Origin of the sequence: Serinicoccus sediminis (assembly GCF_004153545.1) — a bacterium.
In the GTDB taxonomy this organism is placed as follows: Bacteria; Actinomycetota; Actinomycetes; order Actinomycetales; family Dermatophilaceae; genus Ornithinicoccus; species Ornithinicoccus sediminis_A.
Window position 1 is genome coordinate 1 of sequence record NZ_SDVA01000001.1, and the last position, 57,671, is coordinate 57,671.

Annotated in this window: 47 protein-coding genes and 2 tRNA genes; 31 read left to right on the forward strand and 18 right to left on the reverse strand. The window is 70.4% G+C overall.

Annotated elements, in window-relative coordinates; translation table 11 throughout:
• Positions 1 to 38 precede the first annotated feature (38 nt).
• A complete protein-coding gene (locus tag EUS26_RS00005; protein WP_130011139.1) occupies positions 39 to 230 on the reverse strand; it encodes a hypothetical protein in 192 nt (63 codons plus the stop codon).
• Positions 231 to 363: 133 nt separating this feature from the next.
• On the opposite strand from EUS26_RS00005, the gene EUS26_RS00010 reads away from it, so the two are divergent.
• Complete coding sequence (locus EUS26_RS00010; protein WP_238148738.1) at positions 364 to 1,242, forward strand: PASTA domain-containing protein; 879 nt, start codon at positions 364 to 366, stop codon at positions 1,240 to 1,242.
• A gap of 12 nt (positions 1,243 to 1,254) precedes the next feature.
• Here the strand turns inward: EUS26_RS00010 and EUS26_RS00015 are convergent, their stop codons facing one another.
• Positions 1,255 to 2,019, reverse strand: coding sequence for a DUF881 domain-containing protein (locus tag EUS26_RS00015; protein ID WP_130011141.1), 765 nt, complete (start codon positions 2,017 to 2,019; stop codon positions 1,255 to 1,257).
• A gap of 55 nt (positions 2,020 to 2,074) precedes the next feature.
• On the opposite strand from EUS26_RS00015, the gene EUS26_RS00020 reads away from it, so the two are divergent.
• A complete protein-coding gene (locus EUS26_RS00020; RefSeq protein ID WP_130011142.1) occupies positions 2,075 to 2,338 on the forward strand; it encodes a cell division protein CrgA in 264 nt (87 codons plus the stop codon).
• 70 nt (positions 2,339 to 2,408) lie between these two features.
• Here EUS26_RS00020 and EUS26_RS00025 read toward each other — a convergent pair whose 3' ends face one another.
• Together EUS26_RS00025 and EUS26_RS00030 are read right to left on the reverse strand one after the other, a co-directional pair.
• Entirely contained in the window at positions 2,409 to 3,335 is a 927-nt protein-coding gene (locus tag EUS26_RS00025) for a rhomboid family intramembrane serine protease (RefSeq protein WP_130011143.1), read from the reverse strand.
• 15 nt (positions 3,336 to 3,350) lie between these two features.
• Positions 3,351 to 3,869 carry a peptidylprolyl isomerase gene (locus EUS26_RS00030; RefSeq protein ID WP_130011144.1) on the reverse strand — a complete coding sequence of 173 codons (519 nt, stop codon included), beginning with the start codon at positions 3,867 to 3,869 and terminating at the stop codon, positions 3,351 to 3,353.
• A 111-nt stretch (positions 3,870 to 3,980) separates the two neighbouring features.
• Between EUS26_RS00030 and EUS26_RS00035 the strand changes: the two genes are divergently transcribed.
• From EUS26_RS00035 to EUS26_RS00085, 11 genes are all read left to right on the forward strand, one after another.
• On the forward strand, positions 3,981 to 5,495 hold the full coding sequence (locus EUS26_RS00035; RefSeq protein WP_130011145.1) for a hypothetical protein: 1,515 nt from the start codon (positions 3,981 to 3,983) through the stop codon (positions 5,493 to 5,495).
• Between the two features lie 218 nt (positions 5,496 to 5,713).
• Positions 5,714 to 7,921, forward strand: coding sequence for an acyltransferase family protein (locus EUS26_RS00040; protein ID WP_130011146.1), 2,208 nt, complete (start codon positions 5,714 to 5,716; stop codon positions 7,919 to 7,921).
• 59 nt (positions 7,922 to 7,980) lie between these two features.
• Positions 7,981 to 9,198, forward strand: coding sequence for an ATP-grasp domain-containing protein (locus EUS26_RS00045; RefSeq protein WP_130011147.1), 1,218 nt, complete (start codon positions 7,981 to 7,983; stop codon positions 9,196 to 9,198).
• Positions 9,188 to 10,225, forward strand: coding sequence for a hypothetical protein (locus EUS26_RS00050; protein WP_130011148.1), 1,038 nt, complete (start codon positions 9,188 to 9,190; stop codon positions 10,223 to 10,225). The genes EUS26_RS00045 and EUS26_RS00050 overlap by 11 nt, the downstream gene beginning before the upstream one ends.
• On the forward strand, positions 10,222 to 11,412 hold the full coding sequence (locus tag EUS26_RS00055; RefSeq protein ID WP_130011149.1) for an alpha/beta hydrolase-fold protein: 1,191 nt from the start codon (positions 10,222 to 10,224) through the stop codon (positions 11,410 to 11,412). The genes EUS26_RS00050 and EUS26_RS00055 overlap by 4 nt, the downstream gene beginning before the upstream one ends.
• Positions 11,413 to 11,445: 33 nt before the next feature.
• Entirely contained in the window at positions 11,446 to 12,012 is a 567-nt protein-coding gene (locus tag EUS26_RS00060) for an NYN domain-containing protein (RefSeq protein WP_130011150.1), read from the forward strand.
• 131 nt (positions 12,013 to 12,143) lie between these two features.
• Positions 12,144 to 14,141 carry a cell wall-binding repeat-containing protein gene (locus EUS26_RS00065; RefSeq protein WP_130011151.1) on the forward strand — a complete coding sequence of 666 codons (1,998 nt, stop codon included), beginning with the start codon at positions 12,144 to 12,146 and terminating at the stop codon, positions 14,139 to 14,141.
• A 96-nt stretch (positions 14,142 to 14,237) separates the two neighbouring features.
• On the forward strand, positions 14,238 to 14,936 hold the full coding sequence (locus EUS26_RS00070) for an AzlC family ABC transporter permease (RefSeq protein WP_130011152.1): 699 nt from the start codon (positions 14,238 to 14,240) through the stop codon (positions 14,934 to 14,936).
• The gene (locus tag EUS26_RS00075; RefSeq protein ID WP_130011153.1) at positions 14,936 to 15,247 is read left to right on the forward strand and encodes an AzlD domain-containing protein; all 312 of its coding nucleotides are present in this window, start codon (positions 14,936 to 14,938) and stop codon (positions 15,245 to 15,247) included. The genes EUS26_RS00070 and EUS26_RS00075 overlap by 1 nt, the downstream gene beginning before the upstream one ends.
• Before the next feature lie 5 nt (positions 15,248 to 15,252).
• Positions 15,253 to 16,218, forward strand: a complete 966-nt coding sequence (locus EUS26_RS00080) for an alpha/beta hydrolase (RefSeq protein ID WP_130011154.1) — start codon at positions 15,253 to 15,255, stop codon at positions 16,216 to 16,218.
• A gap of 228 nt (positions 16,219 to 16,446) precedes the next feature.
• Entirely contained in the window at positions 16,447 to 17,991 is a 1,545-nt protein-coding gene (locus EUS26_RS00085; RefSeq protein WP_130011155.1) for a flotillin family protein, read from the forward strand.
• 31 nt (positions 17,992 to 18,022) lie between these two features.
• Here the strand turns inward: EUS26_RS00085 and EUS26_RS00090 are convergent, their stop codons facing one another.
• On the reverse strand, positions 18,023 to 20,302 hold the full coding sequence (locus EUS26_RS00090; protein ID WP_130011156.1) for a cell wall-binding repeat-containing protein: 2,280 nt from the start codon (positions 20,300 to 20,302) through the stop codon (positions 18,023 to 18,025).
• Positions 20,303 to 20,474: 172 nt separating this feature from the next.
• Positions 20,475 to 21,281: an SDR family NAD(P)-dependent oxidoreductase gene (locus EUS26_RS00095; protein WP_130011157.1), complete on the reverse strand. Its 807-nt coding sequence runs from the start codon at positions 21,279 to 21,281 to the stop codon at positions 20,475 to 20,477.
• Between the two features lie 598 nt (positions 21,282 to 21,879).
• Between EUS26_RS00095 and EUS26_RS00100 the strand changes: the two genes are divergently transcribed.
• The 6 genes from EUS26_RS00100 to EUS26_RS00125 all read left to right on the forward strand — a co-directional run bounded on the left by EUS26_RS00100 (position 21,880) and on the right by EUS26_RS00125 (position 32,343).
• Positions 21,880 to 23,847: a type I restriction-modification system subunit M gene (locus EUS26_RS00100; RefSeq protein WP_238148739.1), complete on the forward strand. Its 1,968-nt coding sequence runs from the start codon at positions 21,880 to 21,882 to the stop codon at positions 23,845 to 23,847.
• On the forward strand, positions 23,844 to 25,700 hold the full coding sequence (locus tag EUS26_RS00105; RefSeq protein WP_130011159.1) for a DUF262 domain-containing protein: 1,857 nt from the start codon (positions 23,844 to 23,846) through the stop codon (positions 25,698 to 25,700). Before EUS26_RS00100 ends, EUS26_RS00105 begins: the two co-directional genes overlap by 4 nt.
• Before the next feature lie 200 nt (positions 25,701 to 25,900).
• Complete coding sequence (locus EUS26_RS00110; protein WP_238148772.1) at positions 25,901 to 27,061, forward strand: restriction endonuclease subunit S; 1,161 nt, start codon at positions 25,901 to 25,903, stop codon at positions 27,059 to 27,061.
• 11 nt (positions 27,062 to 27,072) lie between these two features.
• Entirely contained in the window at positions 27,073 to 29,997 is a 2,925-nt protein-coding gene (locus EUS26_RS00115; RefSeq protein WP_238148740.1) for a type I restriction endonuclease subunit R, read from the forward strand.
• 592 nt (positions 29,998 to 30,589) lie between these two features.
• The gene (locus EUS26_RS00120; protein ID WP_130011162.1) at positions 30,590 to 31,840 is read left to right on the forward strand and encodes a DNA sulfur modification protein DndB; all 1,251 of its coding nucleotides are present in this window, start codon (positions 30,590 to 30,592) and stop codon (positions 31,838 to 31,840) included.
• Between the two features lie 71 nt (positions 31,841 to 31,911).
• Positions 31,912 to 32,343: a hypothetical protein gene (locus tag EUS26_RS00125; protein WP_130011163.1), complete on the forward strand. Its 432-nt coding sequence runs from the start codon at positions 31,912 to 31,914 to the stop codon at positions 32,341 to 32,343.
• Between the two features lie 32 nt (positions 32,344 to 32,375).
• Here EUS26_RS00125 and mobF read toward each other — a convergent pair whose 3' ends face one another.
• Positions 32,376 to 36,188 carry a MobF family relaxase gene (mobF, locus tag EUS26_RS17500; RefSeq protein ID WP_130011164.1) on the reverse strand — a complete coding sequence of 1,271 codons (3,813 nt, stop codon included), beginning with the start codon at positions 36,186 to 36,188 and terminating at the stop codon, positions 32,376 to 32,378.
• A 289-nt stretch (positions 36,189 to 36,477) separates the two neighbouring features.
• Between mobF and EUS26_RS00135 the strand changes: the two genes are divergently transcribed.
• The 4 genes from EUS26_RS00135 to EUS26_RS00150 all read left to right on the forward strand — a co-directional run bounded on the left by EUS26_RS00135 (position 36,478) and on the right by EUS26_RS00150 (position 39,616).
• Positions 36,478 to 36,726 (forward strand): helix-turn-helix domain-containing protein, encoded by a 249-nt coding sequence (locus EUS26_RS00135; protein WP_229665803.1) that lies wholly within the window; start codon positions 36,478 to 36,480, stop codon positions 36,724 to 36,726.
• The gene (locus EUS26_RS00140; RefSeq protein ID WP_130011165.1) at positions 36,723 to 37,940 is read left to right on the forward strand and encodes a tyrosine-type recombinase/integrase; all 1,218 of its coding nucleotides are present in this window, start codon (positions 36,723 to 36,725) and stop codon (positions 37,938 to 37,940) included. Before EUS26_RS00135 ends, EUS26_RS00140 begins: the two co-directional genes overlap by 4 nt.
• Before the next feature lie 126 nt (positions 37,941 to 38,066).
• Positions 38,067 to 38,333, forward strand: coding sequence for a helix-turn-helix domain-containing protein (locus EUS26_RS00145; RefSeq protein ID WP_130011166.1), 267 nt, complete (start codon positions 38,067 to 38,069; stop codon positions 38,331 to 38,333).
• A complete protein-coding gene (locus tag EUS26_RS00150) occupies positions 38,330 to 39,616 on the forward strand; it encodes a type II toxin-antitoxin system HipA family toxin (protein ID WP_130011167.1) in 1,287 nt (428 codons plus the stop codon). The genes EUS26_RS00145 and EUS26_RS00150 overlap by 4 nt, the downstream gene beginning before the upstream one ends.
• 112 nt (positions 39,617 to 39,728) lie before the next feature.
• Here the strand turns inward: EUS26_RS00150 and EUS26_RS00155 are convergent.
• The 3 genes from EUS26_RS00155 to EUS26_RS00160 form a co-directional block, all read right to left on the reverse strand.
• Positions 39,729 to 39,801 (reverse strand) — tRNA-Ala (locus EUS26_RS00155).
• 71 nt (positions 39,802 to 39,872) lie between these two features.
• Entirely contained in the window at positions 39,873 to 40,004 is a 132-nt protein-coding gene (locus EUS26_RS17200; protein ID WP_235585695.1) for a DLW-39 family protein, read from the reverse strand.
• Positions 40,005 to 40,044: 40 nt separating this feature from the next.
• Positions 40,045 to 40,121, reverse strand: a tRNA-Ile gene (locus tag EUS26_RS00160).
• 129 nt (positions 40,122 to 40,250) lie between these two features.
• Between EUS26_RS00160 and EUS26_RS00165 the strand changes: the two genes are divergently transcribed.
• From EUS26_RS00165 to EUS26_RS00180, 4 genes are all read left to right on the forward strand, one after another.
• Positions 40,251 to 41,183: an ABC transporter ATP-binding protein gene (locus tag EUS26_RS00165; protein ID WP_202864990.1), complete on the forward strand. Its 933-nt coding sequence runs from the start codon at positions 40,251 to 40,253 to the stop codon at positions 41,181 to 41,183.
• The gene (locus EUS26_RS00170; RefSeq protein ID WP_130011168.1) at positions 41,180 to 42,037 is read left to right on the forward strand and encodes an ABC transporter permease; all 858 of its coding nucleotides are present in this window, start codon (positions 41,180 to 41,182) and stop codon (positions 42,035 to 42,037) included. Before EUS26_RS00165 ends, EUS26_RS00170 begins: the two co-directional genes overlap by 4 nt.
• Positions 42,038 to 42,044: 7 nt before the next feature.
• Positions 42,045 to 42,278, forward strand: coding sequence for a helix-turn-helix transcriptional regulator (locus EUS26_RS00175; RefSeq protein ID WP_130011169.1), 234 nt, complete (start codon positions 42,045 to 42,047; stop codon positions 42,276 to 42,278).
• Between the two features lie 80 nt (positions 42,279 to 42,358).
• The gene (locus EUS26_RS00180; protein WP_165368447.1) at positions 42,359 to 43,255 is read left to right on the forward strand and encodes a universal stress protein; all 897 of its coding nucleotides are present in this window, start codon (positions 42,359 to 42,361) and stop codon (positions 43,253 to 43,255) included.
• A gap of 53 nt (positions 43,256 to 43,308) precedes the next feature.
• Here the strand turns inward: EUS26_RS00180 and EUS26_RS00185 are convergent, their stop codons facing one another.
• The 8 genes from EUS26_RS00185 to dnaA form a co-directional block, all read right to left on the reverse strand.
• A complete protein-coding gene (locus tag EUS26_RS00185; RefSeq protein ID WP_238148741.1) occupies positions 43,309 to 44,064 on the reverse strand; it encodes a DUF3566 domain-containing protein in 756 nt (251 codons plus the stop codon).
• A complete protein-coding gene (gyrA, locus tag EUS26_RS00190; RefSeq protein WP_130011171.1) occupies positions 44,061 to 46,799 on the reverse strand; it encodes a DNA gyrase subunit A in 2,739 nt (912 codons plus the stop codon). The genes EUS26_RS00185 and gyrA overlap by 4 nt, the downstream gene beginning before the upstream one ends.
• 53 nt (positions 46,800 to 46,852) lie before the next feature.
• Positions 46,853 to 48,964 (reverse strand): DNA topoisomerase (ATP-hydrolyzing) subunit B, encoded by a 2,112-nt coding sequence (gyrB, locus tag EUS26_RS00195; protein WP_130011172.1) that lies wholly within the window; start codon positions 48,962 to 48,964, stop codon positions 46,853 to 46,855.
• Between the two features lie 235 nt (positions 48,965 to 49,199).
• The gene (locus EUS26_RS00200; protein ID WP_130011173.1) at positions 49,200 to 49,757 is read right to left on the reverse strand and encodes a DciA family protein; all 558 of its coding nucleotides are present in this window, start codon (positions 49,755 to 49,757) and stop codon (positions 49,200 to 49,202) included.
• Positions 49,754 to 51,010 carry a DNA replication/repair protein RecF gene (gene recF / locus EUS26_RS00205; protein WP_130011174.1) on the reverse strand — a complete coding sequence of 419 codons (1,257 nt, stop codon included), beginning with the start codon at positions 51,008 to 51,010 and terminating at the stop codon, positions 49,754 to 49,756. The genes EUS26_RS00200 and recF overlap by 4 nt, the downstream gene beginning before the upstream one ends.
• Positions 51,011 to 51,025: 15 nt before the next feature.
• Positions 51,026 to 52,120: a phosphogluconate dehydrogenase (NAD(+)-dependent, decarboxylating) gene (gene gnd / locus EUS26_RS00210; protein ID WP_130011175.1), complete on the reverse strand. Its 1,095-nt coding sequence runs from the start codon at positions 52,118 to 52,120 to the stop codon at positions 51,026 to 51,028.
• 41 nt (positions 52,121 to 52,161) lie between these two features.
• Positions 52,162 to 53,295, reverse strand: coding sequence for a DNA polymerase III subunit beta (gene dnaN, locus EUS26_RS00215; RefSeq protein WP_130011176.1), 1,134 nt, complete (start codon positions 53,293 to 53,295; stop codon positions 52,162 to 52,164).
• A 479-nt stretch (positions 53,296 to 53,774) separates the two neighbouring features.
• Positions 53,775 to 55,280: a chromosomal replication initiator protein DnaA gene (gene dnaA / locus EUS26_RS00220; protein ID WP_130011177.1), complete on the reverse strand. Its 1,506-nt coding sequence runs from the start codon at positions 55,278 to 55,280 to the stop codon at positions 53,775 to 53,777.
• A 402-nt stretch (positions 55,281 to 55,682) separates the two neighbouring features.
• Between dnaA and rpmH the strand changes: the two genes are divergently transcribed.
• The 4 genes from rpmH to yidC are packed head-to-tail and all read left to right on the forward strand — an operon-like array spanning position 55,683 to position 57,616.
• Positions 55,683 to 55,820 (forward strand): 50S ribosomal protein L34, encoded by a 138-nt coding sequence (gene rpmH / locus EUS26_RS00225; protein WP_058892008.1) that lies wholly within the window; start codon positions 55,683 to 55,685, stop codon positions 55,818 to 55,820.
• Between the two features lie 26 nt (positions 55,821 to 55,846).
• Entirely contained in the window at positions 55,847 to 56,236 is a 390-nt protein-coding gene (rnpA, locus tag EUS26_RS00230) for a ribonuclease P protein component (RefSeq protein ID WP_130011178.1), read from the forward strand.
• Positions 56,233 to 56,634 carry a membrane protein insertion efficiency factor YidD gene (gene yidD / locus EUS26_RS00235; protein WP_238148742.1) on the forward strand — a complete coding sequence of 134 codons (402 nt, stop codon included), beginning with the start codon at positions 56,233 to 56,235 and terminating at the stop codon, positions 56,632 to 56,634. The genes rnpA and yidD overlap by 4 nt, the downstream gene beginning before the upstream one ends.
• Positions 56,635 to 56,641: 7 nt before the next feature.
• Positions 56,642 to 57,616: a membrane protein insertase YidC gene (gene yidC / locus EUS26_RS00240; RefSeq protein ID WP_130011179.1), complete on the forward strand. Its 975-nt coding sequence runs from the start codon at positions 56,642 to 56,644 to the stop codon at positions 57,614 to 57,616.
• Positions 57,617 to 57,671: the final 55 nt, after the last annotated feature.

Sequence of the window (57,671 nt, forward strand, 5' to 3'; positions counted from 1 at the left end):
ACGCCATGACGAGCAGCCGGGGCCGGGGGTCGCGCACGTCAGCCACGGTCCGCGACCCAGGCGCCGATGGCGTCCACCCACCGCCGGGACTGACGGGCGCCCGCCGGCTCCGCGGCCGCGGCGGCCGCGGCGGCGAGCCGGGCCGGGGCCGCCACGCAGGCGGTCCCCGCCGGAGGCCCCCGGGCGGACGCCCCGGGCGCGTGGTCGGAGGAACGGACCGGGATCGTCACCCGGGACGAGGACGACCGCTACGAGCGGACCGACGAGCTGCCCGTCCGCGAGCGCCGGCACCCCGGCGCGGCGCTGCTGCTGGGGGCCCTGGCCCTGGTCGCGCTGGCCGGGGTCGCCTGGGTGCTGGTGCAGGTGCTCGGACCGAACGGGGACGAGGGGCCGGAGATGCTCGTCGTGCCCAGCACCGTCGGCAGCACCGAGGCCCAGGCCAGGACCACCCTGACGGCGGCGGGCTTCACCGTGGCCGAGGACGTCGTGCAGCGCAACAGCGACGAGGAGCCGGGCATCGTCATCGAGCAGGACCCGCCGGGGGGCGAGGCTGCGCGGGGCGAGGAGGTCGAGCTGACGCTCTCCGCCGGGCCCGAGGCGCAGACGATCCCCCGGCTGGTGGGTCTGGAGGAGCAGGCGGCCCGGGACCTGCTCGAGCGGGAGGGCTTCACCAACGTGCGGGACGAGGCCGAGGAGACCGACGACCCCGACTGGGAGGAGGGCCAGGTCGTCTCCAGCGACCCGGGTGAGGGGGACGAGATCGCCCCGGACGACCTGATCGTGCTCACCGTGTCCAGCGGCGAGGTGGAGGTGCCCGACGTGGTCGGGCTGGACCAGAACGAGGCCGTCCTGCTGCTGGACGAGCAGACCCTGCAGTGGGAGGTCACCACCCGCCGGACGGCCGAGGCGGACGCCGGCACCGTGCTCGAGCAGTCCATCGAGGCGGAGGAGACGGTGGAGCAGGGCACCACGGTGGAGCTGGTGGTCGCCGCCGAACCGGTGCAGACCGCGACCGAGGTCGTCACCGAGTCGGTGACGGTGACCCCGAGCCCGTCGCCCACGCCGACGCCGACCGAGGAGCCCACCTCGCCGGAGCCCACGTCACCGGAACCGACCTCCCCCGAGCCGACCGAGCCGGAGCCGACCGAGCCCGAACCCACCGAGCCGGAGCCGACCGAGCCGGAGCCGACCGAGCCCGATCCCCCGGCGGACCCGCCGCCCACGGAGGACCCGCCCCGCTGACGCCCAGCCTGGTCAGCGGGAGTCGACCACCTGGGCGTGGCTCGGCCGGAGCTGGCCGACGTAGGCCGGCAGCTCGGTCTCCCCGAGGTCGGCGACGGCATACCCCAGACCCACGGCGTCCGCCCACTCACGGTAGGTCGCGACGACCGGGTCGGCCGCGAGGGCGGCGCGCAACGACTCGGGGTCGCCGACCGCGGTGACCGTGAAGGGCGGGGAGTAGACGCGGCCCTGCAGGTAGAGGGTGTTGCCCACGCACTGGACCGAGCTGGTCGCCACGATGCGCTGGTCCTGGACCATGATCGCCTCGGCCCCCCCGGCCCACAGCGCGTTGACGACCCCCTGCAGGTCCTGCTGGTGCACGACCACGTCGTCGACGGAGTAGCCCTCGGGCAGGGTGTCCAGGCTGTAGCCGGCGTCGTCCAGCTCGACGCTCAGCGCCGGGCCGCTGACCGCGGTCGCCCCCACGCCCACCGCGAGCTCCTCCGCCTGCTGACCGTCCACCACCGAGGCGATGGTCGCCTGCTCGGTCCTGAGGCGGTCCACCTCGTCGCGCAGCTCGTCGGCCTGCGCGCTCAGCTCGCGCACCTGTCCGTCGCGCTGGGTGATGAGGTCCACCAGGTCCGCGGGCTCGGGGTCGGCGTCCCGGGCCAGGGAGGCGCTGGTGCCGAAGAGGAGCCCCGCCGCCAGGCAGACGAGGGTCACCCCGGCGGTGCGGGCCGGCGGTCGGCGTCGCGGCGGCGTCGTGGACGCCCCCACCCCGCGCGGCTCATCGGTCATGTTCCCCAGGGTATCCGGCGTATATCCTGGCTGTTCCCCCCACGAAGGAGACGACGTGCCCGAGTCCCGAGGCCGAGAGGGTGCCCGCAAGCGCGCCCAGCGCGCCAGCCAGACGGAGCCCAGGACGCAGAGCCTGCCGAGCAACCCCTCGTGGTTCGTGCCGGTGATGTGCGCCCTCATGATCATCGGGGTGCTGTGGGTGGCCGTCTTCTACATCACCGGCGGCCTGTGGCCGATCGAGTCCATCCGCTACTGGAACCTCGGCATCGGCATGGGGCTCATCATGGTGGGCTTCGCCATGGCCACCCAGTGGCGGTAGTTGTCCACAGGTCGTCCCCAGGATGGGGATAAGCACACCGGTGTAACTCGCACCGGCCGGGTGACCCGGCTCAGCCCGGCAGGCCGAGCCCGGCCGGGCCCATCACCTGCCACACCCGGAGCCCGGCGAGGAGCAGCAGCACCACCAGCACGCCGGCCAGGGCGGGCCAGGCCATGGCCCGACGCCGGGCGGCCTGCGGTGAGCGTCCGGGCGCCGAGGTCAGCAGCATGAGACCGCCGATCACGGCCCCGGTCACGGCGCCACCGATGTGCGCCTGCCAGGCGATGCCGCCGACGAAGAACGGCAGCGCCAGGTTGATGCCGATCATGACGAGCAGACCCGTCGACACCCCGCCGCGCCGCCAGGCGAGCACGACGTAGAGGAACAGCAGCCCGAAGATCGCGCCCGAGGCGCCGACCACGAAACGGGTCCAGCCCGGGTCGGGAACCGACAGCACCAGCACGCCTACCGAGCCGCCCACGGCGCACAGCAGGTAGGTCACCGCGAAGCGGGCCCGGCCCAGGGCCTCCTCGATGACCGGCCCGATGGCGAAGAGGATGTAGAGGTTGAAGGCGATGTGCAGCAGGCTCTGCGGGGAGTGCACGAACGCCGAGGTGACCAACCGCCACGGCTCGGCCCCCGCGAGCACACCGACGAAGGCCAGCTCCCGGGTGACCGCGGGGTTGGCGAGCTGCGCGACATACACCACCAGGCACAGGCCCATGAGGGTCCAGGTGACGACCGGGCGGCCCTGCCGCACCGGGGCGCCGAAGCGGGTGCGGGCGACCGGCGCCGTGCGGGCGCCCTGCGCGACGCAGTCGACGCACTGGACACCGACCGCGGCCGGGCGCTGGCAGTCGGGGCAGGTGGGTCGCTCGCAGCGCTGGCAGCGGATGTAGCTGGTGCGGTCGGGGTGCCGCGGGCAGACGGGCGGGCCCCCGGGCGCACCGTCACCGCCCGGGGGGACCCGGGGAGCGTCGGCCGCCGGCCCGCTCACCGTCTCGTCCAGGGCTCAGCCCTCGACGCTGACCCGCTCGATGACGACCGGCTCGGCCGGCTTGTCACCGGCACCGGTCGGCACGGCGGCGATCGCGTCGACGACGTCGCGGGAGGCCTGGTCGGCGACCTCGCCGAAGATGGTGTGCTTGCCCTGCAGCCAGGTCGTCGGCTCCACGGTGATGAAGAACTGCGAGCCGTTGGTGCCCTTGCCCATGCGCTTGCCGGCGTTGGCCATGGCGAGCATGTAGGGCTGGGTGAAGTCGTGGTCGGGGCTGATCTCGTCGTCGAAGGTGTAGCCCGGTCCGCCGAAGCCCTCGCCCATCGGGCACCCGCCCTGGATCATGAACCCGGGGATGACGCGGTGGAAGGACAGGCCGTCGTAGAACGGCTGCGGGTTGGTCCGGCCGGCGTCGTCGGAGTACTCCTTCTCCCCCGTGGCCAGCCCGGTGAAGTTGGCGACCGTCTTGGGGGCCGCGTGCTCGAAGAGCACCAGCGCGATGTCGCCGTGGTTGGTGTGCAACGTGACGTTCATGACCCCAGTTTCGCACGGCCCTCGCGGGCCCGCGTGCCGTGGCGGGTGAGGTGGAGTTCGGGGGCGCGACAGGGCAGGATGGGCCCAGACCGACAACAGGAGGGACAGCACGTGTTCTTCAAGACCGATGCCGAGCGGGCCGCGACCCAGGCCAGCCGGGCCCGGCAGGACGCCTCCGAGGCCGGTGCCAGCGCCGCCTCGGGCGCCCGCAACCTGGGCGCCGCCTTCCTGGCGACCCTCGCCGAGGTGACCGCCCCGCAGGACGACACGTCCGGCCGCAAGCACGCCCAGAAGGCCCGGGCCAAGGCCCTCAAGGCCGCCAGCAAGGACCGTGACTCCGCCGCGAAGGCGGCCGGCAAGGCCCGGGACGCCGCGGGCCAGGCCCGTCAGCACAGCCGGTCCGCCCTGGAGAAGCAGGGCGAGAAGGCCGGCAGCCGCGCCGTCGCCATCGGCGGTATGGCCGGAGCCGGCGCCTCCCGTCTCGCCGACGACGCCCGCACGCAGGGCGCGAAGGCGACCAAGGATGTGCGCAAGCAGGGCAAGAAGGCCGTGAAGGACGCCCGCAAGCAGGGCGACCACCTGGCCAAGAAGGCCCGCAAGCAGGGCAAGCAGACCGCCAAGGACGCCCGCCAGCAGGGCGAGGCGCTGCGCGCCCACGGCAGCCACGCCGCGGACGCCCTGCGCGAGCGCTCCACGGCCGCCTGGGAGCGGGCCTCCAAGGAGGTCGGCCCCTACGGCGAGGCCGCGGTGGCCAAGGCCGGTGCGGGTGCCGCCGCCCTCGCGGGCCTGGCCGCGGCGACCCGGGACCGTGCGGTCACCGGGGTCGACCACGGCATCGACGTCGCGGTCCCGCGCGCCCAGGAGGGCGTCGCCGGGGTGGCCCCGGCCGTGGACCACGTGCGCGACCTCATCAACGAGGAGCTGCTGCCCAAGATCCAGCAGATGCTCGGCGACATGCAGACCGGCAAGGACCGCCTGCTCGCCCAGGACGAGGGTGTCGTGGCGGCCGTGACCGGGGGCCCGAAGACCCGCCGGAAGCGCAAGGGCGGGGTGCTCATCGCCCTCGGCCTGCTCGCCGCCGCCGGTGCCGGTCTCGCCTGGTGGCTGGCGCAGGAGCAGAAGCAGCCGGCCGCCGACCCGTGGGCCGCCAAGGACACGCGGGACCCGTGGGCCGCGAGCACCTCGACCACCTCCACCTCCTCGACGACCGCCGCGCCTGCGACGGCCACCGCCGTGGCGGGGGGTGCGGTCGGGTCCACCACCACAGAGAAGGAGATCACCATGAGCAACGACGCTCAGGAGACCCAGGGCGACCACCCGGTGGCCGACGACGGCATCGGGGAGGACGACACCCTCCGCTCGGACGAGCAGGGCGAGGTCGAGACCCGCGACCACGGCGGCGAGGACGTGCCGGCCCCGACGCTCAACGACGAGGGCAACCCGCAGATGCTCGACACCGAGCAGATCGACGATCTGGGCAGCGACACCGCCGCCCCGGTCGAGGAGCAGGGAACCGGCGAGTCCCCGACCGACGAGATCCAGTCGGCCCAGGCGCACGACCGGGAGCACGGCACGACGCCGCACGCCCCGGAGGACGACGAGGGCGACAACCCCACGCGGGCCTGAGCTCCGGCACCACCGCACCACCTCGACGAGGCGCCCACCGCACCGGTGGGCGCCTCGTCGCGTGCGTGACCGTCGGCCGCACGACCCGCCAGCACGCCCACGGCCGGACCGGCCGTCGGGGGCGACACACCGCGCACCTCCCCGACCTGCGGCGACGGCGCCCCTAGATTGGTCGCCAGCGGTTCCCCGGCCGGTCCACGAAGGAGGTGCCACGGCAGATGTCGCTGCCCGCCTCGTCCCCGAGCCCCGCGGCGGACCGTCCCCCGGCACCCGGGCGTGAACGCGCCCTCGTCGACCCGGGCGGGGGCCGCACCCGCGCCTCGCTGCCCCCGCAGCACACCGCGGCACCGGGTGACGTCCTCGAGGCACCCCGGACCCCGCGCCGGCCCCGCCGCGGCGGCCGCGGCCCCCGCGACGTCGACCCCCGGCCAGGACACATCCCCGGCCTCGACGGCCTGCGCGCGATCGCCATCATCGCCGTCCTGACCTTCCACTTCCTCCCGGCGGCGCTGCCCGGCGGGTTCCTCGGCGTCGACGTCTTCTTCGTCGTCAGCGGCTTCCTCATCACCACGCTGCTGCTGCGCGAGGTGGACCAGCGCGGCCGGGTCGACCTGCCCACCTTCTGGCGCCGGCGGGCCCGACGGCTGCTCCCCCCGCTGGCCGTCGTCGTGGTGGTCAGCGTGGCCACGGCCCGGCTGGTCGGCGGTGACCTGCTGGTCGGCATCGGCCGGCAGACCGTGGGCGCGCTCACCTTCACGAGCAACTGGCTGGAGATCGCCGCCGGGGCCAGCTACTTCCACAGCACCAGCCCGCTGCTCTTCGTCAACTTCTGGAGCCTGGCGGTCGAGGAGCAGTTCTACCTCCTCTGGCCGCTCACCCTGGTCGTGCTGCTCGCGCTCGCCCCGACGACCCGGCACCGGGTCGGCGCCGTCGCGCTGCTCGGGCTCACCTCGACCGTGCTCATGGCCACCCTCTTCACCGCCGGCCAGGACGCCACCCGGGTCTACTACGGCACCGACACCCACCTCATGGGACTCATGGGCGGCGCCGCGCTGGCCCTCGCCTGGGCCGACCCCCGCCACCGCGCCGGCCTGCGCAGCCCGAGGTGGCGCCGCGCCCGCGGGCCCGCCGTGCTCGGCGCGCTGCTCGTCCTCGCCGCGCTGATGCGGTGGTCCGGCGAGGACTCGGCGCTGACCTTCCGCGGTGGCATCGCCCTGGCATCGCTGGCCACCGTCGTCCTCATCGCCGGCCTGCTGGAGGCCCCGTCGGCGTGGCGGTCGCTGATGTCGCTGCGGCCGCTGGTCTGGGTGGGGCAGCGGTCCTACGGCATCTATCTCTGGCACTGGCCCGTCCTCGTCATCGCGGGCACGCTCGTCCCCTATGCCGTCGGCACCACCCGCGGCACCGTCGTCATGCTCACCGCCCTGGTCATCACGCTGGTGGTCGCCGAGCTGTCCTGGCGGCTGCTCGAGGTGCCCGTCCGCCGGCGCGGGATCCGGGCCAGCATCCGGCACGCCGCGGGCTGGTTCACCCGGGGCTGGCACCGCAGCCGGCGTCCGAAGATCGTCGCCGCGGTGCTGGCGGTGCTGCTGCTCGCGACCGTCGTGGCGCTCGTCACCGCCCCGGAGAAGTCGGCGACCCAGCGGCAGATCGAGCAGTCCCAGACGCGCATCGACAGCGCCGGGCCGTCCGGCTCCGACCCCGAGGGGGCCGGCGAGGCGGTCCGCAGCGGCAGCGGGCTGGGCGCCACCCTCGGCACCGCACCCGGCAGCCAGAGCACGGCCGAGGACGCGGACGCGGACGCGGCCGGGTCGGACGACGCGCCGTCGGAGGACACCACGGACGACACCACCGGGCAGGACCCCGAGGCGACCACGGGGCCGGGCGAGGTCGAGGTCAACGGCAGCACCTATGCCCGGGACGAGGAGGGGCTGCTGGTGCCCTCCGGCTCGGACCTGACCGCCATCGGTGACTCGCTCGTCGTGACCAGCGCCGACGGGCTGACCTACCGCTTCCCCGACCTCGCCTTCGTCGCCGAGTCCAACCGGCAGTGGGGCGACGCGAGCGAGCGGGTGGGCGAGGCGCTGGAGGCGGGCACCGTGCGCGACAACGTGGTCCTCCACCTCGGCACCAACGCCGGCGTCGACGCGGACGCGCTGCGCGAGGTGCTGGACATGCTGGGCCCGGAGCGCAACGTCGTCGTCATGGACATCTACGTCCAGGCCTCCTTCACCGAGTCCTCCAACGAGGCCCTGCGCGAGGTCGTCGCCGACTACCCCCACGCGGTGGTGGGTGAGTGGAACGCGACGATCAGCCAGCAGCCGGAGACGCTGCAGAGCGACAACGTGCACCCCGACCTCGACGGCATGCACGTCTACGCCGAGGTCGTCGCCCGCGCCTTCGACGAGCTGGCCCGCCGCGGCTGAGGCCGCGCCCCCGCTCCAGCACTCCCCGCGGACCGCCTCGGTATGGCAGGCTCAGGGTCGTGAACATCGTCCTCGTGGAGCCGCACTTCCCGAAGAACCAGCGTGAGTTCGCCCGGGCCCTCGCGGAGACCGGCGCCAACGTCATCGGCATCGGTGAGACCCCGCTGGACTACCTGGACGACCAGCTCACGTCCTGGATGGTCCACTACGAGCAGGTCGGCTCGGTGACCGACCGCGCGCAGATGACCGACGCCGTCCGGCGCGTCCAGAGCATGGTCTGGGTCGACCGCATGGAGTCCACCATCGAGTCCCACCAGCTGGTGGCCGCCCAGGTGCGCGAGGACCTCGGCATACCGGGCACCTCCGTGCGCACCACCTGGCTGTGCCGCGACAAGCCCTCGATGAAGGAGGCGCTGCGCGCGGCCGGGGTCCCCACCGCGAGGTCGACCGGGGCCGACGACGCCGGCCAGGTGTGGGACTTCGTCGCGGCCGTGGGCTACCCCGTCATCCTCAAGCCGCGCGACGCGGCGGGTGCGGCCGACACCGTCCGGGTCGGCTCGGACACCGAGCTCGCCGCCGCGCTGGAGCGGATGGGCCGCTACAGCTCGATCGCCGTCGAGGAGTTCATCGAGGGGCACGAGGGCTTCTACGACACCGTCTCGGTCGACGGCCGGATCGAGCTCGACTTCGCCTCGCACTACTTCCCCGGGGTGCTGGAGGGGATGCGGGCCCGGTGGATCTCGCCGCAGTTCGTCACGACCAACCGGATCGACGACGGTGGGCTCTACGACGAGATCCGCGCCATGGGCTACCGCGTCAACGAGGCGCTGGGCATCGGCACCTCGGCGACCCACATGGAGTGGTTCCACGGGCCCCGCGGGCTGACCTTCTCGGAGATCGGCTGCCGCCCGCCCGGCGTCGGCTGCTGGGACCTCTACTGCGCGGCCAACGACATGGACGTGTATGCCGCGTGGGCCCAGTCCGTCGTCCACGGCGAGGTGCGCGAGCGCCCGAGCCGCAGCCACAGCGCCGGCATCGTCGCGCTGCGCCCGGACCAGGACGGCGTCATCAGCGGCTACAGCGGTCTCGAGGACGTGGAGAACCGCTACGGCCGGTGGATCATCGACGCGCACGTGCCCGTCGCCGGGACCGGCACCCAGCCGGTCGAGGCCGGCTTCATGGCCAACGCCTGGATCCGGATGCGCCACCCGGACTTCGACGTGCTGCGGGACATGCTCGACGACGTGGGGCGCACGGTGCATGTCTATGCCCGCTGAGGGCACCGTCGACGGCGACCGCGACGCGGCGCCGGACCACCGCATCACCCTGCTGGGGCCGCAGCGCGACCCCGTGGTCGACGACGTCATGCGCTCGCTCGGGCTGGAGGGGGCCCGGGTCGCGACCATCACCGCGGGGTGGCGGGACCGCGAGCACGACGACGGTCTGCTCGTCGACCTGCTGTCCGGCAGGTGCGTCAACCTCGGTCTCTGGCAGCGGATGCAGCAGATCTGGGAGGAGGACCCCGAGCTGGAGCGGGCCGACCGGCACCGCCGGCAGGTCCTCACCGAGATGCAGCAGCTCTACCTCATCGGGCTGCAGCAGGCCGTCGAGGCGTGCACCCGCATCCGGGCCCACCAGCCCCGGGACGCCCGGGTGCACCAGATGGCCATCGAGGACGTCCTCGAGATCATCCACGATCTCGACGACCGGCACGTGCGCCGGGTCGCCGAGCTGCACGAGGAGTTCTACGCCGTGCACGAACCGCACCACCGGGACGCGGTGGTGCGGGGCCGGCACGAGGTGGGGCGGATCGTCGGCGAGTGCGACGCGGTCGTCATCGCCGGCGGGCACGTCGGCGTGCTCCTGGGCACGCTGCACATGTTCAACCTCGCGCCGGTGCTGGCCACCGCGGTGACCGACCCCGCCGACCCGCAGGGGGTCCACGCGCGGGTCGACCGCCCGGTGGTCGCGTGGGGCGCCGGGGCGATGGCGCTCACGGAGCGGGTCGTGCTGTTCTACGACGACTCGGTGGTGGCGCCCGGCGTGGCCGAGGTGCTCATGGAGGGGCTGGGGCTCACCCGAGGCCTGGTCGCGCTGCCCGCCGCCAGCGACCGGCTCGACGTCAAGGATCTCGACCGCATGCGCACGCTGACCCACCGCTGCCACCCCCGGGTGGCGCTACCGCTGGACCCGGGCGACCGGGTCACCCTGACCGCGGACGGCCGGGTGCCCGAGGGCACCCGCATCTTCGGGGCCGACGGCACCACGACCCGGTATGCCGCGTCCGGCGAGGAGGGCGCGTGAGCCAGCAACCGGCATACCCCCCGCCGCCCCGGCACAAGGGCAAGCTCGCGATCAACGAGCTGCGCACCCGCCGGTTGGACGAGCAGGTGATCCAGCGCTTCCTCGCCGAGCACGAGGTCCCGGTCGTGGAGGGCGCCAAGTGCACCTTCCTCTACCGCGGTCAGGCCGACGGCGTGGCGGTCCGGCACCGCATCGTCAACCAGCCGCAGCACGTGCCCATGAAGCGGCTGGAGGTGCCGGAGGGCACCACCCCGCTCTGGTACGTCACCATCGAGCTGCCGGCGGCCTCCCGGGTGGAGTACCAGATCGAGGTCCGGCACGGCGACGGCGTCGAGACCTTCAACGATCCGCTCAACCCGCACGTGGCGCACAGCCCGGTCGGGTCCTCCAGCGTGTGCCAGGCGGCGGGATACCAGCGCCCCGAGTGGATCACCCCGCAGTCGGACGCCCGGCCGGGGGAGCTCGTCGACCTGACCCTGCCGAGCACGGCGCTACGCCGCACGGCGCACCACCGGGTCTACCTGCCGGCGCGGTTCCGGCGCAGCAGCCGCTACCCGCTGCTCGTCGTCCACGACGGCGACGACTACCTCGACTACGCCGCCATGCGCACCGTGCTCGACAACCTCATCCACGACCTGGACATGGCCGAGACCATCGTCGTCTTCACCAACCCCGGCGACCGGCTGCGGGAGTACCCGAACCACGCGCCGCACGCACGGCACCTCACCACCGAGCTGCTGCCGGCCCTGGAGGAGCAGCTGCCGGTCATCCGGCGGTCCGACGCCCGCTGTCTCATGGGCGCCAGCTTCGGGGCGGTCGCGTCGCTGTCGACCGCGGCCCGCGACCCCGGGGTGTGGGACAACCTCTTCCTGCAGTCCGGGTCGTTCGTCTTCACCGACATCGGCTCCGACCACGGCGGCGGCCCGGCCTTCGACCCGGTGGTGAAGTTCATGAACCGCTACCGCGAGAACCCGCAACGGGTGGCCGAGCGGATGTTCATCACCTGCGGCGTCTACGAGCCGCTCATCGTCCCCAACCGCTCGATGGTGCCCGTCTTCCGGTCCACCGGGGCCCAGGTGCAGTACGTCGAGTCCCGCGACGGCCACTCGTGGGAGAACTGGCGGGACCGGCTGCGGGACGGGCTGTCGTGGATCTTCCCCGGGCCGCAGAAGCTCGTCTACGAATAAAGATATACACGAGAAGAAAGACGAAGGTTCGTCATGCCTGCTGCTGACCGCACCACCTACCTGCTCGTCGACGGCGAGAACATCGACGCGACGCTGGGCAACTCCATCCTCGGGCGGCGCCCGCACCCCGACGAGCGGCCCCGGTGGGACCGCCTGCTGACCTTCACCCAGGAGACCTGGGGGCAGAGCGCGAAGGGGCTGTTCTTCCTCAACGCCAGCAGCGGGCTGCCCATGTCCTTCGTCCAGGCGCTGCGGGCGCTCGGCTACACCCCGGTCCCGCTGTCCGGCACGGCCGAGGAGAAGGTCGTCGACATCGCCATCCAGCGCACCCTGGAGGCGCTGCACGAGCGCACCGACGACGTCATGCTCGTCAGCCACGACGGCGACTTCCTGGAGACGGTGACCCCGCTGCTGGACGGCACCCGCCGGGTGGGTCTCATCGCCTTCGAGGAGTTCCGCAACGTCGGCTTCCACCAGCTCGTGCACCAGGGCATGGAGTTCTTCGACCTCGAGCACGACACCCGCGCCTTCAACGCGCCGCTGCCGCGCCTGCGCATCATCCCGATCGCGGAGTTCGACCCGGCCCAGTTCCTCCAGTAAGGGCATCGCCGCAGATCAGAAGGTATGCATTGGGTAAAGAGTAGTGACATCGGTGACCCCTGAGGTTAGTGTCACTGCGTCCCTCTGAAGCAGTAGTCGCGGCCGGACGTCTCCGGTCAAGGAGATCCGTCATGCTCTCTGCCCGTCGCTTCGTGCTGTCCGCGCTCACCGCGCTTGCCCTCGCCGTGCCCGGGGCCACGCTCCCCGCCGCCGTCGCCGCCGACGACCAGCAGCCGTCGTCGGACGCCGAGCACCGCTCGGTCCCGCTGGAGCCCCTGGCCCAGGCCACCTCCGGGGAGGGCGCCGACGTCCTGCGCGGCACCCTCGCGGTCGACGACCGCGCCGTCACCGTGGTCGGGGTGCGCTGGTCGGGTCCGCAGGACGGCGGCGCCCGGCTGCGGGTGGAGAACGAGGGCGCCTGGGGGGAGTGGACGTCGCTGGAGGACGGCCTCGCGACCGGGCCCGAGGAGGAGGGTGCCGAGACCGGGGAGTGGGGCACCGACGGCACCGTGCTGCTCGACGCCGACCGGGTCCAGGTGGAGCTGTCCGGCGAGGCGCAGGACGCCCGCATCGAGAGCTGGACGACGTGGGTCACCCAGGACGACGTCGAGACGGTGACCGAGCTGCCGACCGCCGACGCCGCCACCAAGGGTCTGACCGTCGGCCGGCGCAAGGACTGGGCCCAGGACATGGGCCTGATCCCCAGCAACGGGCCGGTCCGCCCCACCCCCAAGCTCGGCATCACGCTGCACCACACCGCGACCGAGGCCTACTACAGCGCCGAGGACGTCCCGGCGATGCTGCGCGCCGTCTACCGCTACCACGCGCACACCCTGGACTGGCGGGACGTGGGCTACAACGCGATCGTCGACCGCTACGGCCGGGTCTGGGAGGGCCGCTCGGGCGGGCTGGAGAACAACGTCCAGGGCGCCCACTCCTACGGCATGAACTACGACTGGTTCGGGCTGAGCTCGCTCGGCAACCACGAGATCAGCGGGGTGCCGCAGGCCGAGCTGGCCGCCCTGGCCCGCACCGCCGGCTGGGTGCTCAACACCAACGGCGTCGACGTCAACAGCCAGCGTCGCTACACCAACTCCTACCTCGGCTGGACCCGCACCCTGTCCGTCCTGCACGGTCACCGTGACGTCTACGCGACCAGTTGCCCCGGCTGGCAGATGTACCAGATGATGGGCGCGCTGCGCACCATGGTCGCCGCCGAGCAGCAGATGGCCCGCACCGCGGTGCAGCGCATCGGTGGCTCCAACCGCTACGACGTGGCCGCCGGTCTCGCCCACGAGGGCGCGCCCTACGGCGTCGACACGGCATACCTCACCCAGGGCGTGGAGATCGCCGACGCCCTCGGGGTGGGCCCGGTCGCCAGCAAGGGCAACGCCGCCGTCCTGCTCACCAAGCCCACCGAGGTGCCGCCGGCCACCGTCGAGGTGCTCGAGGCCATGGGTGCCCTGGAGGTCGTCCTCGTCGGCGGCGAGAAGGCCGTGACGCCCGCCGTCGGACGCGCGCTGCAGGCCAAGGGGTATGCCGTGCGCCGCGTGGCGGGCGAGGACCGCTACGACACCGCGGTCCAGCTGAGCTACGAGCAGAAGTGGCGCAGCGGCACCGTCTACCTGGCCAGCGGCAGCAACCTCACCGACGCCCTCGGCGGTGGCGCGGCCGCCGCCCACGTCGGGGCCCCGATGCTGCTCACCCGCACCACGAACCTGCCGCCGGTGACCGCGGCCCGGCTCGCCGAGCTCGCCCCGAGCCGGGTCGTCGTGCTCGGCGGCACCGGCGCCGTCGCCGACTCGGTGGTGCGGCAGGCGGAGACGCTGCTGCCCGGTGCCCGGGTCGAGCGGCTCGGCGGGGGCAACCGCTACCAGACCAGCGCCCTCATCGCCATGGACGCCTTCGAGCACTCCACGACGGCGGTGCTCGCGGCCGGCGACGCGCCGGTGGACGCGATGGCCGGCACCCAGCTCGCGGCCGACCGCTCGGCCCCGCTGCTGCTGGTGCGCAAGGGCTGCCGCACCGGGTCGGTGGACGACGTCTACGACGCCCTGGACATCCGGATCTCCCGGCTGGCCGGCGGGTCGGGCGTCCTGTCCTGGGACGCGGGCAGCAGAACCTGCTGAGCCCCCGGGGTGGAGAGAAGGCCCCTGGATCCGCCCCGGGCGCCACCTCTCCACCCCGGGTTCCCGCACCCGCCGACCTGACGGCACCATGGCCTGGTGCACGTCAGGGAGCTGCTGCGGACCAGCCCGGCCACCCGCGCCGGGCTGTCCATCGCCCTGGCGACGGGGGCCTACGGCGTGTCCTTCGGCGCGCTCGGCACGGCCAGCGGCCTCGGGGTCCTCGAGGTCTGCGCACTCAGCCTGCTGCTCTTCTCCGGTGGCTCGCAGTTCGCCTTCATCGGGGTGCTCGCCGGGGGTGGGAGCCCCGCCTCCGCGGCCGGCGCCTCCACCCTGCTGGGGCTGCGCAACGGCGTCTACGGCATGCAGGTCAACACCCTCCTGCGGCCCCGGGGCTGGCGCCGGCTGGCCGCGGCCCAGGTCACCATCGACGAGTCGACCGCGATCGCGCTGGGGCAGACCGACCGCACCGAGCAGCGGCGCGGCTTCTGGACCGCCGGGGTCGGCGTCTTCGGGCTGTGGAACCTCATGACCCTCGTCGGCGCCCTGGCCGGTGACGCCCTCGGCGACCCGCGGCGGTGGGGCCTGGACGGCGCGGCCGTGGCGGCCTTCCTCGGGCTGCTGTGGCCACGGCTGCGCGGACGCGAGCCCGGGGCGATCGCCGCGGTCTGCGCGGTGGTGACCGTGCTGGCCATACCCCTGGTGCCGCCGGGCATCCCCATCCTCGTCGCGGCCGCGGTCGCCGCCCTCGTCGGGTGGTGGGGCCGCGACCGGTCCCCGGAGGAGGTGGCGGCGTGATGACGGCATGGCTGTGGCTGCTCGCCGCGTGCACGCTCGCCTACCTCACCAAGCTCAGCGGCTACCTCGTGCCGCAGCGGCTGCTCGGCTCGCCCGCCCTCATCCGCGTCTCGGGGTGCATGACGGTCGGGCTGCTGGCCTCGCTGGTGACGATGAACGCGGTGGCCGACGGGCAGGCGCTCGCGATCGACTCCCGGCTGCTGGCCCTGGCCGCGGCCCTCGTCGCGCTGCTGCTGCGCGCGCCCTTCCTGCTCGTCGTCGTGGTGGGCGCCGCCGCGGCGGCGCTGGGCCGGCTCGCGGGTCTACCGTGAGCCGCATGACCAGAGCACGCCGCGCTCCGTGGCTCCAGCTCGTCCTGGGCGCGCTGTGGTTGCTCGTGCCGGCGTGGATCTGGCTCACCCGGGCGGGGGTGCTGCTGGCCGGGCACCCGGCGTATGCGGTGACGGTCACCGTGGCCGCGGCGGTCGGCGTCGTGCTGCTCGGGCTCGGGCTGCGCGGCGCCCTGGGTGACAGCACTGATCCGGACGGGCGCCCACGACGGTCGCGCTGGATGCAGGTCGTGGGCGCAGCGGTGGCGATCGTGCTCAGCCTGCTGGTGCTGGGCGTGCTGGGCTGGCTCCGGCCGTTCGGGGCCAGCCCGCAGGCCGTGGCCCTGATGGACGGGACGCCCGAGGTCGAGGTCACCGACGCCGCGTCGCGGATCACCCTCACGCCCACGGCGGCCGCACCGACCACCGGCCTGGTCTTCCAGCCGGGCGCGCGGGTCGACCCCCGGGCCTACCTCCCGCTGCTGAGCGAGGTCGCGGCGGACGGATACCTGGTCGTCGTCGTCAAGCAGCCCTTCGACATCGGCTTCACCGCGGTCGGGGCGCCGGAGCGGGTCGTCGCGGACCACCCGGAGGTCGCGGCCTGGGCCACCGGCGGCCACAGCCTGGGAGGGGTCGTCGCCTCGGCCTACGCCGCCGACCATCCCGACGAGGTGGACGGCCTGCTGCTGTGGGCGTCCTACCCGCTCGACGACCTCAGCTCGCGGGAGGACCTGGCGGTGACCACCGTGTCGGGCAGCGAGGACGGGCTCGCCACGCCGGAGGACATCGGGGCCAGCCTGGCCGATCTGCCGCCGCAGACCGAGGTGGTCGAGGTCGCCGGCGCCGTCCACGCGTTCTTCGGCGACTACGGGGAGCAGCCGGGCGACGGCACACCCGGGACGAGCCGGGCGGAGGCGCAGACACAGATCGTCGGGGCGAGCACGGCCCTGCTGGAGGAGGTCTCCGGACGCTGATCCGGCGACGGGCCGGCCCTCCGTGACGCCGGGCGGCGACGGGCGGTCCGTCCTGCCACGCCGGGCGACGACTGGCCCGCTGACCTGCCCCGTCCCGGCCCTCCCGCTGGTTAGGGTGGCGGTGACCGCCCGGTCAGGCAGGCTGGCAGGGCGTTCACCGGGGGGCTCCACGTCCACGACGGGCCGACAGCCCACCTGTCGCACCGCACGTCATACCTCAGGAGTCCCATGGATCTCGCCGGCCCCGTCCTCGTCGTGGCGCTCGTCGTCCTCGTCCTCGTCGTCCTGGGGGTGGTCGCCTTCGTCTACGCCAAGGTGCGCTTCAAGATCGCCACCCCGGACGAGGCGCTCATCATCACCGGGCGCAAGAGCGGCACCCCGGTCATCAACCCCGAGACCGGGGACGAGACCACCGACCTGTCGGGCCAGCGCGTCGTCATCGGCGGCGGAACCTTCGTCAAGCCGATCTTCGAGCAGGTCGCGCGGCTGTCGCTGGCCTCGCAGAGCTTCCCGGTCACGGCCGAGGACGCCACCACCAAGAGCGGTGTCGGCGTGACCCTGCGCAGCATCGCCGTGGTCAAGGTGGGCGGCACCGAGCGGATGGTGCGGGCCGCGGCGCAGCGCTTCGCCGGGCGGAGCCAGGAGCAGGTCATCGAGCAGCAGACCAGCGAGGTGCTCGTCGGTGTGCTGCGCACGATCGCGGGCACGCTGACCGTCGAGTCGATCCTCTACGAGCGGCAGGACTTCTCCAAGGAGGTCAAGGACATCGCCGTGCCGATGCTGGCCGAGCGCGGGCTCATCCTGGAGAACTTCGAGATCCAGACCGTCGAGGACTCCGGCGACTACATCCGCAACCTGGGGCGCCCGCGGGCCGCCGCGGTGGCCCGGGACGCCGAGATCGCCGAGGCGCAGGCCCGGCAGGAGAGCACCGAGCGCTCCAACGAGGCAGCCGTGCAGATCGCGGAGTCCAACAAGGCGCTGGCGCTGCGCAACGCGCAGATCGCCCGGGAGACGGCCACCGCGCAGGCCGAGGCCGAGGCGGCCAAGGAGCGCGCCGAGGCCGAGGCGCAGCAGTCGGTGCTGGTCGAGCAGGAGCAGGTCGCCCAGCGACGTGCGGCACTGCGCGAGCAGGAGCTGCAGACGGAGGTCCGCAAGCCCGCGGAGGCACGCAAGTACGAGGCGGCCCAGGAGGCGGACGCCCGCAAGTACGCCGCCGAGCAGGAGGCCGAGGCGGCGAAGACCACGGCGATCCGCAAGGCGGAGGCCGAGGCGCAGCGCACGACCGCGCAGGCCGACGCGGAGGCCGCGGCCCTGCGGGCACGCGCCGAGGCCGCGCTGGTCGAGCAGCAGCGGAACGCCGAGGGTGCGCTCGCCCGGGCGCGGGCCGAGGCCGACGGCGTGCAGGCGCGCGGTGAGGCCGAGGCGGCCGCCGAGCGGGCCAAGGGTGAGGCGCGAGGTGCGGCGATCAAGGCCGAGGCCGACGCCTACCAGACCTTCCCGGAGTCGGCGCGCCTGCAGATGGTGCTGGACGCGCTGCCGAAGATGGCGCAGCCCTACGCCGACGCCCTGGGCAGCATCGATGACATCACCGTCATCGACCGCGACGGCGCCTCCCGGCTCTCCGGGCAGGTGTCGACCGGGGTGCAGGAGCTGGCCAGGCAGCTCAAGTCGCAGACCGGCATCGACCTGCTGCAGATGCTGAGCGGCGAGCGGGCCGCGGACGAGCGCCCGGCGGAGGCAGCCGTGGCCGCTGACAGCAGCGTCGACGGCTGACCCGGGCCGGGGTCGCCCCGAGCCGGCCTGGTCACTCCAGCGCGAGCCCCAGCTCGGCCAGCACCCGGTCGGTGACGACCCTGGGCCCGCCCACGACGTAGACGGACGACAGGGTGAGCCGTCCTAGGGCGCTCGACGTCGCCGACGGCACGCTCGTGGGCCGGGTCAGCACCAGGGGCGCGCCCTGGCGACCGGCGCGGGCGGCGGCGACGAGCGCGTCGGGGTAGGCCGTGCCCGAGGTGACGTAGGCGCGGGTGGTGCCGGCCGGGTAGGACTGCGCCACCGCCTGGGCGGTGCCGTAGCGGTCGGTCCCGGACAGCCGGGTGAACGTCCCGGTGTCGCTGTAGGCGGCGGCAGCCCGCGCGGTGGCGGTGGAGACCGCTGTGGTCCCGCCGAGCACGATGAGCTGCCCGGGGGAGAGCCGCTCGAGCTGCTCGGCCACGACGGCCGGCAGGGAGGTGGTCCTGGTGATGAGCAGTGGCGCTCCCTGGTGGGCGGCCAGCGCCGCGCCGGCCAGCGCGTCGGGGTAGTCCTGGCCGCTGGCCAGGTAGACCCGCGGCACGTCGGCCGGGTAGGCCGCGGCGACGTTGGCGGCGACGACGTAGCGGTCGGTGCCGTCGATGCGCTGGACCGCACCGCTCACCGCATACCGCGCGAGCTGTGCGGCCACGTCGCCCGAGACCGCGCCCGTGCCCCCGACCACGATGATGCGCCCGGGCCGCAGCCGGGCCAGCGCCGCTGCGGTCTCGGGGGGCAGCGACGTGGGCTCGGTGATGAGCAGGGGCGCGTCCGGGACGCCGCTGCGGGCGGCGGCGGTGAGCGCGTCGGGGAAGTTGCGTCCCGAGGCGACGTAGGCCACGGACACCCCGGCCGGCCAGGCCTCGGACACCGCCGCGCTGGTGGCGTAGCGGTTGTCACCGGCGATCCGGGTGGCCGGTCTCACCGTGGGCTCGGCGACGAAGGTGACGTAGTGCGAGGACAGCCCGTCGCGGTAGGTGGGGTAGGGCCGGGCGAAGCGGAGGTCCGGGCCGGTCACGTCCCGGTAGGTGTAGCTGCCGGCGGAGTTGTAGCCCTCGACGCGGGCGGTGACGATCCGACCACCGAACGACCCGAAGCCGTCGCGCTCCAGCACTTGCACCCGCTCGACCCACGGGATACCGAACGCCGACTCCAGGGTCGACACGGGCAGCTCGCCCGTCCACGTGTGGCGACTGTTGCCGGCGACGCCGTCGTAGGCGTCGGGGTGCGCCGAGAGGTAGGGGTGCGCTGCAGAGCCGGGGGCGGTGTGACCGCCCGAGGAGGAGGAGAACATCGTCGTGGCCAGCGCCCGGCCGGTGGCGAACGGGTAGGTCAGCACCTGGCCCTCGGTGGCGCCGACCGCGGCGTCGGTGTCGGGGTGCTCGTAGGAGGTGATCGCGCCGGTGCTGGTGCGGACCCCGCGGCCCCGGTAGACCTGGCAGGCCACCGTGTCGCAGGTGTCGTAGAAGGCGGTGGCACCCACGCCGCGCGCGGCATACGTGCGGGCGCTCACGGCCTGGCTGCGCAGGGCGGCGGGGTGGAAGGAGGTCGGCATCTCCGACGGGACGACCGAGCGCAGGTAGGACTGCATGGACACCCGGTTGACGGTCTGCAGGGTGGGCGTGCCCGTGTGCACCGCCGACAGCACCCCGCGGTAGACCCGGAGCGACCCGTCGGGGAGGAAGAGGTCGACGCTGCCTTCGGGCGAGCTGAAGGTCAGCGGGCAGGAGCGCGACAGACCCGCGGGCCAGGTCGTCGACCACACCCCGTCGACCCGGCCCTGCAGCACGCAGCTCGAGGCGGTGGTGCCGGTGGCCAGCACCCGCCACTGGTCCCGACCGGACGGCAGCGCGTAGGTCGTCGTGCTCGTCGCCGCGTTGCGGACCCGGAGGCCGGAGCGGTGGGCGACCCGGACGACCCCGTCGTCGTCGGTGGTGATGCCGACCCGGAGGCGCCCGAGGCTGTGCGTGTCCAGGCGGGTGCCCGGGTAGTAGTAGCCGAGGATCTGGGCGTGGGTCAGCCCGGCGAGGCCGGCGCCGTGCGCGCCGTACTGGGACATGCCGATGCCGTGGCCGAAGCCGCGTCCGCTGACGGTGTAGGACCCGTCCACCGGACGGCGGTAGACCTCGGCGCCGGGCTGGGGAGGGGGCAGCGCGGTCAGGACCGGGGTCGAGGGCGACACCGGCGAGACGGCTGGGCGCGTGCTGTCGCCCTGCGCCGGGAGCTGGCCCACGGCGACGGCCAGCGCGGAGCCGGCCACCACCACGGCTGTCCAGAACCGTCGAAGGAGCATCACGGACCCCTTGTCGTCCCGGCGACCCGTCACACGTCGCCGATCTCCTCAGTGTGGCACTGCGCGCGCCCCGTGGGTAGGTGCTGTGCGGGAGAGGTGTGCACCCTCGGGGGCGGAGCCCCGTGACCACCGCGACGGCCGGTCGCGACCCATGGGCCGGTCCGGCGGGGTGTCAGCGCAGGTGGCTGGCCCCGTTGAGGTCGAGGACCGCGCCCGAGGCCCACTCCGCCCGGGGGTCGGCCAGAGCGAGCACGGCGTCGGCGACCTCGTGCGGCTGGGCGACCCGGTCGAACGGGCTCTGCGCCTTCGTGGCAACCCCCCGGTCCCCAGCCAGCGCGTAGCCGGCCATCTCGGTCTCGATGAAGCCCGGTGCCACCGACGTCACGGCGATGCCGTGCCGCCCCAGCCGCTGCGCCATCGACTGGCCGAAGGAGTGCAGGCCGGCCTTGCTCGCGCCGTAGGCCGGGATGTCGGGCTCGCCCCGGTAGGCGCCGCGGCTGCCGACGTTGACGATCCTCCCGACGGGCACGTCGTCCGCGGGCGGCACGTCGATCATGTGCCGGGCCACCTGCCAGGTGAGGTGGGCGGGGCCGAGCAGGTTGGTCTCGAGCGTGCGCCGCCAGATCTCCACCCACTCGGGGTATGACGTCTCCTCCAGCGGGTGGTCGCCCCGCCGGCTCCCGCCCTCCGACGGGGCGGCCAGCATCGCCGCGTTGTTGACCAGGACGTCGACCCGGCCCAGCGCCCCGATCGCCTCGGCTGCCAGCCGTTCGACGGCGTCCGGGTCGGCGAGGTCGGCCTGGACGACGGCGTGCCCCTCGCCCGGGAGGGAGCGGCACACCTCGTGCGCGGCCGCCTCACTGCCCAGGTAGTGGACGACGACCCTGTCGCCGCGCCCCGCGAACGCTCGGGCCACCGCCGCCCCCACGCCTCGGGAGGAGCCGGTGACCAGGACGCCGCGGGAGGGGTGCGAGCTCATGCCAGTCATCCTGTCATCCGGCCGATGCGCACGAGCCACGGCTCAGCACTCCGGGGGGCTCAATCCGGAGCTGCGGGAACTCGCTCGGTTCGGGGCACGATCCTGGCCTTCCCCGCAGTGCGTCAAGGGCTTCTGGTCTGGGTGGAGGCGACGGGACTCGAACCCCTAACCCCCTGCTTGCAAAGTCCACGGATGGGGTACGCGATAACCCATTTCTGCAGTTGAGGGCGCTGCAGAGCACACCGGGTCACGCCGATTGCGTACCCCACTGCAGTACTTTTCTGGGGTACGAGTGGGTACGCCCGCTCGTTGTTGGGTCGCCAGCGCCAAGACAACTGTCGAAAATGGCCGGAGGGGCAACCCGCACGCCGCGGGTCGGCCGCTAGGACCTCGTTCGTCCGCTCGGCCTGGCAGCTACGCTGGCGCCCGTGATCACCGGAGACCTCAAGAGCAAGACTGACCGCAGCTGGGACGCCTCCTGCGCGGATGGGACCGGCAACCGCCTCGCGGTGAGCGAGCAGGTCACCTACCTGCTCTCCTGCTGTGTGTCCGGCCCTGAGCTATGGAACGTAGATTCGCGTCGACGGGCTGGGTCACGGTGAACAGGTCGCTTCATGCTCAGATCGTCGCGTTGATCTGGGCCACGGCCGATGACGTCCTTCGAGATCTCTACGTCCGCGGCAAGTACCGCGACGTCATCCTGCCCTTCACGGTCCTACGTCGGCTAGACAGCGTCCTCGAGCCGACCATAGACAACGTCATCAGGACCAAGACGGCGCTGGACGAGGCAGGCATCGTCAATCAGGATGCACCGCTCCGCGACGCGGCAGGACAGGACTTCTACAACACCTCCGGCTTCACGCTGCGCGACCTGCGCTCGGTCAGCAGCGCCGCGCGGCTCAGGCTCGACTTCGAGGCCTACCTGGACGGCTTCTCCCCCAACGTCCAGGAGATTCTCGACAACTTCGAGTTCCGCAACCAGCTCCCGCGGCTGACCAAGGCAGACGCCCTCGGCACCTTGATCGAAAGATTCCTCGACCCCGACCTCGACCTGTCGCCCAGCGGCCTCGACAACCATGCGATGGGCACAGTCTTCGAGGAGCTAGTCCGCCGCTTCAACGAGGAGAACAACGAGGAGGCCGGCGAACACTGGACACCGCGAGATGCCGTGCGTCTCATGACCCGCCTCGTGTTCGAGCCGATCGCAGACACAATCCAGTCCGGCAGCTACCTTCTGTACGACGGCGCGATGGGCACCGGCGGCATGCTGACGGTCGCCGAGGAAACCCTTCAGCAGCTCACCTTGGTGCGAGGCAAGCGCGTCAAGACGCACCTTTTCGGCCAGGAGATCAACGCCGAGACCTACGCCATTGCCAAGGCCGACCTCATCCTCAAGGGCGAGGGTCAGGCTGCGGATAATGTCATCGGAGGACCAGAGTGGTCGACGCTCTCCAACGACGCGTTCGCCAGCCGCGAGTTCGACTTCATGCTGTCCAACCCGCCCTATGGCAAGTCGTGGAAGACCGATCAGGAGCGTATGGGTGGCGCCAAGAACATCCGCGACCCCCGTTTCGTCGTGGAGCACGCCGGCGACCCCGAGTTCTCGCTCGTCACCCGCAGCAGCGACGGGCAGATGATGTTCCTGGCCAACCTCATCTCGAAGATGAAGCATCACACTGAGCTGGGCAGCCGGATAGCGGAGGTCCACAACGGCTCGTCACTGTTCACCGGCGATGCCGGGCAAGGGGAAAGCAACATCCGTCGCTGGATCATCGAGAACGACTGGCTCGAGGCGATCGTGGCTCTCCCGCTCAAGATGTTCTACAACACCGGAATCGCGACCTATGTGTGGGTGCTGAGTAACCGCAAGGAAGAGCGACGCCAAGGCAAAATTCAGCTCATCGACGCCACCGAGTGGTTCACGCCGCTGCGCAAGAATCTCGGCGACAAGGGGGTCGAATTGGCCGCTGGTGACATCGACCGCATTCTTAAGACGTTCGCCGCCTTTGACAAGGCAGCGGATCCCGACCACGCTAAGATCTTCGAGAACCGCGACTTTGGTTACTCCAAGATCGTCGTCGAGCGCCCGTTGCGAATCTTGGGCGCCGAGGAGGGGCGGGTTTACAGGCCAGCCGAAATCAAGTTCCTCAAGGAGACCGGCACGCGGGATGAGTCGGCGCCCGCCATCATCAGGAAGGTGCTGCCGAGCAACACGGAAGCCGCTCCGCTGCTGGGCCGCTTCGAGGCCCTTGTCGACGGTAAGACCCGGGTCGTGCAGTACGAACCTGACTCAGACCTGCGAGACTCCGAACAGGTCCCCCTGAACGAGCCGGCTGGAGAGTTCGCTGACGGCATCGAGGCCTTTTTCCGCCGTGAGGTCCAGCCCTATGCACCCGACGCCTGGATTGACGAGGCCAAGACCAAGATCGGCTACGAGATCTCCTTCACCCGGCACTTCTACAAGCCCACCCCGATGAGGACTCTCGCCGAGATCCAGGCCGACATTCGTGCCCTCGAGGCCGAGACCGACGACCTCATCGCCGAACTCGCCGGAGGTGCCGAATGACGGATGTCGAGCGCAGCATCGAGGGCGTCGCCAAGACGGTCGCTGGCGTCTTGACGAATCAGAAGTACGCCATCGACTACTACCAGCGGGAGTACAAGTGGGAGTCCAAGCAAATGGCGGAACTCACCGCCGACCTCACGACGAAATTCCTGGACCTCTATGACCCTAACCATGCACGCAAGGACGTCGCGAATTACGCGGGGTACTACCTCGGTTCGATCATTATTTCCCAGAAGGGCAGCGAACCCTACATCGTCGACGGCCAGCAGCGGCTCACCAGTCTCACGCTGCTGCTGACGTTCCTGCGCCGCTTGCAGGAGAACCGGCACGACAAGGTCGACGTGGACCCACTGATCTTCTCGGAGAAGTACGGGGACAAGTCCTTCAACCTCGACATACCGGACCGGGTCGACTGCATGATGGCACTCTTCGAGGATGGCACCTATGAGCCCAAGCCCGATGACCCCGAGTCCGTGACAACGCTCGTTACCAGGTACGACGAGCTGGATGACCTGTTTCCAGACGAACTTCGCGAGGACGCGCTCCCGTACTTCATCGACTGGCTCAAGGACCGAGTTCAACTCGTCCAGATCACCGCATACGCAGACGACGACGCCTACGCAATCTTCGAGACGATGAACGACCGCGGCCTCAAGCTCACACCGGCAGACATGCTGAAGGGCTACCTCTTGGCGAACACTGAGGACGGGTCTCCACGGACCAAAGCTAACAATATGTGGCGCAAGCGACTGCGCCAACTTGACGACAAGGCTGAGGAGGCGAGCTCCGACTTCCTCAAGACCTGGTTGCGCAGCCAGTACTCCACCAAGATCCGCGAGCGTCGAAGGGACTCGCGCCCACAAGACTGGGACCGCATCGGCACCGAGTTTCATCGCTGGCTGCGAAACGACCACGAACGCGTCGGGCTCACTAGCCGGCAGGACTACTATGACTTCATCGCCGTCGACCTCGACTTCTACAGCCGCCAGTATGAGCGGATCCTCGACGCGGCGCGTGGAACTTTCGGTCCGGCCAGTCCATTGCGCTACATCCGTTACAACGCGGATCACCGGTTCACGCTGCAGGATCAACTACTCCTCGCGCCCCTGCGAGTCGGCGACGACGTCGCGACGATAGACCGCAAACTCGAGCTCGTCGGGCGATTTGTCGACATCCTGATCGCGTGGCGCGTCTGGAACTTCCGCGCCACGGGCTACTCAACCATGCAGTACGCGATGTTCACGGTGATGCGGGATATCCGTGGCCTCGACGTCGGCCCCCTCGCCACTGCCCTGCGCGATTACCTGCTCAAGACCGACGAGAACTTCGACAGCAACGATGACCTCGCCGTCCACCAGCAGAACCGTAACCAGCTCCACAAGGTTCTGGCCCGGATCACCGACTACACCACGGTCAGTTCGGGCCACGTCCCCAACTACCTGGAGCTGACCAACGGCACGAAGGTGAAATATGAGGTGGAACACGTCTGGGCCAACCGCCCTGAGCGCCACACAGACGAGTTCGATCACGAAGCCGACTTCCGGAGACACCGCAACAGGATCGGTGACCTGCTCCTGCTGCCCAAGCAGTTCAACGCCAGCTACGGCGACGACCCGTACCACGAGAAGCGTCCGCGGTACTTCAGCCAAAATCTCCTCGCCGCTAGCCTCGACCCCCAGGCCTATGAGAAGAACCCCGGATTCCTGTCGTTTGTCACGTCCACGGGCCTGCCCTTCAAGCCGTACGCCGAGTTCAAGGCCTCCGACGTTATCGAGCGCGGTAACCTCTACCGCGCTATCGCCAAGCGGATCTGGAACCCAGACGACCTCCTCGCCATTGCAGAGGGTGACTAATGTTCGCGAATCTTGCGGGCTACTCTGAAACGCGCGGGACCGGACTGCCTTGGGTTTGGCGCATCCCCTCACATTGGCATGTCAACCGCGCCAAGTCAGTGATGTCCGCCGTCGACGTGCGTTCCACGTCGGGAGGCGAGGAATTGCTTACGGTTTCGTCCAGCCGTGGAGTTATCCCACGATCAACCGCGACCGTGAGCATGTTCAAGGCCGAAAGCTATGTCGGCCACAAGTTGTGCTGGCCAGAAGATCTCGTCATTAACAGCCTCTGGGCGTGGGGCAGGGGCTTGGGCGTGTCTCGCCACCACGGGATCGTCAGCACCGCGTACGGCGTCTACCGCCAGCGGGGCAACGGCAAGTTGCTGCCCGACTATCTCGACCACTTGGTGCGTTCCCAGCCCTATCAGTGGGAACTGCAGGTGCGATCACAAGGAGTGTGGAAGTCCCGACTTCAGATGACGGACGCCCGCTGGCTTGATGCGCCGCTGCTCGTACCTCCGGCCGAAGAGCAGGAAGCCATCGTCAAGTACCTCACCCACGCAAACACTCGCATCGACAAAGCCATCGCTGCCAAACGACGCCTCATAGCGCTGCTGGAAGAGCAGCAGCGGGCAGTGGTTCGTGAGTCGCTCGTGGGCGTCAGTTGGGGCTTCTGGCCGCTAGGACGGCTAGGACGACTCGTGAATGGGTCGACGCCATCACGGTCGCAACCAGAGTACTGGGGTGGCGAGATCCCGTGGCTCAACAGCTCCGTCGTCAACCAGAACGCAGTGGAGAAGGCCGATCAGTTCGTCACAGCGAAAGCGTTGGAAGAGTGCCACCTACCCCTTGTGCCTCCGAGGAGTGTCCTAATCGGCATCACTGGTCAGGGTAAAACGCGAGGAATGGCGACAATCCTGAGATTTGAATCGACCATCAATCAGCATCTGGCTTCTCTTACTCCTGACGTGCGATGCGCCTCAGCTGAATATGTTGCACTCGCTTTGACGGCCGCGTACCCCGATCTCCGGCGGCTCAGCGACGGGTCGGGGGGGACTAAGGGCGCCCTCACGCTCGCCGATCTGAAGTCATTCCGGATTCCTCTTCCGCCGATGGAGGTGCAACTTCGAGTGGTCGAGGAACTCGAAGCTTTCACGAAAAAGCAATCGCTGACTGTCGCGCGAATCATAAGAGAGATCGAGTTTCTTCAGGAGTTCCGAACGCGGTTGGTCGCGGATGTCGTCACCGGCCAGGTCGACGTTCGCGTCATCGCTGCGTCTCTTCCGCGAATCGCACCAATCACAGCAGAAAGTGATCCGGAAGTGTTCGAAGATGTTGCCCTTCATGAGATTGACGACGTGATGGAGATGCAGGGAGCCTAACCATGTCCTTGATGAACGAGGAGAGCCTGGAGTCACTCATCGTCCGACAGATGGTCGAGGGCGAGTGGACCCAGGGCACCGCCGCGGACTACGAGCCGGCGTACGCTATCGACCTATTTCAGCTCACTGCGTTCATCGAGGAGACGCAGCCCGAACTCGTCGAAGCGATCTCGCTTCGCGAACCGACGCCGAGGCGGCACGAGTTCCTCTCCAGGCTTCAGGGAGAGATCACCCGCAACGGGGTGGTGCATGTGCTCCGCAAGGGGATTGACCATCGTCAGCATCACGTCGACCTCTTCTTCCCGACGCCCACTCTCGGCAACGTCAAGGCCGCGGAGCTGTTCGCTGACAATCGGTTCACCGTGACCCGGCAGGTCCACTACAGCGTCACCGAGACCGGGCTCTCCCTGGACGTGGTGGCGTTCGTAAACGGGCTGCCAACCTTCACGTTTGAGTTGAAGAACAACATCACCAAGCAGACCTTCGACGACGCCGTCGCGCAGTACAAGCGCGACCGTGACCCTCGAGAGCTGATCTTCCAGTTTGGCCGCTGCATCGCCCACTTCGCCCTCGATGACCAGCAGGTCCGGTTCTGCACGCACCTCAAACAAAAGCAGTCCTGGTTCCTGCCCTTCGACAAGGGCTGGAACGACGGCGCGGGCAACCCACCCAACCCCAACGGAGTCAAGACCGACTACCTGTGGCGACAAATCCTTGCCCCGGCGAGCCTGGCCAACATCATCGAGAACTACGCCCAGATCCTCAGGACCAAGAACCCCCGTACCGGCAAGAAGGCGTCAGCCCAGATCTTCCCGCGCTACCACCAGCTCGATGTCGTACGGAAACTGCTCGAGGACGTGCAGGCGCACGGGGCCGGACAGCGCTACCTGATCCAGCACTCGGCCGGCAGCGGCAAGTCCAACTCCATCGCCTGGCTTGCACACCAGCTCACCGAGGCCAAGCACCACGGGGCGCGCGCATTCGACTCCGTCATCGTGGTCACTGACCGCGTCATCCTCGACAGTCAGTTGAAGGAAACCATCAAGGCGTTCATGCAGGTCGGCTCCACCGTCGTGCATGCAGACAAGTCAGGCGACCTCCGCCGAGCCATCGAGGCCGGCAGGAAGATCATCATCACGACGGTCCAGAAGTTCCCCTACATCCTCGATGACATCGGCAAGGACCACCGCGACCGGACGTTCGCGATCGTCATCGACGAGGCTCACTCCAGCCAGGGCGGCAAGACCGCCGCCGCGGTCTCAATGGCGCTCTCGTCCGCCGGCGCCGCGCAAGAAGACGAGACGGTCGAGGACATGATCAACCGGATCATCGAGGCGAAGAAGATGCTGCCGAACGCAAGCTACTTCGCGTTCACAGCCACCCCGAAGAATAGAACTCTGCAGATGTTCGGTGAGCAGTATCCAGGCGCTGAGGGCACGGCGTACCGACCCTTCCACAGCTACACGATGAAGCAGGCCACCCAGGAAGGCTTCATCATCGACGTCCTCGCCAACTTCACCCCCGTCCCGAGCTACTACAAATTGATGAAGACCGTCGAGGACGACCCGGAATTCGACACCAAGCGAGCCTCCAAGAAGCTGCGCGCATTCGTCGAGGGCAACGAGCACGCGATCCGCCTCAAGGCAGAGATTATGGTCGACCACTTCCACAGTCAGGTCATCGCTAAGCACAAGATCGACGGCAAGGCCCGGGCGATGTTGGTCACCAGCAGCATCCCGCGCTGCATCGAGTACTTCCACGCAATCACCGCCTACCTGGTCGAGCGCAAGAGCCCCTACAAGGCCATCATCGCCTTCTCGGGCGAACACGACTACAACGGCGTGCAGGTCACCGAAGCCAGCCTCAACGGCTTCCCCAGCAAGGACATCGCGGACCAAATTCGGGAAGACCCGTACCGGATCCTGGTCTGTGCCGACAAATTCCAGACCGGGTACGATGAGCCGCTGCTGCACACGATGTATGTCGATAAGACACTTTCCAGCGTCAAGGCGGTTCAGACCCTCACACGCCTCAACCGTGCCCATCCCGCCAAGCACGACGCCTTCGTGCTCGACTTCGCCAACACCGCCGATGACATCGAGCACGCCTTCTCCGACTACTACCGGACGACTCTTCTGAGCCAGGAGACGGACCCGGACAGACTTCACGACCTGGTCAACGACCTCAACAACTACGGCGTCTACACACCAGACGCGGTCGACAAGTTCGTCGAGCTCTACTTGGGTGGCGTGGACCGGGATCAGCTAGACCCGATCCTCGACGTGTGCGTCGCGGAATACGTCGAGATGCCCGAGGAGGACGACCAGGTCGCGTTCAAGGGAGCCGCTAAGGCCTTCACCCGTACCTACAACTTCCTCTCCACGGTCCTGCCCTACGGGAATCCCCAGTGGGAGAAGCTCTCGATCTTCCTGGACCACCTGATCCCCAAGTTGCCCGCACCGCGAGAGGACGACCAGTCCGCTGGGATCCTCGAGACCATCGACATGGAGTCCTACCGCGTCGAAAAGCGAGAGGCGATGAGGATCTCCCTCGCCGACGACGAAGGAGAACTCGAACCGGTGCTCGCTTCGGGCGGGGGACATGTCACGGACCCCGAGCTTGAGAGGCTCTCCAACATCCTGCAGACGTTCAACGACCAGTTCGGGAACATCGAGTGGAGTGACGCCGACCGCGTCGAGCGCCTTATCACGAAGGAGATCCCCCGCAAGGTCGCTGAGGACGAGGCGTACCAGTTCGCCCAGAAGAACAACGACCGTGCCAACGCACGTGTCGAGCACGACCGAGCGCTCGGCAAGGTGATGATGGCGGTTCTTAGGGACGACACCGAACTTTTCAAGCAGTTCAGCGACAACGACGGCTTCCGGCGGTGGTTGTCGGACGCCGTTTTCCAGTCCACGTACGGGAAATCGGCGTGATTGACCCAAACTCGAACGACTCGGCACATATACCTGCCGTGCCTCAATTGGGCGCACTTTGACTACTTCGCACAATGGCCATGGGTTATGTCCTGATGTGCGAAGTCCACGATTCCGGTACGCGAAAACCACATCCCGCAGATCAGCGCGTTGCAGAGCACTCGATCGCGCCGATTGCGTACCCGCCTGCAGTACTCTGCGGGGGTACGGTCCGACGTGTGTAGATGTTCAAGCGGAGTGCCATCACCACCGCCGAGGGAGGGGGCCCCTCGGCGCCACCCTCGCCCCGTCTATGGGGTGCGGTCGATGCGGCGTCAAGTGGGTTCAGGCGACCGGTGGGGCGTGACAACGCTGTACCGCCGATCTTCGGACATCTAAGTGCCGGTGACCGAAGGGGCAGAGCCCCGTTCGCCAGAGTCACAAGCCTGACTATGCCCTCTCCCACCAGAGGGCACTCGGCAACGGCGTCACTGGATCGGATTGTGACTCGCATGCTGCCCAAACTGACTCGCGCCGATGCCCCTCCAACCGCTGCCGTCCCCCGGGTCGCGAGGGCAGCCCACACGGCCGCATCCTGCTGTAGGTTCGCTGGGTGAAGATCAACGTTCCCGGCTTCCTGGACACGCCGAAGGTCGACGCAAGCGGCCAGCCATACGTAGGCCGCCTATTGCTACGCAACGTCCAGTGGACGGACGAGTCGGACCTCTTCGGAACCGTCACCGTCACCCTCGAACAGGTTGCAGACGCCGCGGAGGGCCGCCTGCTGTGGACGGACCAGGCGGTACAGCGCGGTCTGCAACCCACAGCCCCCAAGAACACGGCACGAGAGCTGCCTCTGTCTGACGGCTACCCTGATGCGGGACACTATATTTTCGATGCACGTAACGCCGATGACATGACGGAGAAGTTGCTGGCGAATGATCAACTGTTCTTAAGTCCACTTGTCTGGAACCTGCGACCAGGAACCTTCGAGGCGTATTGGAACGAAGAGACGTCAGAACTGCATTTGTACAATGGAAAGATTTATCTCCCGGACTCGCATCATCGTCATCAAGCCATCCTTAAGGCCATGCGCGCCTACCGCGATCACGAGACCGGCTACCCCAAGTTCCGGCCAGGTAAACAACTCAAGGTAGAGCTCTACCTGCTCGATCAGAACGGGGAGGGGGATTACTTCTTCGACAAGAACCAGAGACCTAAGCCGACTGCTTTGTCCAAGGCGTACGATCTCACTTCATCGGATGATCTTTCCATGCTGGCCAAGCGTGTGCTGGAAGAAAATCCGGACCTAGACCGAGGAACTAACCGTGTGACCGATCGACTGGGGAAGAAAGCTCCCCATTTTGTCACCCTATCCACGTTGCGAGAAGCAATGAGAACCTTTGCTGGGGGGACGGAGGTGACCGAAACCGAGATGGAGGGCCTCGCTTCGATAGCTGCCGAATTCTTTACCATGTTGGCGCAGGTGAGGCCAGAACTTCGAGCTAGTACCCCGCAGTCCGACCGGGATGGGAAATTGGCCTCGGCAGGGGTCATGTTCCATGCCTACGCACATTTGATGAGGGACTATCAGTCGGATATTGCAAGCCTTGGCCCGCGGGCTGCGAAAAACAAGTGGTCAGGTGCACTCTCGCGCTTGGCACCAGAATCTGTTGTCAAAGTCGATCAATGGACCGGGGACTTCTTTGATGTAAGCAATCCTGAATGGCAGGACTCTGGGATCACGCGCCTCAATCGAAACAATCGACTGACGGTTCTAAATACAGGCGGAGCCCGCACGGCGGCGGCAGGTGTTCTCCGACGGCGCGTCCGTGCGGAGAGTAACGGGACTGTGGGGATGTGATGGCTTGGGACCCAACGCGCATACCGTCCCTCCTTCCTGGTAGGTCAACCAGGCCCCTAGACGAACAGCGCGTGAGCAGTGTTGTCGCAACATTCACTGGCCTGCAGGTGGATATACGACCGGAGGACCGCTGCGATTTCCGGCATGAGGAGTCGGTGCAAACCCATTTCGAACCCGCGGTGGGGGAGGATGGGTCTGCCTACGGTGTGATCGTCTTCGGTCCTGACATTTTCCCCGGTACCGGCGTACTTGACCCCAATAGCGAGCTGTCCATGAAAGCCGCGGCAGCGCACGAGCTGAGTCACTACCACCGTTGGCGAGACACGACTGAACTGCCGGTCGGCCACCTAGACGAGGCGTTAACGAGTTTGGACGCAGCGCTGAGATATGCGCGTGAACTCTCTATGCACGAAATTCAGCAACTTATCCGGGATGCGGTAAAGCGGATTAGCCTTCACAGGCAGGAACTAGAGAACGAGTCTGATGGCACCGGGGAAGGGTGAGGCGGCTCTTCTTGGTCTTCGTCAGAGACTGTTCATAGGGAGGGGCCAGACGCCTCGCGTGAGGCGCCCTCATGGAGCGCATTACGCTCTGCTCGGCGCTGGCTGGCTTGGAGGTTATGGGAACCAGCGTCCGCCCTCAGCTTGGGGGAAACCGAAGACAACGCGTTCAGTCGCCGGTTGAGTTGGAGCTGGTGTCTGGCTGCGTCAGGTTCTTTGATGGGCGGCCCTGCTGGATGTGGCTCGGTGGAGGGGATGTCGTGGGCCGCGCGCCAGACGGCGAGGTCGCCGATGAGGTGGTCGTCGACGTCGGGGGACAGGGTCCGCTGCCAGGGCAGCCGGTCGACCCCACCCACTTGCTGGGCTTCGGCGGCGACGCGCTCGGCGAGCTGGTGGACCCGGTGGGTGAGCCGGTCGAGATAGCCGCTAGTCTCCGGCGTTTGCCACAGTACGGGTGGGACGTCGGGCAGCCAGGGCAGGGGGGCGTCCCGGTAGGACGGCGGGGTTGCACCGCTGATGCGCCACGCGAGGGCGGCGGCGGGGTCGTCGGCCTCGGTGAGGGACTGCGTGCCGCGGTACCAGGTGGCCTGCTCGATCACGGACCGGGGCGGGGTCCCGTCGACCCAGCGCAGCGCGAGCTGGCCGCGGAGGTGCGAGTAGGCCGGCTGCTCGGTGAGGCCCGGTAGCCACCGCTCGAGCGCGTCGTCCAGGTCCGCCATCCGCTCGTGTCCGAGGTGCTGCTGGGCCAGGACCGGCAGGGCGTCCTGGTAGGCCAGCACAGTCTGCCGCAGCAGCTGAGCGGCGTCCCCGCGCTCGACCGTTGTCGCGGACAGGGCGCGGCCGTCGCGGGCGAGGATGTCTGTGAGCAGCTGCCGCGGCTCCACGACCGTGTCCTGCACCTCGGGCCCGACACCATCCCGCGAGGCGGCAGGCGTGGCGAGGTAGAGGTGGTTGGCCTGACGCCCGCGGGAGAGGGCGACGTACAGCCCCTGGCGGGTCTCAGTTCCGGTGAGGACGGTGTGGGTGGTGTCGACGGTCGTGCCCTGGGCGCCGTGGATCGTGCTGACGTACCCCAGCTGCACATGCTCGGCCACATAGTCCGCGGAGAGGGTGGTCTGACGGGCAGCCCCCGTGCAGGAGCTTCCATCGTGGCGTTCTACTGAGAGAGCGCCGTCGGGGTGGACGGTGAGGATGTGCCATCGGTCGCCGTTCTTGACCCAGGACCCGTCCGCAGCGCGCAGACGTCGGTCGTTGCGGCGAGTGACGATGGTGTCGCCGATGCTGGCGCGGGTGCCGTCGGCCAGGGTCACCTCCCGCCCGGGCTGTTGCCCGGTGGCGTCGACGCGGTCCTGACGGGCGCGCTGGTTCAGCTCCCGTACGGTGTCGCGGGTTGCGGCCAGCAGCAGGCTAGACAGTCCGGTCTGCTGGTCTGCAGACCAGGCGGCATACGCCGCCTCGACCACGTCCCCGGTATCGCCGGTGCGGACCCGGCCCTGGTCGAGGTAGTGCTCCAGGGCTGCCGGGTCACCATCGCGGATCAACAGGGTGGCCACGCCTTCGGCCGGGTCGGTGAACCGGTGCAGCTCGGTCAACGTCACGGTCGTGCCGTGTGCGTAACCCTGCTCGGCCAGATCCCGGAACACCCCGCCGGCGGCGACGGCCGCCAGCTGCTGGTCGTCCCCAACCAACCGCACGCTGCCACCGGCGTCGACGACGTGCCGGACCACGGCTGCGAGGTCGCGGGTGCCGGCCATCCCGGCCTCGTCGATCAGCACCAACGTCCCCGGTCCCACGCGGCGGCTCACGCCACCGGCCTGATCGAGCGTCGCCTGATCGGCTCCGGTCCTGGTCTCGTGATGGTGCTTGGCGAGGGTGTCGGCGGGGATACCGGTGGCGCGGCCGAGCTCCTCGGCCGCGACCGCGGTGGGGGCAAGGCCCTGGACGGTGCCGCCGGAGGCCTCCCAGGCCCGGGCGAGCACGCGCAGGGCGGCGGTCTTGCCGGCGCCGGCCGGCGCCAGGGCGACCTGGACCCGGCATCCGCTGGTGGCCAGGTTGCGGACCATCGCGGTCTGAGACCGGTCCAGGCTCGGCCCGTCCGCGCTCTGCGTGGCCAGGACGGTCTCGACCACGGACGCGTCGGCCTGGCGGCCGTCGCGGCGCAGCCCCAGAGCGAGGAGTTCCTCCTCCGCGGACAGGATCGCCTGGGAGCTGTAGGCCTGGCTGCCGTGCACGATGTGGGCGGACTGCCCGTCCTGGCGGCGCAGCACCTCCGGCTCGCCCAGCTCCGGCGGTACTCCGACGGGTACGGAGAAGCGCTGCACCACCCACCTTTCAACCTCAATGGCGTGCTCCTCGAGCCGGGCCAGGGGCACCTGGGCGGCGCGGAGCTGACGCAGCGTCTCTGCTCGTACGTGCCAGACCTGCCACGTCGCCCGCGACGCTTCCAGCACCGACAGGACCCGGGCGGCGAGGATCTGGGGACGCACGTCCCCACCCCGCCGCTCCAGGATGCGTCCCTGGAGCGTCCCCACCCGCCCACCTGCGGTGATGCCCGCGTCTCCACCACGCTCCCGGGTGCGTCTCCACCCCGCCCCCACCGCCGCAGCGACCATCTCCTCCGGGCCCTTTCCCTCCCTGGCGAGCACGGCGGTGGCCTGCGCCCGCCAGGCCTGGCGTTGCTCGGCCTCCGAGCGGGGCTCGTGCTTGCCCGGTCGCGTTTCCAGGTTCGCCTGCTGCGCCAGCGCCAGGGACTCGATCGCGGTGGGGGCCCGGCCGTGGTCGGCCCGGAACGCCTCGACGAGCTCGCGCTGCCGGGCCTCGATCGCCTGCCGCCGCGACGACCACGCAGTCAGGAGGGCCGGGTCGATGCCGTCGATCTCGCGCACCGCCCGCTTGCCCTCCGGTGAGGGACGCCCGCTGAAGTGCACGCCGAGGCGATCCACGAGGCCGGCTTCGAGGTGGGTGTTGTAGTGCTCGGACGCCATCACCTTGGCCTTGAACAGCATCCGCCCGTCCAGGGTCAACCACCGTCCGCCCTCCCCAGGCAGGGACTGGACCTTGTTGGAGACGACGACGTGGGTGTGCAGGTCCGGGTCCCCGGTGCGCGAGTCGCGGTGGTCGAACGCCGCCGCGACCAACCCGACCACGGGCACCTGGCGGATGCCGCCCTTGCCCACCCGGGTGAACGCCACCTCCCGCTCCAGCATCGCCAGCGTGGCGCCGACCGCGTCCTCGTGCGCGGCTTCCACCTGTCGCGCGATCTCGGCCGGCGCGAGGGCCCACAGCGCCGAGACCGACTTCACCGGCGAGAACGTCAGGTCGAACCCCGCCACCGGCACCTGCGCCGGCCGCGACGCCTTCGCGACGAACCTCGTCAGCTCGCCCTCGTCCGCGGGTGCTCGGCCGTGCCGCTGCTCGAACGCCTCGTTGGCGACCTGGGTGCGGATCCGCGCCCGCTCCCCTACCGGGATCGGGGCGTTCCACGCCAGTCCTCGACTGGTGTTGTGCTCGCTGAACGCCCGCGCCGTCACCTGCCGCAGGGTGGTCGCGTCGAAGGTCGGGAACGCCCGACCCAACGCACCCCTCCCCTTCGCGGCGGCCTCGGGTTCGTCGGAGCGGGGGTGGCGGCCCTGGCCGAAGAGCAGCTTCATCTGTTCCTCGGTCACCACGTCACCCACGGCCAGGTCGAGGCCGGCCAGGCCGGTGCCGAGCCACCGACCGGGCGCCTCACCCTTCTCCTCGTAGTAGGACGCGAGCCCGACCTGGCGCCTCTCGGTGGCGTCGTGGGCAGCGACCTGCTGCGTCAGGTACGTGTACCCGCTGCCGGCGGCGAGCTTGTGCAAGGTCATCACACCTACCAGAAGCGGACGAGCAGCCCTCAGGGAGTCACTTATCTGCCACCAATTTCACCGAGTGCACCAGGTGTGTCCTCGATCTGCTGGTGCTGGGTGTCGGTCGGTCGCGGAGCTGCTCAGAAAAAAAGTTCAAGAAAGTGAGTCCCGGAGGGGGGTCTCGGCCGCTTTAGGGGGTAGACGGGTTCGTCGTCCGGTGGGTTATCCACAGGGACGGTCGAGTGCCTGTCTGGTCCGCACGGGATCTGGCCTACTGGAGGTTGGTCCCTGAACGAAGGGAGTGGACATGTCGACGATGGCGAGCGGGAGTCCGGAGCAGCGGAGCAAGGCACCGGTCGGGCCGCTGCAACGGCGGTGGTACAGCGTGCCCGAGGTGGCGGAGATGCTCGGTTACGGGCCCACTAAGGTGCGCATGATGTGCATCTCCGGCGACCTGCGATCGCTCAAGGACGGCGGGTCCCGGCGCATCCTGCCGGCGTGGGTCGACGAGTACGTCGCCAAGCGGGCGGCCGAGGCGGAGGCGGACTGGCCGTGAGCAGGCGGGCGAACGGCGAGGGGTCGATCTACCCGTACCGGAACGGCTTCGCGGCGCACGTATGGATCACCACCCCCGCGGGCCGGCGCCAGCGCAAGTCCGTCTACGGCAAGACCCGGGCCGAGGTCCACGAGAAGTGGCTCCGGCTGCACGAGCAGGCGCGGCGCGGACCGGTCGTTCCGGTCTCGCCCCGCCTGCGCGACTTCCTGGAGCAGTGGCTGACGGAGACCGTCCGCCCCGGGCTCTCCCCGGCCACGGCGAGCAACTACGAGATGTTCTCCCGGCTCTACATCGTCCCCGACCTGGGGGACCGCAGGCTCGAGAAGCTGGCGGTCCGCGACGTCCAGACCTGGGTCAACGAGCTGCGGGTGCGATGCCAGTGCTGCTTCCAGGGCAAGGACGCCGCCCGGCCGGAGCCGCAGTGCTGCGCCCGCGGGCAGTGCTGCCACGAGGTCGCCTCCGAGTGGACGGTCCACCAGGCGTGGCGGGTGCTCCGCGGGGCGCTGACCCAGGCGATGCGGGAGGAGCTCGTCTTCCGCAATGTGGCCGCGCTCGTGCGCGTGCCCGTGCCCCGGGCGAAGCGAGCAGCGGTGTGGTCGGTGGACGACGCGCGGCGGTTCCTCGAGTCGGCCCGCGATGCCGGGGATGCGATGTACGCGGCCTACGTGCTGCTCCTCGTGCTCGGGCTGCGGCGGGGCGAGGTGCTCGGCCTGGCGTGGGAGGACGTCGACCTGGAGCGGGGCGAGGCGTACATCGCCTGGCAGGTCCAGCGGGTCGACGGCCGGCTGCTCCGGCGGCGGACGAAGACCCCCTCCTCGGACGCGCCGCTGCCTCTTCCGGACATCGCCGTGCAGGCGCTCGCGCGGCATCGGGAAGAGGAGGATCGACGAAGGGCGGCCGCCGGTGACATGTGGGGCGACTGTGGTCTCGTCTTCACGACCCGCCTGGGCGACCCGCTCGACCCGCGCAACTTCCACACGGCGTTCAAGACCCGGGCGCGCAAGGCCGGCGTCCCGGTCGTCCCGGTCCACGCCATGCGGCGGACCTGCGCGAGCCTGCTCGTCTCGATGGACGTGCACCCGCGGGTGGCGATGGCGGTGCTACGGCACAGCAGGATCTCGATGACCATGGAGGTCTACTCCCAGGTCTCGTCGCAGGCCACGCGCGAGGCACTGCGCCAGCTCGGCGGACGACTGGGCGGCTCGGCTGGCTAGACCGGCTCCCGCCCCATGTGCGACAAACGAAGATGTCGCGGTTCGACGACAAATGCACATGTCGTGGTACTGTGACATTCCGAGATGTCACAGAACTGTGACATCTACGGTTGGGAGGTGGGTCGCATGCTCAGGACGGTCCGAGACGTCGGTGCGGCGGTGCGCCGAGCACGCCGGGAGGCCGGGCTCAGTCAGGAGGCTCTCGCGGACCGGGCGGGGGTCTCCCGCCAGTGGCTCTCCCGCGTGGAAGCGGGGAAGGGTCCCTCCGCGGAGATGGGCAAGGTGCTCGACGTCCTTGCCGCGCTCGGACTCGCGGTCGACCTGGTCACCACCCCCGTGGCCGAGGCCACGGACAATGACCCGTTTGCCGGTCTCTTCGAGGACGGCTCATGACGGCATTCCTGAACGTCTACCTCGACGGCGTCCTTGCCGGACAGCTGGCGCAGACCGCTGGTGGGGCGCTCGCCTTTGCCTACGACAGTTCCTACACCGCCCGCGCCAACCCCACGCCGCTCTCGCTGTCGATGCCGCTGAGTGGGTCGCGGCACTCGAACCGTGTCGTCGCCGCCTGGCTCGAGGGGCTCCTCCCGGACAACCTCGCCGTGCGGGAGGAGTGGGCTCGTAGGTTCGAGGTGTCACCGCGCAACCCGTTCGCCCTGCTCCGGCACGTCGGGCGCGATGCCGCGGGGGCCGTGCAGGTGCTTCCCGTCGACGTCGACCCACCGGATGCAGCTGGGCGCACGGGCGACGTCCGCCGGCTCCCCGAAGACGAGCTCTCGGGTCTCCTTCTGCGCCTGACGGTGGGGGACCACGGCTGGGACGTCGGTGCCGGTTCCGGACGATGGAGCCTGGCGGGAGCGCAGAACAAGGTGGCGCTGCACCGCCTGGACGACGGCGGGTGGGGTGTTCCCCAGGACGCGACGCCGACGACGCACATCTTCAAACCGACCCGCGCCGGCACCCGCTTCGAGGACCTGCACGTCAACGAGTTCGTCTGCCTGCGTGCCGCGGGTCTGCTGGGCCTGCGCGTCGCCCGGGTGGACCTGGTCGACGTCGGCGGGGCCAAGACGCTGGTCTCCACACGCTACGACCGCGGTCGCGGACAGGACGGGATGTGGTTGCGCCTCCATCAGGAAGACCTGCTGCAGGCCATGAGCTACCCACCGACCAAGAAGTACCAGTCCGACGGCGGCCCCAGCGTCAAGAACGTCGCCTCGCTCCTGTCGACGCTGGCCCTCGCGGACCGCGATGCCGTGCGGTCGGCGTTCTTCGACGCCTTCGCCTTCAACGTCCTGGTGGGCGGGACCGACGCCCACGCGAAGAACTACTCCCTGCTCCTGCGCGGGCCACGGGTGGCCCTGGCACCCCTCTACGACGTCGCGTCCTATGCGCCGTACCTGAAGAGGGGCGAGGCGGTGCGGAGCTCGATGAAGGTGGGGCGCACCTGGCTCGTCCGCGACGTGACCGTCGAGGACTGGGTCGCCGTCGGTCGCTCCCTGGGTCTGGAGGCGACCGAGGCCGTGGACCGCGTGGAGCGCCTGCGCACAGGCCTGCCCGACGCAGTCCTCGCAGCGGCTGAGGCCGCACCCGCGCCCTTCGTCGAGGATGCCCGCCGTGTCGCCACTGCCGTCGCTCGGCAGGACCACCTGCAGGCACCGCGCCTTCCACGCCCGTGACCACATACCTGCAGGTCACGGCCATAATCGACGCGTTTGCAGCCGTATTTTCCTGGGGTACGGGCACGAAAGAGGCCCTCCCCGCGGAGCGGGAAGGGCCTCTGACCTGGGGTGGAGGCGAGGGGACTCGAACCCCTAACCCCCTGCTTGCAAAGCAGGTGCGCTACCAATTGCGCCACGCCCCCGAGAGGTATGAAGTTATGCGACCCCGCGACCGGGCCCCGCAGTGCGAGGGCCTAGTCCGGCGGGTGGTGGGTTACTGACCCGGCTGGCCGGGGACGTCGTCCGTGGCCTCGGCCCACAGGTCACGCTCGGCCTGCTGGTCCTGCATCCGCTTGAGGGCCACGAGGCCGGCCGCGGCGGCGGCGACCATGAGGAGGCGCTTCATCTGTCGATCAACTCCTGATCTCGGCGACGACGCAGGTGGGTGGTGGGCCTAACTGGACTTGAACCAGTGACCTCTGTCTTATCAGGACAGCGCTCTAACCGACTGAGCTATAGGCCCGGACACGTGCGGGGCACGCGACGGTCGAGATTACCTCACGCCCCGGAGCGCCGCCAAAACACCGGCCCGCACCGACCTGCCGCATAGCAGGTCTTGAACGATATGTAGTAGGTCTACTACATTGATCTCATGTCGTCCTCCTCAGCGGCGATCCACTGCCAGGGCCTGACGATGTCCTACGGCGACCACCTGGTCCTCGACGACATCGACCTCGAGGTGCCGCGCGGCCAGGTGGTGGCGCTGCTCGGGCCGAACGGCGCCGGCAAGACGACGACCGTGGAGGTCCTGGAGGGCTTCCGCCAGCCCTCGGCCGGCCAGGTGACGGTGCTGGGCGAGACCCCGGCCACCGCACCCGAGGCCTGGCGGGCCCGGGTCGGGATCGTGCTGCAGAGCTGGCGCGACCACGCCACCTGGCGGGTCCGGGACCTCATCGAGGTCGTCGGCGCCTACTACGCGCCCTACAGCACGTCGCAGACGCCCCGTCCCTGGGACACCGCCGAGCTCCTCGCCCGGGTGGGCCTGGCCGAGCAGACCGGCCAGCGCGTCGACCGGCTCTCCGGCGGTCAGCGCCGCCGCCTCGACGTCGCGGTAGGGCTCGTCGGCCGCCCCGAGCTGCTCTTCCTCGACGAGCCCACCACCGGCCTCGACCCGGCCGGCCGGCGCGACATCCACGACCTCGTGGCCGACCTCGCCGACCTCGACACCACCATCCTGCTCACCACCCACGACCTCACCGAGGCCGAGAAGGTCGCCGACCGGCTGCTCATCCTCGCCGGCGGGCACATCGTCGCCGACGGCACGCCGGACGCCCTCCGGCTGGCCCTCTCCCGCTCCTCCGAGGTGACCCTGCGCGACCTGGAGACCGGGGAGGTCACCGTGCACGCCGACCCCGACCCGACGGCATACCTGAGGCAGGTGCTCACCGCCCGTGCCGGCGAGGTCGAGGTGGTCGAGGTGCGCGCCGCCTCGCTCGAGGACGTCTACCTCGACATCGTGCGCCGGGCCGAGTCGCCCGGCGACCACGTGCCGCACGACCCACCCGCCCTGGAGGCCCTGACATGAGCCCGGTGCCCGTCCCCGCCGCCGTCCTGCGCGCCGCCACCCGGCAGGCCCGGATCAGCCTGGTCCGCAAGTACACCTCCGCCGCCGGCATCACCACGGTGGCCGTGTCGCTGGTCCTGCTGGTCGTCCTCTGGCTGCTGCGCGACATCGACCTCGGGTCGGCTGCGGTCGGCCTCGGTGGCTACGTCGTCACCGGCTTCCTGGCCTTCGGCGTCGTCTCCGCCGCGGTCATCGGGGTCGCCGGCGAGCTGCAGACCGAGCGCGACGACGGCACCCTGCTCCGCGCCAAGGCCGTCCCGCACGGCATGACGGGCCACCTCGTCGCCAAGGTGCTGCAGGCCCCGGTCGACGCGCTGATCCCGGTGCTGCCGGCGGTCCTCGGGGCCGCTCTCTTCCTCCCGGGCACCACCCCGCGGGACGTCGGCGGCTGGCTGCTGCTCCTGCTGGTGCTGCTGCTCGGCGTGGTGGCGATGCTGCCCTGGGGCGCCGTCCTGGGCTCGGTGTTCCGCAGCATGCTCGGTCTGGTCTGGGCGATGATCGCGCTCTACGCCTACGCCGCTGTCTCGGGGCTCTTCTACCCGGTGGCGGGCTGGCCGGTCTGGCTGCAGTGGATCGCGCAGGCCGGACCCCTCTACTGGATCGGGGCGGCGGTGCGCGCCGTGGCCCTGCCCGACTCCGCCGCCGCGGTCGAGATCGGCGGCGAGTTCCGGCTCGGGGTCGCGCTGGCCGTCCTGGCCGGCTGGGCGGTCGTCGGCCTCCTCCTCGCCCCGGTCCTGCTGCGTCGTGTGGTCCGGCGGCAGTCCGGCAGCACGGTCCAGGCGGCCCGCGAGCGCGTCCTCGCCACGGGGTTCTGACCCCGGTATGCCTGTCGGAGCCGAGCCGCTGCACAACCGGATCGCCCTGCTGCGGGTGGAGCGCGGCATCAGCCGCCGCGACCTGGCGACCGCGCTGGGCGTGCACTACCAGACCGTGGGCTACCTCGAGCGGGGCGAGTACAGCCCCTCGCTGGTGCTCGCGCTGCAGATCGCCGAGTTCTTCGACGTGCCGGTGGAGGCCGTCTTCAGCCGCCGCCCGTTCCCTCCCCTGGGCAGCTGACCGCCCGCTCCCCGAGGGCGTGACACCGCACCTCCAGCGCTACTATGGTAGGTAGTAGTCAACACAGAGAGGTGAGGACGATGACAACCACCACAGAGAGCACCACCCGGCCGGTCGTCGTGGGATACGACGGCTCGGAGAGCGCGCAGGCAGCCGTCCGGTGGGCCGCCGCCACGGCGGCCCGCACGGTCGCGCCGCTGGTGGTCCTGCACGCCGCCGACCGCATCGTCCACGCCCAGGACGTGTCCATCGGCATCTGGGACCCGGCCGCCGAGCACGACCGGGCCCGTGAGCTGGCCGAGCAGGGAGCGCAGCTGGTCCGCGAGGAGCACCCCGAGCTGCAGGTCACCGCCCAGGGGTCGCTGCTGGGCCCGCGCCAGGCCCTCGACGAGGCCTCCGCCCACGCCCAGGGCGTGGTGGTCGGCACCCGCGGGCACGGCCGGGTCCGCAACACCCTCATGGGTGCGACGGCCTACGGCCTCACCGGACACGCCCGGTGCCCCGTCACCGTCGTCCCTGGCCCGGCCACCATGCCCGGGCCCGACGCCGGGGTCGTCGTCGGCGTGGACGGCTCACCCGAGTCCGAGCGGGCCGCCGAGGCCGCGGCGAGGTGGGCCCAGGCCTGGGGCGCCGACCTGCTCGTCGTCAGCAGCTGGGAGCGCCCGACCACCGACCCCTGGGGATTGAGCGCCGACGGTATGCGGTCGGTTGACGAGGCCGCCGCGGTCCGCCGTGACCGGGCCGAGCAGAGGGCGCGGCACGCGGCCGACGCCGTCACCTCCACGTTTCCGGACCTGACCGTGCGCATCAGCACCCCGAGCGGGCGGGCCGACGAGAACCTCGTCGAGGCCTCCTCGGACGCCGCCCTCCTCGTGCTGGGCACGCGCGGCAGCGGCCGGCTGTCATCGTTCCTGCTCGGGTCGACGACACGCAACATCCTGCACGTCAGCGCGGTTCCCGTGCACATCGTGCGCTGAGACGGCCACCCCGGCCGCCGGTCCTGGAGCCCAGCCGGCGGCCGGGGCTCGGCTCACTCGTCGGAGAGGGTCACCTGGGCGCCGCCGACGAGGGCTGCGCAGATGTTGTAGAGGAACGCCGACAGGGTGGCCAGCGCGGTGAGCAGGAAGACGTTGAGCACGCCCAGCACCGCCGACAGCGCCATGACCCGGCTGAAGCCGAGGTAGTCGGTGAGGTCGATGGTCGGGCCGCTGGCCTCGCCGCTGGTGATCTGGGCGAGGAAGCCGTTGATGGTGGAGAAGACGTTCATCCCCGACAGCACGGTCCACAGCACGGCCACCATGACGACCCCGGAGATCCCGAGCGCCACCGAGACGAGGAAGCTGATCTTCAGCACCGACCACGGGTCGATGCGCTGCGCGGTCAGGCGCACCCGTCGCGGGCCACCGCGACGGGGGGCCGGGCGACCAGGCGGGCGGTTGCCCGACGTGCGCGCGGTGCTCCCGACCGCTCCGTCCCGGGGTGCGGCGCCGCGCGCCGCCGACCCTCCGCGACCGGCGCTCGCGCCGGCAGCGGACCCCGAGGCCAGCCCGGCGGTCGCCCCGCGCAGGGCGCGGGCCTTGCGGGCCGCGAGGTCGCGGCCCTGAGCGGTGCGGGCGAGCGCCCCGTCCTTCATCTTCGCGGCCGCCGACCGGTCGTCGTCGCCCTCCCGGGACGTCGAGGAGCCACGCTCCTGGGCGGAGCTGTCCGGCCCGGGGCCCGCCTGCGGGTGCACCTGGGTGTCGTCGGTGGAGGAGCTGGACCCCGGGGGGCCCGCAGTGCTGCTCATGCGCCGTCGTCCTCCGTGCTCTCGGTGCTGCCGGTCTCGGGGCTCCCGACGTCGCCGGCGACGTCGTCGCCCGCCGACGGCGTGTCCTCGCCCTGACCCGACGGTACGCCATCGGCTCCGCCGACCGTCGCATCCGCGCCGTCGACCTGCGCCTCCACGGCGTCGGCGGCCTCCTCCAGCTCGTCCTCGGCGGCGGCCTCGGCGTTGCGGGCGATGGCGAGCACCGCGTCGCCCCTGCCGGGGTTGGCGAAGCGGACACCGCTGGTGTCGCGCCCGGTCACCCGGACCCCGCGCTCACCGCCGACCGCGGACCGGATGACGTTGCCGCGCTCGGTGAGCACCAGCACCTCGTCCGACTCCTCGACGAGCAGGGCGCCCACGACCGGCCCGGCCTTCTCGGTGGCCTTGGCCACCTTGATGCCCAGACCACCACGGCCCTGGAGACGGTACTGCGACACGGAGGTGCGCTTGGCCATGCCGGTCGAGAAGACGACGAAGACGTAGGGGTCGGTGCCGTCGGCGACGACCTGCATCGCGAGCAGCTCGTCGTCGCCGCGGAACTTCATCCCCGTCACGCCCGAGGTCGCGCGCCCCATCGGGCGCAGCATCTCGTCGGCGGCGGGGAAGCGCACCGACTGGCCGTCGCGGGAGACGAGCAGCACGTCGTCGTCGCCGTGGGCCAGGGCCGCGCCCACCAGCTCGTCACCCTCGCGCAGGTTGACCGCGATGAGACCGCCGGAGCGGGGGGAGTCGTAGTCGGTGAGCCGGGACTTCTTCACCAGGCCGTTGCGGGTCGCGAGCAGCAGGTAGGGGGCCTGCTCGTAGTCGCGCAGCGGCAGCACCGACCGGATGGTCTCACCGGGCTGGAAGGCCATGAGGTTGGCGACGTGCTGCCCCTTGCCGGTCGGCCCGGCCTCCGGGAACTCGTAGGCCTTGGACCGGTAGACCCGCCCCTGGTCGGTGAAGAAGAGCATCCAGTGGTGCGTGCTGGTGACGAAGAAGTGCTGCACGACGTCGTCCGCCCGCAGCGCCGCGCCCCGGCGACCCTTGCCGCCCCGGTGCTGGGCGCGGTACTCGCGCACCGGCGTCCGCTTGACGTAGCCGCCCCGGGTGATGGTGACGACGACGTCCTCCTCGGTGATGAGGTCCTCCATCGACATGTCCCCGTCGAAGAGGTCGATCTTGGTGCGTCGGTCGTCGCCGTACTTGTCGACGATCTCGGCGAGCTCGGTGGAGATGATCTCGCGCTGCCGCGCCGGGCTGGCGAGGATCGCCTCGAACTCGACGATCTGCGCCTCCAGCTCGTCGTGGTCGGCCTGGATCCGGGCCCGCTCCAGCGCCGCCAGCCGGCGCAGCTGCAGGTCGAGGATGGCCCGGGCCTGCAGCTCGTCGATGCCCAGCAGGTCCATCAGCCCGTTGAGCGCCTCGTCCGCCGACGGGCTGCTGCGGATGAGGGCGATGACCGCGTCGAGCTGGTCCAGCGCCCTGAGGTAGCCGCGGAAGACGTGGATCCGCTTCTCCGCCTCGCGCAGCCGGAACTGGGTGCGGCGGACGATGACCTCGACCTGGTGGTCGACCCAGTGCCGGATGAAGGCCGAGATCGGCAGGGTCCGCGGCACCCCGTCGACGAGCGCCAGCATGTTGGCGCCGAAGGACTGCTGCAGCTGGGTGTGCTTGTAGAGGTTGTTGAGGACGACCTTGGCGACGGCGTCCCGCTTGAGCACGACGACCAGCCGCTGCCCGGTGCGCCCGGAGGTCTCGTCGCGCAGGTCGGCCACGCCGGTGAGCCTGCCGTCCTTGACGAGGTCGGCGATCTTCTTGGCCAGGCTGTCGGGGTTGACCTGGTAGGGCAGCTCGGTCGCGACGAGGCAGGTGCGCCCCTGGATCTCCTCGACCTCGACGACAGCCCGCATGATGATCGAGCCGCGACCGGTGCGGTAGGCGTCCTCGATGCCCTTCTTGCCCATGATGAGCGCGCCGGTGGGGAAGTCCGGGCCCTTGATGATCCCCAGGAGCGCGTCGAGCAGCTCCTCCCGGGAGGCGTCCGGGTGCTGCAGCAGCCACTGCGCGCCCTCGGCGACCTCGCGCAGGTTGTGCGGCGGGATCTGCGTGGCCATCCCGACCGCGATGCCCGCCGAGCCGTTGACCAGCAGGTTCGGGAAACGTGCGGGCAGCACCGCGGGCTCGCGGGTCTTGCCGTCGTAGTTGTCGACCATGTCGACGGTGTCCTCGCGGATGTCGCGCACCATCTCCATGGCCAGCGGGTGCAGCCGGCACTCGGTGTAGCGGGGGGCCGCCGCGGGGTCGTCACCCGGGGTGCCGAAGTTGCCCTGCCCCTGCACCAGCGGGTGCCGCATCGACCAGTCCTGCACCAGCCGGACCAGGGCGTCGTAGATCGCGCCGTCGCCGTGCGGGTGGTACTGCCCCATGACGTCGCCGACGACGCGCGAGCACTTGTTGAAGCCGCGGTCAGGGCGGTACCCGCCGTCGTACATCGCGTAGAGCACCCGCCGGTGCACCGGCTTGAGGCCGTCGCGCACGTCCGGCAGCGCCCGGGAGACGATGACGCTCATCGCGTACTCGATGTAGCTGCGCTGCATCTCGGCGTTGATGTCGATCGGCTCGATCCGGTCACCGGCGCCGGTCACCGCCGCCTCGAGGGCGGCGTCGGCACTCTGGGCCGCGGTGGACGCGTCCGGGATCTCGGGCAGGTCGGGGGTCTGGTCGTCAGCCATGGGTCCTTCGGTATGCGGTCACGCGGGTGGGGTGTACGGCGGGAGCCGCACGGTCAGATGTCGAGGAAACGCACGTCGCGGGCGTTGCGCTGGATGAACGCGCGCCGGGACTCGACGTCCTCGCCCATGAGGATCGCGAAGATCTCGTCGGCCTTGGCGGCGTCCTCGAGCGAGACCTGCAGCAGCACCCGGGTGTCCGGGTTCATCGTGGTGTCCCACAGCTCGCTGTAGTCCATCTCGCCGAGGCCCTTGTAGCGCTGCACCCCGGTGTCCTTGGGCAACCGCCAGCCCTTGGCCGTACCGTCCTCGAGGAGGGCGTTGCGCTCCCGGTCGGTGAAGGCGAACTGGTGCTCGGCGTTGGTCCACTTGATCCGGTAGAGCGGCGGCTGCGCCAGGTAGACGTAGCCGGCCTCGATGAGCGGCTTCATGAACCGGAAGAGCAGCGTGAGCAGCAGGGTCCGGATGTGGAGGCCGTCGACGTCGGCGTCGGCCATGAGCACGATCTTGTGGTAGCGCGCCTTGGAGATGTCGAAGTCCTCGCCGATCCCGGTGCCGAATCCGCTGATGAGTGCCTGCACCTCCTGGTTGGCCAGGATCTTGTCGAGGCGCGCCTTCTCGACGTTGAGGATCTTGCCCCGGATCGGCAGGATCGCCTGGTTGTGCGGGTTGCGCCCACGCACCGCGGAACCGCCGGCCGAGTCGCCCTCGACGATGAAGACCTCGGAGATCGTCGGGTCGTTGGACTGGCAGTCGCGCAGCTTGCCCGGCAGCCCGCCGGACTCCAGCAGGCCCTTGCGCCGGGTGGCGTCGCGCGCCTTGCGGGCGGCGATGCGGGCGGTCGCCGCCTGGACGGCCTTGCCGACGATCTCCTTGCCCTCGCGCGGGTGCGCCTGCAGCCAGTGCCCGAACTCCTCGTACATCGCGGTCTGCACGAAGCCGCGGACCTCGGAGTTGCCGAGCTTGGTCTTGGTCTGCCCCTCGAACTGCGGCTCGCCCAGCTTGACGCTGATGACTGCGGTGAGACCCTCGCGGATGTCGTCTCCGGTGAGGTTGGGGTCCTTCTCCTTGAGCAGCTTCTGGTCCCGGGCGAAGTCGTTGACCATGCGGGTCAGCGCCGACCGGAAGCCCTCCTCGTGGGTGCCGCCCTCGTGCGTGTTGATCGCGTTGGCATAGGTGTGGACCGCCTCGGTGTAGGCGCCCGTCCACTGCATCGCGATCTCCAGGCTCAGCATGCGGCTCTCGTCCGCACTCTCGAAGGCGATGACGTCGGCGTGCACGGGCTCGCTGCGCTTGGACCTGTTGAGGTAGGTGACGTAGTCCAGCAGGCCGTTGTCGTAGCGGTAGGTGTGGCTGCGGCCCGTGCCCGACCCGCCCGTGCCCCGCTCGGTGCCGGGCGTCGCACCGTCGTCGTCCGCCTCGCCCTCGCCGTCGATCGGGTCGTCGTCCAGCGCGTCGACGTCGACCTCCACCTCGCTGGGACGCTCGTCGACGAGGGCGATCGTCAGGCCCTTGTTGAGGAAGGCCATCTGCTGGAAGCGCGCCCGGATGGTCTCGTAGTCGAAGTCGACGGCGTCGAAGATGTCCGGGCTCGGCCAGAACGTGATGGTCGTCCCGGTCTGCCGGTCGGCGTCCGAGACGGGGTCCTGCTCGGCCAGCGGCGCCTGCGGCACACCGAGGTGGTAGGTCTGGGTGAAGACCTTGCCGCGCTGACGCACCTCGACGTCGAGCCGCTCGGACAGGGCGTTGACGACCGAGGACCCGACACCGTGCAGCCCGCCGGAGACCTTGTAGCCGCCACCGCCGAACTTGCCGCCGGCGTGGAGCTGGGTGAGGACGAGCTCGACGGCCGGCTTCTTCTCCACCGGGTGGATGTCGGTGGGGATGCCGCGCCCGTTGTCGCGCACCCGCACCGCCCCGTCGGCCCGGAGGGCGACGTCGATGCGGTCGGCCTCGCCGGCCAGCGCCTCGTCGACCGCGTTGTCCACGATCTCCCACACCAGGTGGTGCAGGCCGCGGGCACCGGTGGACCCGATGTACATCCCCGGTCGCTTGCGGACCGCCTCGAGGCCCTCGAGGACGGTGATGGCCGAGGCGTCGTAGGCCGAGGCCGTGGCCAGCGACTCCGGTGCCCCGGACTGCGGTGCCGTCTCCGGGAGCTCCGGCATGGCCGGGTCCTCGGGGACGTCGGAGATCGATCCGTGCTCTGGTCCGGCACTGGACAAAGGGGCTCCTCGGGTGGATGTGTCAAAGACGTCTCAGTCTACCCCTTCCGGGGCCCGTATCCGAGTTTGCGCGGCACCTCGTGCGTCGTCTGGGCCGTCCCCACGGCCGTGTGAGCGGAGCGACCCTCGATCAGGCATCCCCCCACGCGCCCGGGGTCGCGGGCCCCAGGAGCGCTGCTCAGCCGTAGGTGTCCCGTGGGCCCCGCCCCCCGGAGGACAGCGGGCCCTTGCGCCAGTGCGGACCCGCCGGGCCCTGCACGACGATCTCGCCGACGACCCCCTCCCCGACCTGCTCGTCGATGCGGGCCAGCACCGTCGAGGTCAGCAGCCGCATCTGGGTCGCCCACGCGGTGGAGCGGGCGCGGACGGTGAGCGTGCTTCCCTCGAAGGCGACGACCTCGACCTGGTCGGCCACCTGGTCCCCGACGATGGCCCGCCAGCGGCCGACCACCCCGCCGACCTGCACCTCTCCGGACCAGCCGCGGCCGGCGACGAGGCGGTCCATCTCGTCGCCGAGCAGCTGCGGGTCGCGGCGTGCCCGCGGGTCGGGCTCCTCGCCGCCGGTGCGGCGCCGGCGTCGGGACCGTGCCGGCGACCCTGGCCGCAGGCCCTTGTCCCGCGCGGTGCGGCGAGCCCGGGAGAGCGCCTCCCGGGCGGCGTCCATCGGCTCCGGGCCGGCGGCCGGGTCCGCGTCCGGGCCGCCGTCCGTCGGGTCCCCGGGTGGCCGGGCGGTCATGGCTGCGCGGCGGCCTGATCGACCGCCTCCGGCACGCGGGCAGTGACCGAGCCGAGGGACACGTCGAAGACCCGGCCCCCCGGCCCCAGCAGCTGCTCGGGCACGTCCTCGGGCACGGCGGCCGTCACCAGCACCTGCTCGCAGTCGGCCACGAGCCCGGCCAGCCGCTCCCGACGGCCGGAGTCCAGCTCGGCGAAGACGTCGTCGAGCACGAGGACCGGGTCGGTGCCCAGGTCGTGCCGCAGCAGGTGGAACCCGGCGAGGCGCAGCGACAGGGCCAGGCTCCAGGACTCCCCGTGGCTCGCGTAGCCCTTCGCGGGCAGCTCACCGAGGGTCAGCAGCACGTCGTCGCGGTGCGGTCCGACGAGGCATACCCCCCGCTCCTGCTCCTGACCCCGCACCTGCTCGATGGACGCCAGGATCGCCGCCGTGAGGTCCTCCTGGGAGGGGACCTCACCGGCCGCGATCGCGGCGCTCACCGGGGTGCCCTCCTCGAGGCTGCTGCGGTAGGTCGCCTCCGCGCTCGTCTCGCTGTCGCTGAGGGTCCGGTACGCCTGGGCCAGGTAGGGGCGCAGGTCCCGCAGCAGGCGCAGCCGGGCGTAGAGCAGCGCGCCACCGATCTGCGCGAGCTGGTCGTCGTAGACCGCCAAGGTCGTCAGCGCCCCGGCGCGCGCCTCCTCGAGGGTCTCGCCGGGCGAGAGCCGCGGACCTCCGGACCGGCGGGTGGGAGCGCGCCACAGGTGCCCGGCCTGCTTGAGCAGGGCACCCCGCTGGCGCACCGTCTTGTCGTAGTCGGCCCGGACCGCCGACCAGCGCGGCTGCCGGGCGACCAGGAGGTCGTCGAGCAGCCTCCGCCGCTCGCCCGGGTCGCCCTTGACGAGCGCGAGGTCCTCCGGGGCGAAGAGCACGGTGCGCAGGGTGCCCAGCACGTCGCGCTGGCGAGCCACCGGCGAGCGGTTGAGCCGGGCCTTGTTGGCCCGACCCGGCACGATCTCCAGCTCGACGAGCGACTCCCGGCCGTCCCGGACGACGCTGGCCCGCACGATCGCCGACCCCTGCGCGCCGAAGCGGACCAGCGGTGCGTCCTGGGCCACCCGGTGGCTGCTCAGGGTCGCGACGTAGCCGGCCGCCTCGACCAGGTTGGTCTTGCCCTGGCCGTTGCGCCCGAGGAGCACGCTCACCCCGGGCTCGAGGTCCACCTCGGCACCGGGGTAGCTACGGAAGTCGCTGACCTCCAGGTGTGTCAGGTGCACCGCGCTCGCGTGGGCTCAGTGCGCCTCGCCGGTGCCCGAGGTCGGTCCCGACGCGTCCTCGGTGGCGCCGGACCCGGAGGAGGGGCCGGCGTCCGGGGTCGAGCTCGCCTCGTCGCCGTCGCCGTCGCCGTTCTGGCGGGCACCGGGGCGCTGCTTGCTGTCGGAGTCGTCCTTCTTCGGCTCGGCGCCCCCGTGGACCTCCTTCTGGTCCTCGTCCAGCTCCGCGTCGTCGAGCAGTCGCACGTCGTGGCCGCCGAACTGGCCGCGGAGCGCGGCCACGGCCTGCATCGCGGGGGAGTTCTCCTGGCGGGAGGCGAAGCGGGCGAAGAGCGCGGCGCTGATGACCGGCATCGGCACGGCGTTGTCGATGGCCTCCTCGACGGTCCACCGCCCCTCCCCGGAGTCGGTGGTGTAGGCGTCGATGCCCTTGAGCCCGGGGGTGTCGCCGAGGGCGCTGACCAGCAGGTCGAGCAGCCACGAGCGCACCACGGTGCCGCGGCTCCACGCCTGGAAGCAGCCCCTGACGTCGGTGACGATGTCCTTGGCCATGAGCAGCTCGAAGCCCTCGGCGTAGGCGTGCATGAGGCCGTACTCGATGCCGTTGTGGACCATCTTGGCGTAGTGGCCCGCGCCGACCTCGCCGGCGTGCACGAAGCCCTCCTCGCGCGGCCCCTCCGGACGCAGGGCGTCGAAGATCGGCATCGCCTTCTCGACGTCCTCCGCACGTCCGCCGCACATCAGCCCGTAGCCGTTCTCCAGCCCCCAGATCCCCCCGGAGACACCGCAGTCGAGGTAACCGATGCCCTTGGGCTCCATGAGCGCGTCGAGCTCGCGGTCCTCAGTGTACTTGGAGTTGCCGCCCTCGATGATGAGGTCGCCCTCGTCGAGGAGCTCCCCGAGCTGCTCGACGGTCGAGCGGGTCGGCTCGCCGTGCGGCACCATGACCCAGACCACCCGCGGCGGCTCCAGGGCCTGGATCATCGCCTCGACGTCGTCGACGTCGCGCAGCTTCTCGTCCAGGTCGAAACCGACCACCTCGTGGCCTGCGCGGCGCAGCCGCTCGCGCATGTTGTTGCCCATCTTGCCCAGGCCGATCATGCCGATCTTCATCTGCTTCTCCTTCGGTCGAGAGATGATCTGGTGACGTCGGGTCAACCCGCGAAGCGTACCGGCATGAGGACGTACCGGTAGGAGTCGTCAGCCTCCCCCTCGAGGTCGGACTGGCCGGAGATCACGGCCGGGCGCGAGGGCTGGGTGAAGGACAACCGGGTGTACGGCTGGCCGAGCACCCCCAGCCCGTCGAGCAGGAACTGCGGGTTGAAGGCGATCTCCAGCTCCGGCCCCTGCAGGGTGGCCTCGACCGCCTCGCTGCCCTGGGCGTCGTCGCCGGTGCCGGCCTCGATCGCCAGCTGGCCGTCGGTGAAGCGCAGGCGCACCGGGGTGTTGCGCTCGGCCACCAGGGCGACCCGCCGGACCGCCTCGATGAACGCCTGGGTGTCGACGACGGCGACGCTGTCGACCGAGGAGGGGAAGATCGAGGTCACCTTGGGGTACTCGCCGTCCAGCAGCCGCGTGGTCGTGCGGCGCTGCCCGGCCTCGAAGCCGACCAGGCCGTCGCCACGCCCGGCGGCCCCGAGTGCCAGCTCGACCGCGGCGCTCGCTCCCAGCGACTTGGCCGTCTCGGAGAGCGTCCGCGCGGGGATGAGGCAGACGTGGTCGGCGTCGGAGCTGCCCGGGGACCACGTCAGCTCACGCTGCGCGAGGCGGTAGCGGTCGGTGGCCAGCATGGTGATCCGCTCGCCGTCGATCTCGACCCGCACCCCGGTGAGGATCGGCAGCGTGTCCCCGCGGTCCGCGGCGATCGAGACCTGGTTGACGGCCTGGGTGAAGACGTCGCCGGGCACCGACCCGCTGGTCTCTGCCTGCGCCGGCAGCTGCGGGTAGTCCGCGACCGGCATCTGGATGAGCGCGAACCTGCTGGAGCCGCAGGTGAGGGAGACCTTGGCACCGTCGGTGGAGACCTCGACCGGCTTGCCCGGGAGGTTGCGGGCGATGTCGGCGAGCAGCCGGCCCAGCACGAGGACCTGGCCCCCCTCGGACACCTCCGCCTCGACGGTGACCGTCGCGGAGACCTCGTAGTCGTAGGCGGAGAAGGTCAGCGTGCCCTCGGGGTCGGCCGTCAGCAGGACGCCGGCCAGCACCGGCACGGGGGGACGGTTGGACAGGCCACGCACGACCCACGCCACCGCCTCGGAGAGCACATCGCGCTCGACACGAAACTTCACGACACCTGGAACCTTCCGCACTGTGTGGTCTTCGGGGCAACTCTGCCACGAACCCCCGGGTCACGCTGCAGCACGTCCCCCAGGGACGCAGGAGCATCGTCGAAGGGTCAAAGGGTACTCGTCATCGTCATCGGGCCTGTGGATGCTGTGGACAACCTGCTGTCGAGACCGCTTTCATGCAGGTCGTCGGGCGTGCCCGGCCTGCACCGACCCTGTGCGCAGGCCGTGCGGACGCCGGTGGAGGGTGCGGGCCGGTCTGGGGACGATCTCTCGTGGTCCCCAGCACCGCTGCGGCTCTTCACTGCCCATCCCCAGCCTGACCTGCGTCGATGCCCAGCTTCTCCACACCCTGTGCACACCCGGACGACAGGGTTCGAGGACCCGAGGCGTGGTGCGGCGGGGGACGGGTGTGACGACGGGGGTCGCTGAGCCGCAACACACAGGGTTGTCCACAGGTGTGGACAACTGCCGGGGTGGGGTCAGCGCTGCGAGGCGCGACGGATGCGGCCGGTGAGCTCGGCGATCTGGTCGTAGAGCGCTCTCCGCTCGCCGATCTGGCCGCGGATCTTGCGCTCGGCGTGCATCACGGTCGTGTGGTCGCGCCCGCCGAACTCCTGCCCGATCTTGGGCAGCGACAGGTCGGTGAGCTCACGGCACAGGTACATCGCGATCTGCCGGGCGTTGACCAGGGTCCTGGAGCGCGACGTGCCGCACAGCTCGTCGATGGTGATCTGGAAGTACTCCGAGACCTCGCGGATGATCGTCGCCACGGTGATCTGGGCGGTCTCGCTGCCCGGGACGATGTCCTTGAGGACGTGAGCGGCGAGGTCGGCGTCCGCGGACTGGGAGGACAGGGAGGCGAAGGCGGTCACCCGGATGAGGGCGCCCTCCAGCTCCCGGATGTTGGTCGAGATCCGGCTGGCGATGTGCTCCAGCACCTCGTCCGGCAGCTGCATCCCCTCCTGCGCGGCCTTCTTGCGCAGGATGGCGATGCGGGTCTCCAGGTCGGGTGGCTGCACGTCCGTGAGCAGGCCCCACTCGAACCGGCTGCGCATGCGCTCGGCGAACCCCGACAGCCGCTTGGGCGGCTGGTCGGAGGTGATGACCACCTGCTTCTCGCTGTTGTGCAACGTGTTGAAGGTGTGGAAGAACTCCTCGACCGTCTGCTCCTTGCCCTGCAGGAACTGGATGTCGTCCACGAGGAGGAAGTCGACGTTGCGGTAGCGCCGCTGGAACGCCCCGGCCTTGTCGTCGCGGATGGAGTTGATGAAGTCGTTGGTGAACTCCTCGGAGTTCACGTAGCGCACGCGCACGCCGGGGTACAGCTTGCGGGCGTAGTGGCCGATGGCGTGCAGCAGGTGCGTCTTGCCGAGCCCGGACTCGCCGTAGATGAACAGCGGGTTGTAGGCGCGCGCCGGTGACTCGGCCACCGCCAGGGAGGCCGCGTGCGCGAACCGGTTGGACGGTCCGGAGACGAAGGTGTCGAAGGTGTACTTCGGGTTGAGCCGGGCCTCGTCCGCCGCGCCGGTCACCGCAGGGCCGGCCGGCTGCGCCGGTCGCGGTATGCCGTTGCCCGAGGCGCCCGTCGGTCCGGTGTCGCCCCGGGAGGCGGTGGGCGCGGTGGCCGACGAGCTCGGCTGGTAGGCCGGGCGGGTGAGCGACTCGCGGCTCGTGGGGTCGTCCTCGTCCGCCTCGTCGGCCTCGTCCTCCACGCTCTGGCGCAGGTCGTCGTCGACGGTGATGGCCAGCCGGATCTCCCGTTCCAGCTCCCGCGACAGCAGGTCCACGATGGGCTGGCGCAGCCGCGTCTCCAGCAGCTCCTTGGTGTGCGGGTAGGGCACCGCCAGCAGGACCGTGGTGTCCAGCACGCCGACCATCCGGGTGATCCGCAAGAAGGCCTTCTCCCGGGCCCCCAGCCCGTTGGCCTCGAGCGCCGAGACGACGCGGGCCCAGGTGTCGTCCGTGTCGCTCGAGGGCTGGGACATGGCTGGGCCGAGCCCCCTCTCGAACGGACGACGATGGTGGTGACAGTCATCCACAATGTTGTCCACAGTCTGTGGACGAAGCGGTGGACATGTGCCGGAAGCGCCGACGCTAACAAGCCGGGACCGCGAGCCGCAAGTGCCCCTCCCGCCGATCGTGGCCTGGTCGGCGTGTCGCCGCTGCTCACGCCGGCGTCCTCGGCATGATGCGGAGTTTTGCCCGTCGAGGCTCCAGAGCGTCGGCGGCGGTTTGACCGGCGAGGACGACCTCCCGTACCGTGATCTCGGCCGTCTCGCGGCCGCTTTCGCCTGCCCGTGCCTGGAGAGTCCGCCCGGTGCGCGGGCTTCCGTTGGCGGCCGACCCGGCCTCGCCGACCATACCGTTAGCACCCGACCGGAGTAGTGATGAGCAAGCGCACCTTCCAGCCGAACAACCGCCGCCGCGCCAAGAAGCACGGCTTCCGCCTGCGCATGCGCACCCGAGCCGGTCGCAGCATCCTGAACGCACGTCGCCGCAAGGGTCGTTCCAGCATCTCGGCCTGAGCCGTCGGCACCGCTGGTGCTGGTCGATGCTCGCGCGCCGTCACCGCCTGACCGCGGGGGAGGACTTCCGTTCGGTCCTCCGCGGTCGCGGTGACGGGCGTCGTCGTCAGCGCACCGGCACCGACCTCCTCGTCGTGCACGTCTCCCTGCCACCCCGACCCGGTGCGACAGCGACCGCGTCGGACGCGCGCTGCCCCAGGGTGGGTCTCGTGGTGTCCAAGGCGGTCGGCAACGCCGTCGTCCGCAACCGCACGGCGCGGCGCCTGCGCCACCTCATGGCCGACCGGATGGGCGACCTCCCTCCGGCCGGCGACGTCGTCGTCCGGGCGCTGCCCCCGGCCGCTGCCGCCAGCTCGGACGAGCTCGCGGCAGCGCTCGACCACGCGTTGGGCCGCGCCCTGACGAGGGCCTCGTGAGCGCGCGTCCGGCGGGCGGGACCGGCGAGGAGCTGCGCGACGTGCACCGTGGCGGGGTGGGCGCCGGGGAACGTCGCAGCCTCCTCGCTCGTCCTCTGGTATGGCTCGTCCGGATCTACCAGTGGACGATCTCGCCGCTGCTCGGGCCGGTCTGCCGCTACTACCCCTCGTGCAGCGCCTACGGCGTGACGGCGCTCGAGCGGCACGGCCCGGTCCGCGGCACCTGGCTGACGCTACGGCGCGTGCTGCGCTGCCATCCGTGGGCAGCCGGCGGCGTCGACCACGTGCCCCCACGGCGCACCGCTCGTCCCGCACCGTCCGACCCGACCGACTCGCCCGGGAACCGCCCCGGGCCCACCACCCCGGTGGGCGGCTCTGCCGCGCACCGCCGATCCTGAGGACCGCATGGGCTTCTTCGACACCATCCTCTTCCCCTTCATCTGGTTCGACTCCGCCATCCTCGTGGGTCTGGAGTGGCTGCTGACCCAGCTGGGTCTGCCGGACACCAGTGGGTGGACCTGGGTGCTGGCCATCATCGGTCTGGTCGTGACGCTGCGGGCGCTCCTCACACCGCTGATGATCCGGCAGATCAAGAGCCAGCGGCGGCTGCAGATCGTGCAGCCCGAGCTGATGAAGATCCAGGCGAAGTACAAGGGCAAGAAGGACCAGGCGAGCCAGAAGGCGTTCCAGGAGGAGACCTTCGGGCTCTACCGGGAGGCCGGCGCGAACCCGTTCGGCGCCTGTCTGCCCATCCTCATCCAGATGCCGTTCTTTTTCGCGCTGTTCCGGCTGCTCAACACGGCGGAGACGGTGTCCCGGGGCGAGATCGAGCCGCTAGGGCTGTTCACCCGCGAGCTGGCCAGCAAGATGGCCGGGTCGGAGATCTTCGGGGCCGGCCTGACGTCGACCTTCCTGCACGACCAGGACCTGTCGGCCAAGATCCTCTCGCTCGTGCTCATCATCGTGATGTCGGGCACGCAGTTCATCACCAGCCACCAGCTCATGCGGCAGAACATGTCGCCCGAGGCGCTGAACAGCCCGATGGCCCGGCAGCAGCAGATCCTCATCTACGTCCTGCCGATCGTCTTCGCCGTCACCGGTGTCAACTTCCCCGTCGCGCTGCTCATCTACTGGACGGTCAGCAACTTCTGGACGATGGGTCAGCAGTTCTTCGTCATCCGGAACATGCCCGCGCCCAACACCCCTGCCGAGGAGAAGTACAAGGCGAGGATGGCCCGCAAGGGCAAGGTCGCCACCGGGGTCCAGCTCAAGAACCCGAACTTCATGGCCGATCGCGAGGCGGCCCAGGCACAGGTGCAGGCCAGGACAGCCGGCCAGCGCACCCAGCCGAAGAGCAAGAAGCGGCGCAAGAAGCGCTGACCGCGCGCCCTCCGCGCGGCGCGCGCCCACCGATCCGCCCACCGACGAGACAGGA

Coding starts and splice junctions, on each gene's coding strand:
- EUS26_RS00015 (WP_130011141.1), bottom strand. CDS start 2,019: ATGACCGATGAGCCGCGCGGGGTGGGGGCGTCCACGACGCCGCCGCGA.
- EUS26_RS00030 (WP_130011144.1), bottom strand. CDS start 3,869: ATGAACGTCACGTTGCACACCAACCACGGCGACATCGCGCTGGTGCTC.
- EUS26_RS00040 (WP_130011146.1), top strand. CDS start 5,714: ATGTCGCTGCCCGCCTCGTCCCCGAGCCCCGCGGCGGACCGTCCCCCG.
- EUS26_RS00050 (WP_130011148.1), top strand. CDS start 9,188: ATGCCCGCTGAGGGCACCGTCGACGGCGACCGCGACGCGGCGCCGGAC.
- EUS26_RS00060 (WP_130011150.1), top strand. CDS start 11,446: ATGCCTGCTGCTGACCGCACCACCTACCTGCTCGTCGACGGCGAGAAC.
- EUS26_RS00065 (WP_130011151.1), top strand. CDS start 12,144: ATGCTCTCTGCCCGTCGCTTCGTGCTGTCCGCGCTCACCGCGCTTGCC.
- EUS26_RS00075 (WP_130011153.1), top strand. CDS start 14,936: ATGACGGCATGGCTGTGGCTGCTCGCCGCGTGCACGCTCGCCTACCTC.
- EUS26_RS00080 (WP_130011154.1), top strand. CDS start 15,253: ATGACCAGAGCACGCCGCGCTCCGTGGCTCCAGCTCGTCCTGGGCGCG.
- EUS26_RS00085 (WP_130011155.1), top strand. CDS start 16,447: ATGGATCTCGCCGGCCCCGTCCTCGTCGTGGCGCTCGTCGTCCTCGTC.
- EUS26_RS00090 (WP_130011156.1), bottom strand. CDS start 20,302: ATGCTCCTTCGACGGTTCTGGACAGCCGTGGTGGTGGCCGGCTCCGCG.
- EUS26_RS00095 (WP_130011157.1), bottom strand. CDS start 21,281: ATGAGCTCGCACCCCTCCCGCGGCGTCCTGGTCACCGGCTCCTCCCGA.
- EUS26_RS00105 (WP_130011159.1), top strand. CDS start 23,844: ATGACGGATGTCGAGCGCAGCATCGAGGGCGTCGCCAAGACGGTCGCT.
- EUS26_RS00110 (WP_238148772.1), top strand. CDS start 25,901: ATGTTCAAGGCCGAAAGCTATGTCGGCCACAAGTTGTGCTGGCCAGAA.
- EUS26_RS00115 (WP_238148740.1), top strand. CDS start 27,073: ATGAACGAGGAGAGCCTGGAGTCACTCATCGTCCGACAGATGGTCGAG.
- mobF (WP_130011164.1), bottom strand. CDS start 36,188: ATGACCTTGCACAAGCTCGCCGCCGGCAGCGGGTACACGTACCTGACG.
- EUS26_RS00135 (WP_229665803.1), top strand. CDS start 36,478: ATGTCGACGATGGCGAGCGGGAGTCCGGAGCAGCGGAGCAAGGCACCG.
- EUS26_RS00145 (WP_130011166.1), top strand. CDS start 38,067: ATGCTCAGGACGGTCCGAGACGTCGGTGCGGCGGTGCGCCGAGCACGC.
- EUS26_RS00150 (WP_130011167.1), top strand. CDS start 38,330: ATGACGGCATTCCTGAACGTCTACCTCGACGGCGTCCTTGCCGGACAG.
- EUS26_RS17200 (WP_235585695.1), bottom strand. CDS start 40,004: ATGAAGCGCCTCCTCATGGTCGCCGCCGCCGCGGCCGGCCTCGTGGCC.
- EUS26_RS00165 (WP_202864990.1), top strand. CDS start 40,251: ATGTCGTCCTCCTCAGCGGCGATCCACTGCCAGGGCCTGACGATGTCC.
- EUS26_RS00170 (WP_130011168.1), top strand. CDS start 41,180: ATGAGCCCGGTGCCCGTCCCCGCCGCCGTCCTGCGCGCCGCCACCCGG.
- EUS26_RS00175 (WP_130011169.1), top strand. CDS start 42,045: ATGCCTGTCGGAGCCGAGCCGCTGCACAACCGGATCGCCCTGCTGCGG.
- EUS26_RS00180 (WP_165368447.1), top strand. CDS start 42,359: ATGACAACCACCACAGAGAGCACCACCCGGCCGGTCGTCGTGGGATAC.
- EUS26_RS00185 (WP_238148741.1), bottom strand. CDS start 44,064: ATGAGCAGCACTGCGGGCCCCCCGGGGTCCAGCTCCTCCACCGACGAC.
- gyrA (WP_130011171.1), bottom strand. CDS start 46,799: ATGGCTGACGACCAGACCCCCGACCTGCCCGAGATCCCGGACGCGTCC.
- gyrB (WP_130011172.1), bottom strand. CDS start 48,964: ATGCCGGAGCTCCCGGAGACGGCACCGCAGTCCGGGGCACCGGAGTCG.
- EUS26_RS00200 (WP_130011173.1), bottom strand. CDS start 49,757: ATGACCGCCCGGCCACCCGGGGACCCGACGGACGGCGGCCCGGACGCG.
- gnd (WP_130011175.1), bottom strand. CDS start 52,120: ATGAAGATCGGCATGATCGGCCTGGGCAAGATGGGCAACAACATGCGC.
- dnaA (WP_130011177.1), bottom strand. CDS start 55,280: ATGTCCCAGCCCTCGAGCGACACGGACGACACCTGGGCCCGCGTCGTC.
- rpmH (WP_058892008.1), top strand. CDS start 55,683: ATGAGCAAGCGCACCTTCCAGCCGAACAACCGCCGCCGCGCCAAGAAG.
- rnpA (WP_130011178.1), top strand. CDS start 55,847: ATGCTCGCGCGCCGTCACCGCCTGACCGCGGGGGAGGACTTCCGTTCG.
- yidC (WP_130011179.1), top strand. CDS start 56,642: ATGGGCTTCTTCGACACCATCCTCTTCCCCTTCATCTGGTTCGACTCC.